This is a genomic window from Flavobacterium sp. KH_001, from assembly GCF_057840745.1.
In genome coordinates this window covers 1,441,787-1,499,457 of sequence record NZ_CM174520.1, presented here as the reverse complement: position 1 = coordinate 1,499,457, position 57,671 = coordinate 1,441,787, and the positions used below count along the sequence as shown (strand labels likewise).

The window sequence follows — 57,671 nt, the reverse complement described above, 5'->3', positions numbered from 1 at the left end:
AACGCCAACCTGAGAATTATAACTCTTAGGACTTCTTATAATATTATAATCAGGACTTAATAAAAAATTAAGCCATTCTTTTACAATCGTTTTTCCGTTACTCCCTGTTAATCCTATCACAGGGAAATCGAAAAGATCACGATAATAACTTGCAAATTGCTGCAAAGCTTTGAGCGTGTTTTTTACCACCAAAAAATTGGCTTTTCCTTCACTGTTTTTGGGAATGTGGTGCACTACAAAATTCTGAACACCTTTTTCTATCAACTCCGGAATATATAAATGAGCATCATTATTCGCGCCGGACAAAGCAAAGAATAATGTTTTTGATCCGTTTTGCAGCGAGCGGCTGTCGATAGAAATATGATCAACAAAAATATCAGTATCAGGACCAATCCATTTGGCGTCAAGAACTGAAATAAGGTTTTTTAAATTTATGCTCATTTAGAAAGTTTCTTTTGTCAAATTTAGAAAAAGGTTTGCCACGAAATTCACAAAATTTCACTAATTATTGGATTTGAAGGAAAGTAAAAAAAGAAAAAGGTTTGCCATGAATTACACAAATTTCCACTAATTCTTTGCGATTAAAAAAGTAGCCCAACTCGAGCGTTGGCAAATAGGCGAAGCAATCACGAATTATTTTTTCACGCTCCCGATAGCTATCGGGAGCGTGAAAAAAATATTACGCGAAGATTAAAAAGTTAGCCACGACTCGGGCGATAGCAAATAAGCAAAACAATTGCAGTATTTTACACGAATTATTATAATCTTTTTTTGCCACAGCTTTAAAATATTTTAAAGATAATTTGTGACAATTTATATATTTAGCGGTAAAAAACATTATTATATTTGTTGAATACCACAAAAATATAGCGTTTTGAAAAAGATACTTCCACTATTCTCCTATATCTTACATCCGATTTTTATTTCGATGTATGCCACCTTGTTTTATCTTTTTTGCAAAGGAGATATTTTTACCAATCAGGAAAAATATTATGTATTGTTCCAGATTCTAATCATTACAATCCTGGTTCCGGTCTTGTTTTTCTTGTTACTTCGTTCGACCGGACACGTAAGTTCTGTCATGGTTCCTGAAACATCACAACGCAAAATTCCACTCGTTTTGCAGTGTTTTTTATACATTCTTTTGGTAAAAAGAAGTATTGTAATTGCACGTTATCCTGAACTTCATTTCTTTTTTCTCGGTGCCTTATTCAGTACAATTTTAGCTTTGGTGTGTTCACTTTTTAAAATAAAAGCAAGTCTGCATATGATGGCCATTAGTGGCCTGACCATTTTTGTAATTGGCTTAAATATGCATTTACAAATGCAAAATCCTTATTGGGGAGCCTTTCTAATTTTAATGACCGGAGTTGTGGCGTCTTCACGCTTAGAAATGGAAGCGCATACTCCTAAAGAATTAATGATCGGTTTGGTACTGGGTGTTCTACCGCAGGTATTGTTTTTATATTTGTGGCTATAGAATATAAAAAACCAGTCCAAGGTTTAGTGTTCTCATATTGACACTTTCTCCGTTTATAGTTTTTACCGAAGATTTATACAAAGGATTTAAACCATAATAGGCATAAATATTCCAGGTATTGTATCCCGCTGAAATGTAAGCTCCGTATTGAAAATCATTTAAATCCGGATTATTCTTAATTTTATAAGTATTCTCTCCGTCTTTCAAAACAGATTTGGCTGCAAAAACATAGCTGAATTTTATTCCCGTGTAAATTCTCCAAAATTTAGTGCTTTCAAAAGTCGAGTTTCGCCATCTGAATTCTATTGGTAAATCAACTGTGTATTGTCGAAATCTATTGGAGACAAATTCATCATAATTGTTGACACCATAAAGTAATGCTCCGTCAGTAGCCGTTGAAATGGTAAGATTTTGATAATAATTTTGATAACTTATTCCTAAACCCGGTGCTATAGCAAAAGTCCTTTTTTTATTGATGGGAAAATCACGTAAAAAACCTCCTGAAAATCCGGCAGAAAATTTATCTTGTTTTAAGCCTGGAGGTCCCTGAACCAACATATTATACGTTATCGTAAAATAAAACTGATCTTCACGATATAAGGAGTCAATTTTAACCACTGGTTTTATTTCAGGTTTCACTTCTTCCTGCGAAAAAGCATTGAAAAACGAAACTAAAAACAAACAACTTAAAAGGAATCGCATATCGTATTTTGGTTTTAAAGTGGTTCTCAAATAAACGTTTTTTAGCGTTGATTTATTTCACACAAATATAATATAATGCCAGTTCAGGATACCATTTGAAAGCAATTATTCTCTTTTTCACGACGAATAAAACTATTTGTTGCGCTATTTTCAATATATCAGCAACAGAATCCAAAAAATGAATCAATTTTTCATTCCTCTTTTATACCTTTGTATTGAATGAAAAAAAAGCAGCTCCTATTAAGTGTTTCTTTCGCGCTGACGATATTGTTCTCAATATTGTTTCAGTCGATACACAGTTATGAGCATATTGTAAAGCAGCTTTCAGAAAAACAATGTCATCATGATTATAATGATCCTCAAGGTGAGATAACGCACCAGCATCATAATTATGATTTGTGTTATGTTTGTCATTTTGCTTTCGGAAGTTATATTCTTCCTGAAGATTTTGCTTTCCAATTTCGTACTTTTCACAAAGAAATACCCTATTTTTTCACCATTTCTGAGAATGTTTTTTCGTTTTCAGGAAGCGCTTATTTATTGCGTGGTCCACCAGCAATTATAGTTTCTTAGATTTCGAGATATTCGAAATAAAATCAAATTCTTAATTTATAAAATTCGAAAGAAAATAAATTTTCCATCTTGATACTTATCAGGATTGGCAAGTTTGCTTTGATTTCTGTTTTTATTCTGAAGAAAAAAATCAATTAAACTATAGCATCATTTTCAAATGAAAAAAATCATATTAGCCCTTATTTTAGGGTTTTCGGGCATACTTTCTGCTCAAAATTCGGTTTCAGGTATTGTAACCGATGCTCAAAATCAACCATTACCAGGAGTTTCAGTTTATGCTCCTGAATTACATAAAGGAACTACAACAGATGAAAACGGAAAATACGAATTGAAAAATCTTCCGAGCGGAAGTCTTCGTCTTGCCTTTTCTTATGTTGGATATGCTAATCAGAACCAAACCATTACTAAATTAATAAAAGAAAATACACTTGATATTACTCTTTTAGAATCTATTTTAGAAATGGATGAAGTGGTTGTTTCTACTCCTTTTAACAAATTACAATCGCAGAATGTAATGAAAATTGAGCATGAAAGCATCAAAACTTTACAGCAAAAAGGAACCTCAACTTTAATTGAAGGTCTGGCAACCATTCCTGGAGTTTCTCAAATTTCAACAGGAACTTCTATAGGAAAACCGGTCATTCGTGGTTTGAGCGGTAATCGTGTTTTGGTTTACTCTCAGGGTGTACGTATCGAAAATCAACAGTTTGGCGATGAACACGGTTTAGGATTAAACGATGCCGGAATTGAAAGTGTCGAAGTTATCAAAGGCCCAGCTTCTTTATTGTATGGTTCTGATGCTTTGGGCGGTGTATTGTATTTCAATCCTGAAAAATTTGCCGATGCAGGAACTTTCAAAGCTAATTTCAGTCAAAAATATTTCACTAATACAGAAGGAAGCAACTCATCAATTGGATTAAAAACATCTACAGAGAATTGGAAATTTTTAGCGCGAGGAAGTTTCAATACCCATTCTGATTATAAAATTGCGGATGGTGACCGTGTAACGAATTCACGTTATAACGAAACCGATTTTAAAACCGGAATTGGATACAGTAATTCAAGCTTCTCGAGTGTTTTAAGATACAACTACAATAAATTAGATCTTGGAATTCCGGAAGATGGAATCGCAGAACAATCTTCAAGCAAAGACACACAATTTCCGAGACAGGGAATCTTCAATCATTTATTGAGTTTAAACAATGTAATCTTTTTTGAAAACTCAAAATTAGATGTTGATTTAGGGTATATCGCCAATGACAGAAGTGAATTTGAAGATAGTAATGACGCTTCTCTTAGAATGAAACTGAACACTTTCAATTACAACGCTAAATATCATTTCCCGAAAATGGGCAAAATTGAAACAATTTTAGGCGTTCAGGGAATGCACCAGACCAATACCAATTTTGGTGAAGAATATCTAATTCCAGATGCAACAACAAACGATTTTGGTGTTTTTGGAACAGCGAATTATGAGTGGAATACCAGTGTTTTACAAGCCGGATTGCGTTTTGACAATCGAAATATTACCTCAGAAGCACACGGAATTGCAGGCGAGGAAGGTTATTTTCAGGCTTTAGACCGATCTTTTGACAGCTTTAATGCTTCTTTGGGATATAAAACCAAATTAGCAGAACCCTTAACGCTTCGATTGAATGTTGCGACAGGATTTAGAGCACCCAATTTAGCCGAATTAACTTCAAATGGAGTTCATGAAGGAACGAATCGTTATGAAATTGGAAACGCTGATTTAAAAACCGAACAAAACGTTCAGACCGATTTAAACTTAGAATATAAAAATTCGCACTTTGAGTTCTTCATAAACGGATTTTACAATCACGTAAACAATTATATCTATACTTCGCCAACGGGCGATGTTATTGATGATAATGATGTTTTTGCCTACGTACAGGATAATGCACAGTTGTTTGGTGGTGAAGCAGGATTACATTTTCATCCACATCCTCTAGACTGGTTGCACTTTGAAACGAGTTTTGAAACTGTAACAGGTAAAAAAGACAATAAAGATTATTTGCCTTTAATTCCGGCTAACAACTGGAACAACACCATTAGAACCGAATTCAAAATTAAAGATTGGCTTCAGGAAGGTTTTGCCACTTTAAATGTTTCTTCAACCTTCAATCAAGACAATGTAAGTGGTTTTGAAACGGCTTCAAAAGGCTATACTTTGGTAAACTTAGGTTTTGGAGGAACAGTAAAATTGGGTAAAACTGCTTTTGATGTTAACCTGAACGGAAACAATTTATTTGATAAAGAATATATCGCGCACCTTTCAAGATTAAAAACAGACGGTATCCCAAATATTGGAAGAAACATTGTTCTGGGCGTTAACTTTAATCTGTAGCAGCTAGATTAACCACAAAGTGCACAAAGATTTTTATTTAAAAACATCTTTAGAAAATACAAAGTTCACAAAGTTAGAATCAACACAAAGCTTTGTGAACTTTGTGTTTTTACAAAACCAAGCATAGGAAAAATCTTTGCGCTCTTTGTGGTTAAATCACTTTCTATAACACAAAAACCACTATTTTTGTTACAACCGTTAAACTTAAACAATGAAAAAAACATTTCTTATAATGGCTATTACAACTGCAGGAATTTCATTTGGACAAAATAAAATTCAATATCCGGAAACAAAAAAAGGGGAAACTGTCGATGTGTATTTCGACACTAAAGTAAGTGATCCTTATCGCTGGCTTGAAGATGATAAATCTTCCGAAACAGGAGCCTGGGTACAAGCAGAAAACAAAGTTACTTACGGTTATTTGGATAAAATTCCGTTTCGTGATGCATTAAAAAAGCGAATGGAAACACTTTGGAATTATGAAAAAATAGGTGCTCCCAGTACAGAAGGAAAATATACATACTATTCTAAAAACAATGGCCTTCAAAATCAATCGGTTATTTACAGAAAAGGTTCTGATGGAAGAGAAGAAGTTTTCTTAGATCCGAATACTTTTTCTAAAGACGGAACAACTTCACTTGGTGGAATGGATTTTTCTAAAGATGGATCAAAAGCGGCTTATGCCATTTCTGAAGGTGGAAGCGACTGGAGAAAAGTGATTATTATTGATGCTATTTCTAAGAAAGTTTTAGAAGATACTTTAGTTGATATAAAATTTAGCGGAATTTCATGGCATGGTAATGAAGGCTTTTACTATTCTAGTTATGACAAACCAAAAGGAAGTGAACTGTCTGCAAAAACAGATCAGCATAAATTGTATTTCCATAAACTTGGAACAGCTCAGAAAGAAGACAAACTTATTTTTGGAGCAGATCAAAAACGAAGATATGTGGGTGGTTATGTTACGGAAGACGATCGTTACTTAGTGATCTCCGCAGCAAATTCGACCTATGGAAATGAGTTATACATTAAAGATTTAACTATCGCAAACAGTCCAATTGTAACTATTGTAGACAACTTTAACGGCGAAAATTCAATTATTGAAAATGAAGGAAGCAAATTGTTTATCCAAACTGATTTAAACGCTCCAAACAAACGTGTTGTTACTGTTGATGTCAGTAATCCTAAACCAGAAAACTGGAAAGATTTTATCAAAGAAACGAAAGACATCTTATCGCCTTCAACAGGTGGCGGATACTTTTTTGCCAATTATACTAAAGATGCTGTTTCCTTCGTACAACAATATGATTATAACGGAAAATTAGTTCGCGAGATCAAACTTCCGGCAGTGGGAACCGCAGGTGGTTTTGGTGGAAAAAAACACGAGAAAACTTTGTATTACAGTTTTACAAACTACACTACTCCGGGAAGCATTTATTCATTGGAACCAAAATCTGGCAAATCTGAAATTTATCAAAAACCGGTAGTTGATTTCAAAAGTGAAGATTACGAGTCAAAACAAGTTTTTTATACTTCAAAAGACGGAACAAAAATTCCGATGATTATTACCTATAAAAAAGGATTAAAATTAAACGGTAAGAACCCAACGATCCTTTACGGTTATGGTGGATTTAATATTAGTCTGACACCGGCTTTTAGCATTGCAAACGCCGTTTGGATGGAAAATGGAGGCGTTTATGCTGTTGCCAATTTAAGAGGTGGTGGTGAATACGGAAAAAAATGGCATGATGCAGGAACTAAACTTCAAAAACAAAACGTGTTTGATGATTTTATTGCGGCTGGTGAATACTTAATCGCTCAAAAATATACCTCATCCGATTTCTTAGCGATTCGAGGAGGTTCTAACGGAGGTTTATTAGTTGGAGCTGTAATGACGCAACGCCCTGACTTAATGAAAGTAGCGTTACCCGCAGTCGGTGTTATGGACATGTTGCGCTATCATACTTTTACGGCAGGTGCAGGATGGGCATATGATTATGGAACTGCTCAGGACAATAAAGAAATGTTCGAATATTTAAAAGGATATTCTCCAGTTCAAAACGTAAAAAAAGGTGTTAAATATCCGGCAACAATGGTAACAACTGGTGATCATGATGACCGTGTTGTTCCGGCACACAGTTTTAAATTTGCTGCTGAATTGCAGGATAAGCAAGCCGGCGATAATCCTGTTTTAATTCGTATTGATGTAAAAGCAGGTCACGGCGCAGGAAAATCTGTTGCAGCCTCTATTCAGGAAAATGTAGATGTACAGGCGTTCACGCTTTACAATATGGGCTTTACTGCTTTGCCGAAAAAATAAAGTAAAGCTTAAGTTTTTTAGCCACGAATTGACGAATTAATATTGATTTAAATTCGTGAATTCGTGGCTAATTTTTTCTAGACTGCCTAGAATTTGTTTCACGCAAATTCTGCAGATTTAGGCAGATTAATTTGATTTTAAAAGACAAAAAATCTGTGTGCATCTGCTTAAATCTTTTTTAAATCTGCGTGAAAAAATAATTCGTGAATTCGTGGCGAACCTTTTTTAAATAATCCTTTTCGCTTAAATTTGAAAAACTAAAAAACCGAAAGATGAAAATCATAAAATGGGGAATTATAGGCTGTGGAAATGTAACCGAAGTTAAAAGTGGTCCAGCCTTTCAAAAAGCTCCAAATTCAACATTGGTTGCTGTAATGCGAAGAGATGCCAAACTAGCCGAAGAATACGCCAAACGTCATAATGTACCAAAATGGTATTCAAACGCTATAGATTTAATCAACGATCCTGAAGTCGATGCTGTTTATATCGCCACTCCTCCATCTTCTCATAAAGAATATACGATTTTATGCGCCAAAGCAGGAAAACCTGTTTATGTAGAGAAACCAATGGCTTTGACATTTGAAGAATGCAATGAGATGATCAGTGTTTGCAAAGAACATAATGTTCCGTTGTTTGTAGCTTATTACAGAAGAAGTTTGCCAAGATTCTTAAAAATAAAGGAACTAATTGATCAGAACAAAATTGGAACTATACGACATGTAAATTGTGTTTTATATCACCCGTTTGAACAGCGTTATGATGACGAAATCAATTTGCCTTGGACCGTTTTACCGCATATTTCAGGTGGCGGAATATTTGTCGATTTAGCTTGTCATACTTTAGATTTTCTTGATTTTGTTCTGGGTCCGATCAAATCTGTTCGCGGACATGCAAGTTCTCAGCTTAAAGCTTATCCTGCTGAAGATTCTGTTTCGATGTCCTTTTTATTCGAAAACGGAATTCACGGAACGGGCTTATGGAATTTTGCCAGTTTCGAACGTTATGACAACACTGAAATTGTAGGAGATAAAGGAAAAATCTCTTTTTCAACTTTCGGGAATGATCCTATTCATGTACAATATGCGAATGGAGAAAAAGAAAGTATTACGATTGAAAATCCTTTGCATATTCAACAACCTCTTGTTGAAACTGTAGTTGCCGAACTTTTAGGCAATGAAGGTGTAAATCCGTCAAAAGGAACTTCTGCAGCCAGAACAAGCTGGGTTATGGATGAAGTTTTGAAGGAATTTAGGAATTCATAATTTAACTTATTTTCCAATTATAATAAAGCGCATTGCAATATAAATGATATTGTAATGCGCTTTTGATTTTTCATAGCTATTACTTACCTACGCCATTTTCCTCCACCTAAATAAAAACCAAGAGTTAGTCCGAAATTGTTATTTTTTTCCCTACCAATGACATTACCGTAAACATCTTGCAAATCTGTTTTCGGAACAAAATTATACTCTGCTGTCAATCTGAACTTTCCCCATTCAAAACCAGTACGAATCATACCTCCAAAAACTGAATTCGCCTTTGTATTATAAGAATTTCCATCATCAAACTGTTCATCTGTGAAAAATACATTTGAAACACTGTAAAGTCCAAGTCCGCCTCCAACAAAAGGTGAAAATGATCCACGGTTTTCTTCGTTGAGATAATAATAATCAGATGTTGCTACAACAGATAAATTTGCCACAACTGTAGCATTATAATCTTCTTTTCTGTCATCTATATAATATAAATCCTTGAACATTCCAGCGCCCTGAAAGCGAAGTCCAACATTAAGATTGTCTTTTAAGTTGAATTTAGGTTCTATAGCAAGCATTCCGCCTCCGCCTTTTCCTGTGCCTAATACAAGACCGGCATCCAGGCCAACTCTAAATTTACCTTCTTCTTGTGCATTTGCAAAATTTAATACTCCTAAAACAAGGATAACAAAAGTAATTTTCTTCATTATTTTATATATTGGTTAATTGCTGGCGAAACTATACTTTATAAAAGAAATTTCATTACGGAAAGACGTAAAAAAAGAGGATATTCAATTTTGAATATCCTCTTTTTTTTAAACTATAAATTTCTTTAAAATTATAGACTGTATTTAAGACCTAAAGTCAAACCTAAACCTGAGATTCCAACATAAGAACTTAATTCGTCCATTGCATCATTTGGACGTGTAGTATCTGTCGCGTCTGTTGTTGTTGTTGTATTAGGATTAAACAAAGGGTTATTAGAATTTACATCTAATTTTTCGTGATAATTTGTATGAATTTGAGCAGTAGTTCTAGTTGCTAAAGCATCTTGTCCATTCACTGTATATTCTGTAGTTTCTTTAGTTTTTCCGTGTACAGTAAAGTTACGGTATTCCAATTCAGCAAAAGCAGAAATGTGTTTTCCTAATTTATAAGATGTACCTAAAGCAGCCATAAATCCAATTGTTGGATTTGGTTTTACTACATCTTTAGAGTAAATATTAGATGTGCTTACTACATTATTACCAACATAAGATACTAGTTCTCTATCCGTTTTAATATCTAATGTACCATGAATTGGAACAATAACTCCAACTTTAGTGTAAGGTTCAAAACCATGAGCCTCACCTAAAAACATTACAATAGCTGGTGCTAAATCAAAAGCTTTAATTTGACCATCTGCTGTGAAACTGATGTAAGTAGCTACGTTATTTGCAGGGTTAAAACCATAAAGTCTATCAGTAGTTTGAGCCATTGTTTTGCTATTACTAATATAGTAGTTAGCAGACATCTCAACTCCTAAACGTGTAGAAAAACGGTAACCAGCAGTAATTCCAGATCTGAAACCTTGTCCAAAAGAACCTGTAATACCTTCTCTTGAAACTAATTTATTATTTGTTAAAGTACCTTGATAAACATCTCTGTTTGGTGCCTGACCTCCAACTTCTGGAAATTCTGTCGAAGCAGTTTGATTAAAATAAGATCCTCCTAGTTTAAAGTACCAGCTTTCTGGTTTATCTGCTTTTTCTGTTTGCGCCATTGTGGCCATAGAGCAAACTAATAATCCTAATAAAAATAGGTTCTTTTTCATAATTCTGATTTAATTAATTTATGCAAACATAAAATATTTTAACATATTTTTTTGGTTTGCAAAGTTAGACTTGGAACGAAAACGTTGTAATTTCGGGCAATATTACTAAAAAAGTATTATGCATGCATATTTTTAACATAAAAATTTTACATAATTCTAAAATTTAACTGTTAAAATTTAATTCAGCTTAAAATTTATCTGAAGTTTTTCCAATTCCTGCAATAACTCTGTCGAAATTCTCACTTTTAATCTTCGGCTCGGCATCGTTAGCTTGGTCACTACCTTAATTTCCTCAACCTCTTTTACTTCCTGAATTTTGGTTTCCTCTAATGGTGAATCTGCATCTTCACTTTCATCAACAAAAACAGCTTCTTCTGTTTCTTCAAAATCAGTATTGGTTTCCACCTCAACCAAACGTTTTATTTTTTCTAATTCCATGATCTCAAAAGTCACCGAATTATCTCCTTTATAGGCATTAAACAAATGACTCAGCGTATGAATAAAATCAGTTTGTAAATCTTTAATGTTTAATAGCAGAATTAATTTTTTAGCGAAAGCTTCCAATACATCCTGTAATTGTCGAACCTCAACAAACGTTAGTCTTGGATCAGACTTTTTACCTGTATCGTGATTTACCCAGCCGTCTTTTATTAAAATTTTCAAATAAGCAAAGTTATTCTGAATCAGGAAATGTCTGAATTTCAAGTATTCTTCACCAAAAATCTTAAACTCATAACTTTCGTCATATCCTTCTAAATTGAATACTGCCCAGCCTTTTCCGTTTTTGGCCACACGATGTTGTACGTTATTAATGATTCCGGCAAAATTTAGATTTTTCCCCACATATTCATTCATACTTTTCAACGCTTCCAATCGGGCGTTGCAGAAGTATTTCATCTCAAATCTAAAATCGTCCAAAGGATGTCCCGAAATATAAATCCCTACAACTTCTTTCTCTTTAGCTAATTTTTCCATAGTACTCCAGTCTTCACATGGAGGTACAATTGGCTCGGCAATCTGAACTTCGCTGGCTTCTCCAAACAAACTTACCTGAGATGAGTTTTCATTTTCCTGAAACTTCGATCCATAACGCATCGCCTTTTCATAAAAGGTAATTCCGTCACCATCATCATGAAAGTATTGCGCTCTGGTTGTTCCTTCAAAAGAATCGAAACCACCTGCTAAAGCTAAGTTTTCAATTGCTTTTTTATTGGCAGCACGTAAATCAATACGTTTCGCTAAATCAAAAATTGATTTATATCTTCCGTCTTTTCTATTTTCTACAATTGTTGCTACGGCTCCGGAACCCACACCTTTAATAGCTCCCATTCCAAAACGAACAGCATAACTATCGTTTACTGTAAATTTATAATACGATTCATTTACATCAGGGCCTAAAACCTGTAACCCCATTCGCTTACATTCTTCCATGAAAAACGAAACCTGTTTGATGTCGTTCATGTTATTTGAAAGTACCGCAGCCATATATTCAGCTGGATAATGCGCTTTTAAATAAGCTGTTTGATATGCAATCCAGGCATAGCAAGTCGAGTGCGATTTGTTGAAGGCGTAACTCGCAAAAGCTTCCCAGTCTTTCCAGATTTTCTCTAAAACCTTTGCATCATGGCCTTTTGCCGAAGCCTGCTCCACAAACTTAGGCTTCATTTTATCCAGAACGTCCTTTTGTTTCTTACCCATCGCTTTACGCAAAACGTCGGCCTCACCTTTTGTAAAGTCAGCCAGCGATTGCGACAAAAGCATTACCTGCTCCTGATAAACTGTAATTCCGTAGGTTTCTCCTAAATATTCTTCACAGGCATCTAAATCGTATTTAATTTCTTCATCACCATTTTTTCTTCGAACGAAAGACGGAATATATTCTAAAGGTCCCGGACGATACAAGGCGTTCATCGCAATTAAATCTCCAAAAACCGTTGGCTTCAGATCTTTCATGTATTTCTGCATTCCGGGGGACTCGTATTGGAAGATTCCAACCGTTTCTCCTCTTTGGAAAAGTGCGTACGTTTCCGGATCATCTATAGGAAATGTATCAGGATCCAGATCAATATTGGTTCTGTATTTTACCAGTTTAACCGTATCCTTTATCAATGTAAGGGTCTTCAGACCCAGGAAGTCCATCTTCAGCAATCCGGCACTTTCAGCAACCGAGTTATCAAACTGCGTTACATATAAATCAGAATCTTTTGCGGTTGTAACCGGAACGAAATTCGTAATATCCGATGGCGTAATGATTACCCCACAGGCGTGAATTCCGGTATTTCGCATCGATCCTTCAAGGATTTTTGCCTGTTGAATCGTTTCTCCGGCCAAATCATCTTCATTGGCAATGGCAATTAATTCTTTTACATTATCAAACTCATCTGAACGAAGTGCTTTTTTAACCTCATCTTCGTTTTCAGAAATAAAACGCGCCAAATTCCACTTCGACGGCATCATTGCCGGAATCAATTTGGCAATTCTATCGGCTTCAAACAAAGGTAAGTCCAATACACGTGCCGTATCACGAATTGCCGATTTGGTTGCCATTTTACCATAAGTGATAATTTGCGCTACCTGATTTTTACCGTATTTATTGATTACGTAATCCATAACGCGGCCACGCCCCTCATCATCAAAATCGATATCAATATCGGGCATGGATACACGATCCGGATTAAGGAAACGCTCAAAAAGCAAATCATACTTAATCGGGTCAATGTTTGTAATTCCTAAACAGTATGCCACCGCAGAACCGGCAGCAGATCCACGTCCCGGTCCTACCGAAACATCCATTTTTCTGGCTTCGGCGATGAAATCCTGAACGATCAAAAAGTAACCCGGATATCCGGAATTTGAAATCGTTAGCAACTCAAAATCTAAACGTTCCTGAATCGATTCTGTAATTTCACCATATCTTCTTTTGGCACCTTCCATAGTAAGGTGTCGCAAATATTTATTTTCACCTCTAACACCACCATCAGCTTCATCTTCTGCAACAACAAATTCTTCCGGAATATCAAATTTTGGAAGCAATACATCACGATAAAGGGAATACCCTTCAACCTTATCGACAATCTCCTGAATGTTGATAATCGCTTCGGGTAAATCAGAAAAGAGTTTTTTCATCTCTTCTTCGGACTTATAGTAGTATTCCTGATTTGGCAAACCATAACGGTAACCACGGCCACGACCAATTGGTGTTGCCTGTTTTTCACCGTCTTTTACACACAATAAAATATCATGCGCATTGGCATCTTCTTTATTTAAATAGTAAGTATTATTAGTCGCAATTAATTTGACATTATGTTTCTTAGAAAACTCAATCAGGGTTTTGTTTACACGATTTTCATCTTCCTGATTGTGGCGCATGACTTCCAGATAGAAATCATCACCAAACTGTTCTTTCCACCAAATCAAAGCTTCTTCGGCCTGGTTTTCACCGATGTTCAGAATTTTACTTTGGATCTCTCCGTATAAATTCCCGGACAAAACCATGATATCTTCCTTGTATTTTTCTACAATAGCGCGATCAATTCTCGGAACATAATAAAAACCGTCTGTAAAGGCGATCGACGACATTTTCGCCAAATTATGGTAACCCCTTTTATTTTTGGCTAATAATACAACCTGATTTCCGTTGTCTTTTTTGCTTTTATCTAAGTGATTGTCGCAGACATTAAATTCACAACCTACAATTGGTTTTATCTCCGTTTCGGTTGGCTCTTCACCGGCTTCAACTAAAGCTTTGTTTTTTGCTGATGCTGCTTTGTTGTGGTTCATAACAGCGCTCACAAAATGGAAAGCTCCCATCATGTTTCCGGTATCGGTCATGGCCACGGCCGGCATTCCATTTTTGGCTGTCGCAGCAACAATATTTGCAATACCTATAGTCGATTGAAGAACCGAAAACTGTGTATGATTGTGTAAATGCGCGTATTTAGCTGCTTTAAAATCTTCTCTCTCAGAATGAGAAACTGTAGTTTCTTTACCAGTAGATTCTAAAGCTTTTAACTGCTCTCTGATTTTATCAGAAGCCGCTTTTAAATTGATATGTTTTAAACCGATTAACGGAAATTCCTGAGGATTTCTTTCCTGAAATTCCTTGAAATAATCCTTCGAAACATCTAATTCTTCTTTGGTAAAAACCTCTCTTCTAATTAATTCCAGAAAACAACGCGTAGTTGCCTCAACGTCGGCAGTTGCGTTGTGCGCTTCTGCAAAAGGTTTATTGAAAAGATAGCTGTGTAATTCGGTTAGGGTTGGCAATTTGAATCTTCCTCCACGACCTCCCGGAAGCTGTAATAACGAAGCCGTAACTTCGGTACAGGTATCCAAAACCGGCATCGTACTCATCGGAGAACCCACACCCATTCTATGGAATTCAGCTCCCATAATATTGACGTCAAAACCTAAATTCTGACCCACAATAAATTTGGTTTTGCTTAAAGCGATATTGAATTTCTCCAAAACTTCGACCAGCGTGATTCCATCGGCTTCAGCCAATTCAGTCGAAATTCCGTGAATACGTTCGGCGTCATACGGAATATTAAATCCGTCCGGTTTTACCAAATAATCCTGGTGCTCGATAAGCTGTCCCATTTCGTCATGCAGCTGCCACGCGATCTGTATACAACGAGGCCAGTTATCAGAATCGGTAATGGGGGCGTCCCAGCGTTTTGGTAATCCGGTTGTTTCGGTATCGAATATTAAATACATAGGTTTCGTAAAAGACAATTTTTAAATTCCAAATTCCAATTCTTACCATTGTAAATCATTGATTATATGGACTATGAAAAACGATATGTAGAATATGGAGGAAGTCCAAATTTACGCTTTTTTTTGGCTTCAGGAAATAAAGAATTAAACAAAAAGCATTAATCAAAATGATGATTAGAAACTGTTAAAAACCAATAAAAATGATAAAAATTCAATTATTTGATACTGAAAAATTCGATTATCCATTTTGGATACTCATTGCACCAAAATGGATACTTTTAAACTCCTCTCTATCCTGAACTTTGCTTCATCAAATTAAAACAAATTATTTATTATGAAAACAATTTTTATCACAGGCGCTTCTTCAGGATTAGGAAAAGCAACAGCAAAATTATTCCATGGAAATGGATGGAACGTAATCGCAACAATGAGAAATCCTGAAAAGGAAACTGAACTTTCTGGTTTACAAAATGTAACCCTATTACCCTTGGATGTCACCAATTACGACCAAATACAAAGCACGGTTCAAAAAGCACTAGAATTAGGCGATATTGATGTCGTTTTTAATAACGCAGGATATGGCTTAATTGGTCCTTTGGAAAGTTTTAACGATGATCAAATTACAAAACAACTTAATACTAATTTATTGGGCGTAATACGTGTTACCAATGCTTTCATTCCGTATTTCAGAGAAAGAAAAAGCGGACTATTCATCTCCACAACTTCTATTGGAGGCTTAATTTCTTTTCCTTTGGGATCTGTATATCATGCAACCAAATGGGGACTTGAAGGTTGGAGCGAAAGTATGGCTTACGAATTAAATCCGTTTGGTGTGAACATTAAAACGGTTTCTCCGGGCGGTATCAAAACAGAATTCCTTCATGGTTCACTTGATACAGGAGGCCTACCTGAATATGAAGCGATGACAAACAAAATGTTTGAAAATGTAGATGCAATGTTTGAAATGGCATCGACTGCAGAACAAATTGCCGGTGTAGTTTACGAAGCAGCTACAGATGGAAAAACCAAGTTGAGATATGTAGCCGGAGAAGATGCTAAAGCACTTTATCAACAAAGATTGAAACAAGGAGACGAAGTTTTTCGCGCTGCCTTTGGGAAACAATTTTTGGGAGCATAATTCATTAATTCCTAACTGATACCGTACAGATTTTGATAGGCTGCACGGTATTGGTTTTTGATTTTTTATACCTTTATATCATGGAAAAGAAACACAACAATCCGTCGAGACTTTCTTCTATATCACAATTTCATAGTTTATTTCGGTTACCTAAACCGCTTCATCCTATGATTAGTCTGGTTGATAATACCAAATTGATTATCAATGCTGACCTGACTAATAATGCTTTTTTGCTCGATTTTTATAAAATATCTTATAAATATTCGACCAACGGAAAAATAGGTTATGGTCAAGGCTATTATGATTTTAATGAAGGCGGATTAATGTTCACATATCCCAATCAATTGATTTTTACAGATAATGAAGAAGGAGCCGAATATCATGGGTTTACTTTGTTTTTCCATCCCGACTTTATTAGAAATTATCCTTTGGGAAAAAACATCAAAAAATATGGTTTCTTCTCCTATGATACCAATGAAGCACTACACCTTTCTGACACAGAAAAAACAACCATCATAGGATTATTAAACAGCATTGATAATGAGCTTCATACCGCTATAGACGAAATGAGTCAGGATGTAATTGTTTCTTATCTTGATGTTTTATTGAATTACAGCAATCGTTTTTACAAACGCCAATTCATTACACGAAAAACAATCAGTAATGATCTATTGCTTAAAGTTGAAAATACTCTTGATAACTATCTCAACAATGCCGAAACCTTAAAAAAAGGATTGCCTACAGTTGATTTTCTTGCTTCACAAATTAACGTTTCTAGTCACTATTTGAGCGATATGCTTCGGAGTTTAACCGGACAAAATGCGCAACAGCACATTCATTCAAAACTAATTGAAAAATCTAAGGACTTTCTGATTTCTACCAATCTTTCGGTCGCAGAAATCGCCTATCAATTGGGTTTTGAATATCCACAATCCTTCAGTAAATTATTCAAAAAGAAAACAAATCTGACGCCTTTAGAATTCAAAAATTCATTGAATTAGTTTAAAATAAATTCTCGGCATTATCACTACTTTTTCCTCTTAAAATTCATAAAATTTCATAAAAATACACTTCTTGGATGTCGTAGTATTTGAATTAAAATCGAACTTACCGATATCCATTCTAAATTGATTTTTTAGGCTTTAAAATCATATTAATTGCCAACTTCTTAAATCCTAAAAGAGAATTCAAAACTAACAATTATTACTATTTTTACTCATTTTGTTACATTTTTTTTAATTAAAACCTGTATTTTATAGTGATTTTGAGATAAATTTGCAAACTATTAAAATTAAAAGCAATTCAGTCAAAATTAATATAAAAAAGAAAAACAAAAGCGATTTATCCTTCATTTTCCGACTAAAATTAAACGTATAAATACGAATAGCAATTTGTATTTTAGTTTGGGTATCGTATATAATGAAATATTGAAATTGACCACTTTGTATCTTTTTTTACTTTTGTTTTGCTATTATCAGGAATTGCTGTGATTATAGAAATTACAATTAAAAAAAATAAAAAATGAGTAAGACATTATTTGACAAAGTATGGGATTCACATGTAGTGCGTAAAATTGAAGATGGACCAGATGTGTTTTTTATTGACCGTCATTTCATTCATGAAGTTACGAGTCCTGTTGCTTTTTTAGGATTAAAAGCCAGAGGCGTTAAGGTTCTTTACCCGGAACGTACTTTTGCAACTGCAGATCACAATACACCAACCATAAACCAACATTTACCAGTTGAAGATGCACTATCTGCAAATCAGCTTAAAGCGCTTGAAGATAATGCTGCCGAATACGGAATTTCGCACTGGGGATTAGGTCACATTAAAAACGGAATTGTACACGTAGTTGGTCCTGAAAACGGAATTACTTTGCCAGGTGCTACTATTGTTTGTGGAGATTCACACACTTCTACCCACGGTGCTTTTGGAGCGATTGCTTTTGGTATCGGAACTTCTGAGGTGGAGATGGTGCTTTCTACGCAATGTATCATGCAGCCAAAACCAAAGAAAATGCGTATCAACGTAAACGGTCAATTGAGCAAAGGTGTTGGTCCAAAAGACGTTGCACTTTATATTATTGCTCAATTAACTACTTCTGGAGGTACAGGTTATTTTGTTGAATACGCCGGAGATGTTTTCGAAAATATGAGCATGGAAGGTCGTATGACAGTTTGTAACCTAAGTATCGAAATGGGTGCCCGTGGTGGAATGATCGCTCCTGACCAAAAAACTTTTGATTTCCTTGAAGGAAGATTATACGCTCCAAAAGGAGAAGCATGGACTAAAGCGGTTGAATACTGGAAAACACTTAAAACAGATGCCGATGCTATTTTTGATGCTGAATTAAACATCAACGCTTCAGACATTGAACCAATGATTACTTATGGAACTAACCCTGGAATGGGAATTGGTATCTCAAAACATATTCCAAACGCCAACCAAGTGGAAGGTGGAGAGGAAACGTATAAAAAATCACTTGCCTACATGGGCTTCCACGAAGATGATGTGATGATTGGAAAACCGATTGACTATGTTTTCTTAGGAAGTTGTACAAACGGACGTATTGAAGATTTTAGAGCTTTCGCTGAAATTGTAAAAGGAAGAAAAAAAGCAGATAATGTTACCGCTTGGTTAGTTCCGGGTTCTCACGTTGTTGAAGCTCAAATTAAGGAAGAAGGTATTTTAGATATTTTGACAGAAGCTGGTTTTGTATTGCGTCAGCCTGGATGTTCAGCGTGTTTAGCAATGAACGATGATAAAGTTCCAGCTGGAAAATATGCAGTGAGTACATCAAACAGAAACTTTGAAGGTCGTCAGGGTCCTGGTTCAAGAACATTATTAGCGAGTCCAATTATGGCTGCCGCTGCTGCTGTTACAGGAAAATTGACAGATCCAAGAGAGCTTTTTTAAGAAGCTTTACGCTATAAGCTATAGGCTTTAAGCAAAAAACACAATACATAATACACTCTGTAGGAAAAGCCTAAAGCTTACAGCCTACAGCCTAAAGCAAAAAAAAAAATGGCATACGATAAATTTAATATACTTACTAGTAGTGCTGTGCCACTACCAATTGAGAACGTAGATACAGATCAAATTATTCCGGCTCGTTTCTTAAAGGCTACAAAACGTGAAGGTTTTGGAGACAATCTTTTTAGAGACTGGAGATATAACGGAGATGATACTCCAAAGGCTGATTTCGTTTTAAACGATTCAACTTACAGTGGAAAAATCCTGGTTGGAGGAAAAAACTTCGGTTCTGGATCTTCAAGAGAACACGCTGCGTGGGCAGTTTACGATTACGGTTTTAGAGCCGTAGTTTCAAGTTTCTTCGCAGATATCTTCAAAGGAAACTGTTTGAATATTGGTGTTTTACCAGTTCAGGTTAGCCCAGAATTTGCTGATACTATCTTCAAAGCAATCGAAGCTGATCCTAAAACAGAATTGGAAATCAACTTGCCAAATCAAACGATTACTTTATTGGCAACTGGTCAATCAGAGTCTTTTGCGATTAACGGTTACAAAAAGAACAACATGATCAATGGTTTTGACGACATTGATTATTTACAAAATATTAAAGAAGATATTGTGGCTTTCGCCGATAAACTTCCGTATTAATAAAATCTCGCTCGATCTATTAGACCCGACAGGTTTTTGAAACTTGTCGGGTCTTTCTAAATTAAATCGACAGAATGCTTCAGAAATCAGTCCAACAAGAAATAAGTTTTAAAAATAATCCTATTTGTAAATGAAAGGCAATAAACATATTGAAAGAGACGAAAATGCAACGAAAATATTCAACGATAGAAATTTAGCCAAAGATTACCGAAATCTGACTCAGATTTTACAACCTGGAATAACCGTATTGGATATCGGCTGCGGAACAGGTTCGATTTCAAAGGATATTGCAAATAGCATTGGTTCTAATGGAAAAGTTATCGGGATCGACAATACAGAAAGTTTCATCAAAAGTGGTCAGGAATATTATCAATCAGTTACTAATTTAGAATTAATTGCTGTTGATTTATTTGATTACAACACAGGTATAAAATTCGACTTAATTGTTTCCGCCAGGACATTACAATGGTTAAGCAATCCGAAAGAAGCTTTGATAAAAATGAAATCATTATTGAAGCCAAACGGTCAAATATCAATTCTGGATTATGATCACAGCAATTTAATCTGGAATCCGCTGCCTCCGGAAAGCATGCAGGAGTTTTATAGCACTTTTTTAAAATGGAGAGCCGATGCCGGAATGAATAATAAAATTGCCGAAGATCTGCCTCAATTATTACAAGAAGTAGGTTTTCATTCTATTGAAAAAATAAATTCAGATGAAGTTTACAATGAGGGAGATGCTGGTTTTAAATCGAAAATAGGAATTTGGTCTAAAGTTGCAGGTTCTAAACAAATGGTCGAAGAGGGCTATCTGGAAGAAGAATTAAGACTGAAGGCAATCGAGGAATATAATAATTGGATAGAAACCTCAGCACTTTCAATGACGATGAAGTTAAATGAAGTGAGAGGAAAACTATAAAAACAACTATAATTTCACTTTTAAAGAAATATAGACAATCAATATGGAAAAAAGAAAAATTGAAATAATGGATACGACACTTCGTGATGGTGAACAAACCTCAGGAGTATCATTTTCTGCTGCAGAAAAATTAACCATTGCACAATTGTTGTTGGAGGAATTAAATATTGACAGAATCGAAATCGCATCTGCCCGCGTAAGCGAAGGAGAATTTCAAGCTGTAAAAGGCATCACTACCTGGGCTGAAGAACGAGGATATATAAACAGAATCGAAGTACTTTCGTTTGTAGATGGTGGAGTTTCGATTGAATGGATGAAAAAAGCGGGTGCCAAAGTGCAAAATTTATTAACCAAAGGTTCAATGAATCACTTAACGCATCAATTAAAAAAAACTCCGGAACAACACTTTTCAGAAATTGCACAAATCATCGCTTTAGCGAAAGAAAATAATATTGAAACCAATGTTTATTTAGAAGACTGGAGCAACGGAATGCGAAATTCTCCTGATTATGTTTTTCAATTTCTGGATTTCTTATCCACTCAGCCCGTTAAAAGAATATTACTTCCGGACACTTTAGGCGTTTTAATTCCGTCCCTAACTTTCGAATTTCTTTCAAAAATAAGAGTTCGATATCCTCAAATTCATTTTGATTTTCACGCACACAACGACTACGATTTAAGCATCGCCAATGTTATGGAAGCTGTAAAAGCCGGCATAAACGGACTTCACGTAACCGTAAACGGAATGGGAGAACGAGCAGGAAATGCACCGCTCGAAAGTACTGTTGCTGTTATAAATGATTATTTACCAGAAGTTAGCATCAATATCAAAGAAACCTCTTTATATTCTGTGAGCAAACTGGTAGAAACTTTTACCGGCTATAGAATTCCTGCCAATAAACCAATTGTGGGCGATAACGTTTTTACGCAAACTGCCGGAATTCACGCTGACGGGGACAATAAAAACAATTTATATTTTAATGATTTGCTTCCGGAACGTTTCGGAAGAAAACGAAAATATGCTTTAGGAAAAACTTCGGGAAAAGCCAATATCGAAAAAAATCTTCAGGAATTAGGTTTGAAATTAAATCAGGAAGATCTGAAATTAGTTACCCAAAGAATCATCGAATTAGGCGATAAAAAAGAAACCGTTACCAAAGAAGATTTGCCATACATTATTTCTGATGTTCTGGACAGTCATACGTACGAAGAGAAAATTACAATCGAATCTTATATATTAGTACATTCAAAAGGAATGCGTCCGTCAACGACTTTATGCCTGAAAATTGACGGCGAAGTAATTGAAGAACACGCTCAGGGAGATGGTCAATTTGATGCTTTTATGAATGCGCTTGGCAAAATTTACAAAAGCAAAAAACTAACCCTCCCAAAATTGATTGATTACGCAGTGAGAATTCCACCAGGGAGTAGTTCTGATGCTTTATGCGAAACAATCATTACCTGGGTAAACAACGAAAAAGAATTTAAAACAAGAGGATTAGATTCAGATCAAACGGTTGCAGCGATTATTGCGACACAAAAGATGCTGAATGTGATTGCTTAATTTAAGGGACTAAGATGCTAAGAGACTAAGGTTCTGAGGTAAAAAACTTAGAGACTTAGCTTACACACTTAGAGCCTAGAACTAAATACAAGTAACAATTCACTAATAAAAAACTTAGAACCTTAAAAAAAATTATAAATAAAGATCCTGACAAGCTAAGAAAAAAACTTAGAACCTTAGCAACTCAGAACCTTAGAACCTTAAAATAAAAAAAATGAAATTTAACATAGCCCTTTTAGCCGGAGACGGAATCGGACCAGAAGTAATTAATGAAGCTGTAAAAGTATCTGATGCTATTGCAAAAAAATTCAATCACGAAATAACATGGACACCAGCTTTAACCGGAGCTTGTGCAATTGATGCCGTTGGAGTTCCTTATCCTGATGAAACACACGAGGTTTGCATGAAAGCTGATGCTGTTTTGTTTGGGGCAATTGGTCACCCAAAATACGATAACGATCCAAGCGCACCAGTTCGTCCCGAGCAGGGATTATTATTGATGCGTAAAAAATTAGGATTGTTCGCTAACGTACGTCCAACATTTACTTTTCCTTCTTTAATTGATAATTCTCCTTTAAAAAGAGAAAGAATTGAAGGAACTGATTTGGTTTTCTTAAGAGAATTAACCGGTGGAATCTACTTTGGAGAAAAAGGAAGAAAAGACAACGGAGAAACTGCTTTTGACAACTGTGTTTACACAAGAGCTGAAGTACAACGTTTAGCAAAAAAAGGTTTCGAATTGGCGATGACAAGAAGCAAAAAACTATGTTGTGTTGATAAAGCAAACGTTTTGGAAACTTCACGTTTATGGAGAGAAACGGTTCAGGCAATGGAAAAAGATTATCCTGAAGTTACTGTTTCTTACGAATTCGTTGATGCTGTTGCAATGCGTTTGGTTCAATGGCCAAACTCTTACGACGTTTTAATTACTGAAAACTTATTCGGAGATATTTTGACAGATGAAGCTTCTGTAATTTCAGGTTCTATGGGATTAATGCCTTCTGCTTCTGTTGGAGAACACACTTCATTATACGAACCAATCCACGGATCTTATCCTCAGGCTACAGGACTGAATATTGCTAACCCATTAGCGACTATTTTATCTGCAGCAATGATGTTCGAAGATGCTTTTGGATTAAAAGACGAAGCTGAAGCCATTAGAGCAGTCGTAAATAAATCATTAGAACAAGGAATTGTTACTGAAGATTTAGCGGCAAAAGGATCAAAAGCTTACAAAACCAGCGAAGTTGGAGACTGGCTTGTAGCAAACTTATAGTTAATTTTTGTTTCAGGTTTCAGGTTTCAGATTTGTTGAAACGTGAAACCTGAGACTTATAGTTAACTTTTGTTTCAGGTTTCAAGTTTCAAGTTATTTTTGGAACGTGAAACTTGAAACCTGAAACAATTTTAAACAATAAAAAAGGGATCAACTTACGTTGATCCCTTTTTTATTTCAACTCATGAGCCAGCGCAGGTTGGGTAATATTTTCCCCTCAAGGAGTTTTTTAATTTTAAATCCTATCAATATAAAAGACGCTTTTATTCTTAATAATTAAGAACGAATATGTTTTATTCTTGTAGGAATATAATGTAAGCTAAATAAATTATATCTTTGGTTTACAATTTAGTTATCCCTGATTTTAAAACTTTTTCTGTAAAAAAAATAGCTTTTAGTATCGTCACCCTTATTGGCTTTAGCATCGTTTAAACAGCAAATAATGTTAAAGAAAAAAAACCAAAAAAAGAAACAAGACGCCTGGTAAAAAACTCACGGATTTTATTAATTTATTTATGAAAAAACACATTTTACTATTCACAATTTTTATTACAACACTCTGCACTGGGCAATTAAAATACGGTTCAGTTCAGTACGGAAAAATAACCAACAAAGAAAATACTTTATCAAAAGATTCTCCTGTATATAGAAACGTAAATGAATGGATTACCAAACTTAATACAGAAGCCGACAAGGTTGAATACACTTTGAATTTTACTACTGAAGAAGCCTACTTTTATGCAAATCCAATTTTAATTGACGATGATGGTATTACTTTTTCCCTGGCAGCTAGTATTGGCCGTGGAAAAATAAAATATTATCAGAATAAAATTACCAATGAAAATCGCGATTATAAAGACAGTCAACGTACAGGAAAAGTCATTATAAAAAATGATGAAAAACAAGATTGGACTATACTAAACGAAAACAAAAAAATTGATGGTTATACTTGTTTTAAAGCTACCATTCCATACCTGATTGATGAGGATGGCAGAGCAAAGGAAAATGTCTTTTTTACCGCCTGGTTTTCACCAGAAATTCCAATTTCATTTGGACCAGTTGGTTACGGAGGGTTGCCTGGCTTAATTCTGGAATTACAAACTGACAAATCAACATTTTTTGTAAAAAATATAAATTTATCTCTGGATAAAATTCCCGAAATAGATAAATTAACATCACCAAAAGCAATCACTTTAGAAACTTATTTGGAGATGGTCCGTGGAACTTATACAAAAGAACAATCAAAGGGCATAGACGAGTTAGGATCTAAATAATAAAAAAGCAGCGCGTCTTCAGCTTGTGTTAGACGCAACTGCTGTGCGTCTCTACAGAACAAAATTACCACAAAAAAAAAAGGGATCAACTTTCGTTGATCCCTTTTATATATTTAGAAAAAAATATTAATATCCTCCTCTACCACCACGGTCATTTCCACCACGGTTGTTTCCTCCACCATAACCTCCGCGTGAATCTCCACCACGGCTGTTATTATTGAAGCTTCTTCTTTCACCTTCAGGTTTCGGTTCAGATTTATTAACCACAATTGCACGACCTTGAACAGTAGCTCCGTTCAATTCATCAATTGCTTTTTGAGCTTCAGCATCGTTTGGCATCTCAACAAAACCAAAACCTTTGCTTCTTCCTGTAAATTTATCAGTAATGATTTTAACTGAATCTACTGCTCCGTAAGCCTCGAAAGACTCTCTTAAATCTGCTTCCTCAATACTGAATGGAAGGCTTCCAACAAAAATGTTCATATGTACTTATTTATAATAATGTAGCAAATGTAGTCTTATTTTTCCGTAATCTACTATATATTAGTTTATTTATGTTTTTATTTTGATTTAAAAAAACAAAAACCAATAAAACCAATCTGTCACAAATTAAAAAACTAATTTGCAAGGAAGTTAGTTGTCGGCGAAACAGGAACTTTATAAAAAACACCTTCTGTAAAAATAACTTTAGGGTTCTCAGCATCGGTTTCATCCTTATTAAGAGCGGTAAATTTAAATGTTCCTGAAATTGTATTTGTTTCACTATTAAATTCTGTAACTACAATCTGACCATTACCTTTATTTACACCTGTACTAAATTCCTCTAATTGTCCTGGAAAAGTATTTGAATAAGATGCCATTGCAACATCGTCTATTCCAAGAACGTATGTTTGCACTGCAGGAGATGGTATTTGTAAAATCACTTTTTCATAACCTAAAGTTCCTTCAATAACCATACTTCCATTTGTTCCTGAATTTGCTATATATCCATTAGATCTCCAAAAAACGTTGTCTTTTAAGCCCTGAAAGGCTGGATTATTGAATTTTATGTCCTCGGTACAAGATGAGAGGATAAAAAGAACTGATAAAAAATAAAAGATTTTTTTCATATAGAATGAATTTGCTGCAAAAGTACCTTATTTGAAATAAATATTTAAAAATTGGATCTTAAAACCGTCTAAAAATGATAAAAATTCACCTTAAATATATTTAATACTGTTTGGAACGCATAATTCACAAAAAAATTATATCTTTGCGCCCTTAATTAACAGAGGTCGAGTACCTCAAAATTTAATCATAAGATTATGTCAGTAAAAATTAGATTACAAAGACACGGTAAAAAAGGAAAACCTTTTTACTGGGTTGTAGCTGCAGATGCACGCTCAAAAAGAGATGGTAAATACTTAGAGAAAATCGGTACTTACAATCCAAACACTAACCCTGCAACTGTTGAATTAAACCTTGACAGCGCTGTAAAATGGTTACACAATGGTGCACAACCAACTGATACTGCTAGAGCAATTCTTTCTTACAAAGGTGCTTTATTGAAACACCACCTTGATGGAGGTATTCGTAAAGGTGCTTTAACTCAAGAGCAAGCTGATGCTAAATTAGCTGCTTGGTTAGAAGCTAAAGCTGGTAAAGTTGATGCTAAAAAAGACGGTTTAACAAAAGCGCAAGCTGATGCTAAAGCTAAAGCTTTTAAAGCAGAACAAGAAGTTAATGCTAAACGTTTAGCTGCTGCAGCTCAGGCTGAAGCTGATGCTATCGCTGCTGCAACTCCTGCAGTTGAAGAAGAAGTGGCTGAAGTAGAAGCAGAAGCTGCTACTGAAGAAGCTCCTGCTGCTGAAGAAAATAACGAAACAACTGAAGCATAATTTTAGCTAGCGAGAATGCGTAAAGAAGAATGTTTTTATTTAGGTAAAATCGCTAAAAAATTTAGTTTCAAAGGTGAAGTTCTGGCTTATTTAGACACGGACGAACCTGAGTTATACGAAAATCTGGAATCAGTGTTTGTTGAATGCAACAAACACTTGGTTCCTTTTTTTATTGAAAAAAGTTCTTTACACAAAAATGATTTTCTTAGAATTCGTTTTGAAGATATGAATACCGAAGAAGATGCAGATGCTATTATGGGCAATGCTATTTACCTTCCTTTAAGTATGTTGCCAAAACTTTCCGGCAACAAATTTTATTTCCACGAAGTTATTGGTTTTGAAATCGAAGACCAGCGTTTAGGTGTTTTTGGAAAAATCGTTGCTGTAAACGATACTACAGCACAACCTCTTTTTGAAGTTTTAAATGGAGAAGTCGAAATGTTAATTCCGATGATCGATCATTTTCTTGTAAAAATTGACCGCGAGAATAAAAAAGTTATTATGAACTTGCCAGAAGGGCTTGTTGAAATGTATCTTTAAAAAAGTGATCAATTTACAGTTTTAAGTATTCAGTTTTCTTCTGAATCAAAAATCTTTAATCTACAATTATAACAGATATGTTCCAATTCAAACAGTTTTCAATTAATCAAGATCGCTGTGCTATGAAAGTCGGAACTGATGGTGTTTTACTTGGTGCCTGGGCTCCTATAAACCACAATCCTTTTAGCATATTAGATGTTGGTGCAGGAACAGGAATTATCGCCTTGATGCTTGCCCAGCGAACTCATGCGGAACAAATTGATGCTCTTGAAATTGACGAGAATGCATACGAACAAGCAGTAGATAATTTCGAAAATTCGCCTTGGGGGGATCGTTTATTTTGTTTTCATGCCGGCTTAGATGAATTTATTGAAGAGCCTGAAGACGAATACGATTTGATTGTTTCGAATCCGCCTTTTTATGCTGAAGATTACAAAACAGAAAGTGAACAGCGTGATTTAGCCCGCTTTCAGGATGCAATGCCTTTTGAAGAACTGGTAGAAGCAGCCGATTTATTACTTTCAGAACATGGAATATTCGCTCTAATTATTCCTTTCAAAGAAGAAGAAAAATTTATCGCTTTGGCAAAAGAATCCGAATTATATCCAGTCAAAATTACGCGTGTAAAAGGAACTCCAAAATCTGAAATCAAGCGTAGTTTATTGGCTTTTAGCCGAAATGAAAATCCTGAAATTGAAATCGATGAATTAATTATCGAAATTGACAGACACGTTTATACTCCTGAATATATTGAATTGACAAAGGAGTTTTATCTGAAGATGTAAACTAAAATTCCATCTTTTTATTCTCCGGCATTAGATTACTGTTTTTCCAATATTCCGGATCTTCTTTTAATTTTACACCTAACTTTAAACGATCAATTGGACGTTTTATAGCGACCAGTTCTTCCGTTTTGATATCCTCAGACATTAGATCGTAAACAGAATTTATAACATATAACTGCTTTTTATCTTTTATTGAAAAATAACTACTTTCAACTTTTTCATTACAATAATTAATAAAATATTTACCATTGACATCCTTATACGTTTGCGTAATTTTCAATGAAGATTGTATTGTAATGTCGTCATTATCGTTCGACCTTTCATCCTTTAAAATAACATACTGCTCAAACTTTACAACCGCAAAAGATTCCGTTTCTATATAAATAAATCCATTTGCTGTATTAGCCTCAGGATTTCCAAAACCGGTTGAAAAAACATCAGGGTCTAAATTTGTAAAACGTATTACATAAACTCTCTTGCCATTGTAGATTGTTGTCCCTTCTTTCTTTAGTTCAAAAGCATTCGTTTCGTAAAGGACATTTTGGTTACTCAACAATATATTCCTAAAAACTACAACCCCAAAGTACCCTACTCCTTTCCAGTTATCAGTATCTTGCGAATTTTCATTCTTTCGGAATTGTTCTATTTCGCCAAAATAATTCTTGACAGGATCGTCAGAAACCTTAATTCCATTTGCACTGAAGGTACTTAAAGATGCTTCCTCATTTACCACAAAAAGCCCATCTCTGGCTGTTTGTGCTCTAAAAAAGAATCTCTGATTAAACGGCTTTTGATAATAATTCGCACTCAGGTTTTCTCTTGCTTTCGTTAAAATAGCATTTGCAGATAATGCTTTTGACTTATTTTTGGATGAAACAACTATCTTATCATCCAACGAAACCTCAGCATTATTTTCCTTTTTCAACTCAATTGACAGGGTTTTATTTTTCAGTTTTTCAAGTTCAGAAACCAAAATCGTATCAGAGTAATATCCCAGGGCAGAAATAATTAATTTATCATTAAAACTAATTTTTGGAACGCTAAACTGAAAACTCCCATCTTCATTTGCAACTACGCTTTTATTGCAATTAAGAAGATATAAATCAGCATGAGCGACTACGGTATTTGATTTTGAATCTTTTATATTACCCGTAATTTTAAAAGAATCATAATCGTTTTCACGATTTTGAGCATACAAAATAGTCTGTGCTAACAGAACAATTAAAGCAATCCATTTTTTACTTTTCCACATATTTTTTGAATACAATTATAACTATTTGTTTTACTCCTTTTGAAAACACAATCCTCTAGTAAATTCCATTCCGTTAGGGTTTTCTTCATTAAAATAAGTGATTGACAAAGTCACACAGTCTTCATCTGTATAAGTTATTTCAGAAACACTTCTGTCTCCAACTTTAATATATTCTGAGCCGAAATTTTTAATACAAACTTTTTCCAATTTACAATCGCTAAACCATTTTACACTCCAAACTGTTTGTAATTTCCCATCCATATAACAATCTTCAACAGCATCTTTTCGAATACTATATTCATTAGGAAAAGCAGAAGCTGCAAATTTTCCATTTTTAAATTTACTGCAGTCTAATCTTTGCGAATAGGCAAAAGAACCTATAAGGCAAAAGACGAAAACGATTATTATTTTCATGCTATTTTTATAATGGCGATTATTACTTTCCGTTTTTAGCAAAAAGAATTGCTCGGTCCAAAACCTCATCTTTTCCTTGCTGAATACCTAAAATGGTAGGCTTCACTTCGATATCGGGAACAATTCCAATGCGTTGGGTTTCTTTTTTATTGGGATAAAAAACGCCATAACAAGTAAACGAAGTATAAAATCCTTTAATGATCGGAAATCCATAATTTGCTCCATCTGCACCTCCTGTCTGACTTCCTATCACTTTAACTTTTGGAGCAGTTTGCAAACTCATCGCATTAAATTCTGCGTGGCTCACAGCTTTTTCATTTACCAAAACAATTACTTTTCCTTTGTAATATTCTGGATTGTTTTTACCACACTTTAGAATTTCATTTCTCCACAAATAACGTCCTGGATAACTTACATCTGGATCTAAGAATTTAACAAACTCCTTAGGTTCAGAATTTAGCCAGTCCGAAATAGCAAACATAACATCATTCGGACGTTCACGATTATCAAAAATAATAGCATTTGTATTATTAAGTGCAGAGATCAAAGCAGGGACATCACTTTCTTCTAATGCATCATAATTAACATAGCCAACATTATCCTCTAAAATTTTCCATTTTTCTCTATCTGGAAACTGAATTTTTAAGTCTTGATATTTATAACGATTTATGGATTTAATCGTCGTTTTCCCATCACGGAGAAACTCTACTTCAACAGCAGGTGTTTTTCCATTAAAGATTGTCCAATAGGCATTCTTTAGGACAGACGGTTCATTTGATCCTTCAACATATTTTCTATTTTCTTTTAAAAGTTCAGCAATAGTTTTTCCTTCAACTTTCGTAATTACATCACCTATTTTTAAATCACTTACTTTTGCCAATGAATCATTTTTTAAACTAATGATTACTGCCTTTTCATCAATAATTTTGACATCCGCAGGGATAAATTTATCTCCAAAATAATCAAACAATTGAGACATCTGGGTTGATGCATGCGTATCATTTAATTTTATAGAAATTTCACGCATTGCCAAAACAAAATCTTTCTCAGATTCAGGAGCATAAAATCTAGGAAGCATCGTATTTAATACTTTATCCCAGTTTTCATCCATTTGATATTTGTAAGGGAAAAAGTATTCTATATAATTCCAATATCTGAACAATGCCAAAAGACGCAAATTTTTATTTGTCCATTTAAAATCTGTGTACTTAATTTCATTATTAAACTGCAACGGCACTTTCCCAGTATTCAATTCGAAATCAACATAATATTGCTTTACCTGAATTCTGTTTTCTTCAATAAATTTTAATTTTTTTGAAAGTGATTTAGAGAATAAATCATTTTTTGAAAACCATGACAAATCAAAGTTTTTATCAAAATATTCCTTTTTTGAAGTAGGTGTCGAAATTTTATATGCTTTTACTTCGCCTAAAGATGTTATCCAATTTTCGATCACTAACGAAAAAGCTTCGGCAGTTTGTGCTTCTTCTACTTTTGGCAAAATTTGAAACAATTGTTCGTCCCAATTTTTACTTCCATCCGCCACATTTGGATGATAATACTTTAGAAAGCCCCAAACTTTGCAGGTAGCAGCGAGTTTTTGAGTTTCGGTAATTGGTTTTGAAAATGCATTTTGAAATAATAAAACAAGGACAAGAAGTAATGTTTTCTTCATTAGAAAAAAATGGTTAGGTTAATTATTTAGGTTTGGGTTAATTTTAAACTTGTTCAAATATACTCTTAAATTGATATAAAATTCTTTCAATTAATCGTAAATCTTCAGTAACAATTTCAGCACTTCCTTTCATTTCCTGCTGAAATACAATTTGCTTATTGTAAGAAGTCTGTAATCCGTCTGGAAGCGCAACATCTAAAAGCAGATTTCCATCTTTATCCGGAACCAGAGATATATTCTGAATTTTGCCTCTTAGGACTCCGAATTCCCTATCTGGAAAATTGGCCAATCTGATATTCACTTTTTGACCTACTTTTATTTTGCCTGAATTTAGTGCCGGAGCTTTTACCTTTCCTATGAAACCATTCTTTGCATCAGGAATAATAGAAAAGACATTATCGCCAACATTTATAGTTTGACTTTCATTCCAGACCTGCAAAAAAGTAACTACACCGCTAATTGATGATTTTAGTGTATAAGCCAGTTCCCAATCTTTTATTACTTTTTTAAGCTGATAAAATGATTGTGCCATGTTTCGACCCAGATTAACTTCCTCTTTAGTGCCACTTATCTGCGAATTCCGGCTCAGTTTTGTGTTATCTATCAAAGAGGACCTTAATTGAGAAATCGACGTTAATAAGCTCTTATAATTCTTTTGTGCCTGCAGGTAGCCTAGTTTTTTAGCTTCCATTTCCTGAGCGGAAATAATTCCTTTATTAAACAGCGTTTCAAAACGGGCAATTTCATTTTTCTGAAGCTGCAATTCACTTTCATTAAGTACTTTTTGCTGTTGCAGAATATCCAGTCTTTCCTTAATCTGAACTTTTTCAGAAATCTGCGCTCTGTTTTCGACTTCAAAAGGCTGTAAATTTTCATTTAGTTTGTCTGCCTCATAATCTTTTTGGAAAACAGCAAAAGCACTTTCAATTTCCCCTAATTGACTATTTTTTAAAACAGCAAACGGAAATGCTTTTTTTGGATCGTTGATATTATAATTTTCAACTATGCTTTTTAATAAAAAAACGTCTTTATAATTTGCAGTGTTTTCAATAATGGCCAGTGTAGTACCCTTTGAAACTATAGCTCTGTTTTTCACCAAAATGGCTTCAATTCTGCCCGATGATTTTGACACAATTTTTTCTGGTGGAATATTGGTTGTGATAACAATCTCCGTGTTTACAACGTCCGGATATTTTATAAACCACGAAACAAAAAAGAGCATAAAAATAATGGCAAATATCAGGACCGTTCCCCATCGGATCATCCAATGTGGCACTTTGGTCAGGATGTCCTGAACCTCTTCACTTCTTAATTCGAATGTATCTTCTGCCATAATTAATTTCCTAACTGCAATTGATTTTTAACCAACTCAAAATAATTTCCTTTTTGTTCTACCAATGCTGAATGGTTTCCAATTTCGATAATTTTTCCTTTATCTAAAACCACAATCTGATCTGCATTTATTACGGTACTCAATCTGTGCGCAATTACGATCACTGTTTTGTTTTTGAAAAATACATCCAGTTTTTGCATAATTGCTTTTTCATTATTAGCATCCAAAGCTGATGTTGCTTCGTCAAAAAATAATATTTCCGGATTTTTATAAACCGCTCTTGCAATGAGTAAACGTTGTTTTTGTCCGGTACTCATTCCCACTCCTTCTGCTCCAATTTTTGTATTGTATCCCAATGGCAGCCCACTGATGTATTCTTTTATATTAGCCACATCAGCTGCATATACTAAACGTTCTTTATCAATTTTATCAACTCCAAAAGCAATATTATTGGCGATCGTATCACTAAAAATAAAACCTTCCTGCATTACGGCGCCAATATTCGATCGCCAGGCTTTTTGTGAAATATTTTTTAGCTGGGCATTTCCAATATTTATTTCTCCTTTTTCGGGATCGTAAAACTTTAGAAGCAATTTCATCAGGGTCGTTTTACCACTTCCGCTCACGCCTACAATCGCTGTTACTTTATTAGCCGGAATTACCAAATTCAAATCATTCAAAACAGGAATATCTGATCCTAAATAGCGATATGAAACATCTTTCAACGTAATATCACAATCAACCGGAACTTCATTTGTCTGATGGACTTCCTGTTGTATTTCATCTTCTTTTTCATGAATTTCAGATAACCTTGCCAACGATATTTTGGCATCCTGCAATTCCCTTACAAATTCTATAAGCTGTGTTATTGGCCCGTTTAAGCTTCCTACGATAGAGCTAATGGCCAGCATCATTCCGAGTGTAATAGAACCATCGATAACCAATTTAGCCGAAAGAAATATGATGAAAATATTTTTTAATTCATTAATAAAAGAAGAACCGATAGTTTGGGTTTGTTCTAAAATTAATCCTTTTATCGAAACCCTGAAAAGCCTGGCTTGTACATATTCCCAACCCCAGCGTTTTTGTTTTTCGGCATTATGCAACTTGATTTCCTGCATGCCATTTATAAGCTCCATTACCTTGCTTTGTTCTTGGGACACTTCTGCAAAACGTTTGTAGTCTAATATTTCCCTTCTTTTCAGAAACAAAGTAATCCATCCAAAATACAATAAACTTCCTGTAAAAAATACGAGGAATATCTTTAGGTTAAAATAAGCCAGAACAGCGCCCAAAACAACCATATTAATAGCTGAGAATAAAACATTTAAAGATGATGTAGTCAGAATTCTCTCGATACGACGATGGTCATTAATCCGTTGCATGATATCACTTGTCATTCGGACATCAAAAAATGAAATCGGGAGATTCATCAGTTTAATAAAGAAATCTGAAATAAGCGAGATATTGATTCGGGTAGAAAGATGAAGTAATATCCAGCTTCTTATCAATTCTAAACCTGTTTTTCCCGCAAAAACAAATAACTGTGCAAAAAGAATCAAATAAATAAAACGAAGATTTTGATTCTGTATACCAACGTCAACAATACTTTGGGTTAAAAATGGTGAGATAAGCATCAATAAACTACTAGCAACCAAACCAATACTTAACTGAGTCAGAAAAGATTTGTAGCGCAATACATATTGTGACAACAACTTAAAACCTAATCCTTTATTTTCTTCCTTATCAAAGTCAGACTGAAAGAATTTTGGTGCTGCTTCCATTAACAATGCAATTCCTTCTTTAGTAGCGTTATCTGCATTATTTCCAATCCAGAATTTTATAAAATCCTCTTTATTGTATTCAATCAGTCCAAAAGCGGGATCTGAAATATAAAAAGTATTTTTCCTGATTTTATAGAGAACAACATAATGGTTTTTATTCCAATGCAAAATACATGGCAAAGGCGCCTCTTCTAATCTCTCTAAATTTAATTTTACCCCTAGAGTCCTAAACCCAATTTTCTCTGCAGCATCGCTTAAAAAAAGCAAATTACTCCCCTCACGAGTTGTTTCGCTAATATCTCGTAAATCCTGAATGTTGATTGTTTTTCCGTAATGTTTGGCAATAATTTTCAAACAGGTTGGTCCACAATCTTTAAAATCGGCTTGTTTGTAATTGGTAAATTTTTTCAATTTATAATTAATTTATTCAGGAGCAATTTAACATTATATTTTTTGATTTTATAGTAAAAAAAAACAGAGAAGAAATAAATCCACTCTGTTAAGTATCTAAAAAATAAAAAAATAGCGATACAATTTTTTCTCTAGGACATGGCACTGGCTAACCCTAACCAAATAAAATTAACACAGCGACCAATTTCCTGAGAATCCCGACACCAATCATCAATGTTGGGATATTTGCTCAATGTTCCACGACCGAGCGCCTACAAATTCAAAAAAAAACATGACTAAATTTCTGATAAGGTTTTATACTACAATTGTTTGCAATCCAAAAACTAAAAGTTCAAATTCTTATTATTTTAATTTATACCAGAATTTAAAAAAAACTGGTATAAATTATATAATTAACCAATAAGACTAGTTAAGCACGCATCGTCCTTCGGTGCTATCATCACCATATACACAATGACTTCCTTTTTTACATGGAAAGTCCTCAGAACATGCAATACCACCTTTAATAGATTGTTGTTGTTCTCTAGATAATTCTTGAGCTCCTTCTAAATTTAAAATGTTTTTTAACATAATGTACCAGCTTTGAAATTTTGGGTTATTACTCCAATCGTTTAGAGACATTTGAAGCTTCTGTCTATTCATAACATAATAACAAATTTGAATTTACTCTTAAATTCAAGGATCTATATTATTTAAAAACAATGTCTAACAAAAAGCAATACAACCTTTCTCTAGGACATGGCACTGGCTAACCCTAACCAAATAAAATTAACACAGCGACCAATTTCCTGAGAATCCCGACACCAATCATCAATGTTGGGATATTTGCTCAATGTTCCACGATCGAGCGCCTACAAATTCAAAAAAAAACATGACTAAATTTCTGATAAGGCTTTATATTGTATACTTGCAAAAAAAATTAAAATCAACAGCATAGACGACTTGTATCGCAAATACCCGGCATTTTATCTACAGGGCACGGTTCGCCAACTGGCACTAAAACACATCCCGCTTCTATCGCATAAATCCAACATTCAGGAATTCCTCCTTTTATTGTCTTTTGCTCACTTTTACTTATATGCTGAGCATTTTTTAGATTTAAAATTTTCTTTAACATGGCTGTTATGTTTTAATTTTGAATCAATTTAATTGCCACAACTCTCTTCGATCAGAATACGATGTACAATCTTCTTCATTAATCCAGGCCTCGCATCTTGGAGATGCTTCTTTAACATTGTTAGCAATAATCATTTTTTGCTCATTTGCTGTTAATTCCTGAGTTCCTTCAAGGTTTAGAATATTCTTTAACATAAGTTCTAAGTTTTAGGCTCCAATCGTTTTAAGACATTTGAAGATTCTGTCTGCTTTCTCCTGTTAGGCGATTTTTTCGAGAATCTCAACATCTTCTACATAATCGTTTAGAAAATATTTCAGCTCGTTTAGCTCATATTCGTTCGGAAATAATCTTTCATTTACAATTTTAACCGGTGTATAATTAAAATTATTTTTCGAACACCATTCATACTGTTTATTAATCTCCTGATTAATCATCATACTTACTGATTCAACATGCCATTTTTTAAGCCATTTTTTAAGACTCATCTTCTTAATATGCCAGTCTGAAATAGCTTCAACCGTTTTTCCTGGTGTAGATCTGTTTATGGTCAATAATCTTTCTACAACCGCTTTATAAGGATTATCTGTATTTTCCGGGTTGATATTAAATAAGACTTTTAAAAATATTCTATCCGGAAATTTCAAAACCAAATCGAATGCTTCCTGAAATGTGGTATTGCATAGACCACAACTTGGACTGATAATTACAGACAGTTTTACTGCTGCATTTCTATTACCAAAATTCAGACCTCTTAAATCATCAAATCCATTTGTATTTATAACTTTTCGAGACAGGAAATTTAATAGTGAATAATTTCTTTTGAATTTTTTAAGCTCTTTAAGTGAGTTATCACTTTTGAGCATGTTTTTAATCATTGGTTTTGCAATAAGCCACATTGGCACAAGAAGAGCCAAAGAAAATAAAAATGGAAACATACTCTCAAATGCAAAAGTCAATGTAAAAAAGTCTGATGCAAACCATATAGCACTTTGCGTAAAAATTAAGAACGAAACTACGAGGCACATTACACACCATTTTTGAATCTCAAATTTCTGAATCCAAATAGATGATACTATAACGGGAATAGCGAGCAAACTTAAAAATCCGATAAATATTGCTGAATCAAAAGGCTTCACTAAAATTGCAATCAAACTTGAACCGAAAAAAATAAGAGGTAAATCTGAAAAATTAAGCAATTTGTTTTCAGTTCCTTCATTAGCATTAATAACAGAATTACATGAAGAATTTGAACTCAGATTGCAAAACTTCGAGATCATCGTATTTTTAAAACCTAATTTCTCCTGTACAATAAGTATACTAACAATAAGTCCTAATATAGATGTTGTTAAAAAAGCAAGACTAAACAAGCTATACGTATTATAAAAAAACGACAAGCCCACTAAAAGAAAAAGAGGGAGAGAATATTTTAACCAATTAAATTCTACTTTTAGATTTTCTCTTGCGATTACATTATTTGGTTCGATCGCTACAATTACGCCATTCCAATCTAAAAGGAATTTTTCGTAAGCCATTTTATGTGGTCCTTTTTTCTCGGTTGTAACACGAACATCATTTTTAGCTTTTTCTACTAAAATAAGTTCGTCCTGAAAATAAGCTAAAAAATTTGCCGGCAAATCTACGATCTGCTCTTTCGGAACTCTTATTGCTGCGTTTTCTATTGATAAAAGATCTAACGAATCTGTTATCGCAAATAAACTTGGATAATTTGGATGAGAAAGAAACAAATCCTTAAACTCATTTTTTATCTCTGAGTATCTATTTATCTGTAGAAATTTTTGGACAAGTTTTAACATCTTTTCGGATCGTTTAAAATCATAATTACACTACAAAGATTAGTGTTTTTATCCAGAATAAAACGCTGAAGGCACACATTTTATCAATTATACTACATACAATTTATAAATTATATCAGTCTTATTGACAGATATAATGTGTTGATTATTAATTAATTACAATCAAAAGTGTTTCGCAAAAACTTGCAAAAGCCTATTCTCGATGAAGCGTTTTCCTTTTTGTCTAGTTTTGATATACACTAATTCTAACACACAATATCATGGCAAATATGAAATTAAAATTCGAAGATTTTGAGGCAGAGAAATTATCTAAAAACCAACAAAAAACGGTTCGAGGAGGAGATGATGTAGAGAACCCGCCAACTGACCCTAACCAACCTGGAAAAGGTGGTGGTACCCATGGTTAATGTAAAACTTACCCATACACTTAATCTAAATTACAAAATAAATTATATCGCAAATTCAGTTGGAATCCAGCTGAATTTGCGATATAATTTTATAAAAAAGATTAAAAATGATTGTTTAATCACTATATTTTTTGTCAATACACTGTTCAACAGTGAAATTTAAACATAAGCTTAGTTTATACATTAAATTGATTTTTCTTTTGTTGTATTTATTGGTTTTAGCATAAACGATTTCCTCACACGGCTACTCAGGTTCATCATTTTACCTGACCATTAGCAAATAGTTCGACCATTTTTTTACGCATTTTCTTTTTATCTCTTATGTTCTTAATCAGAAAAAAAACGGTTCCCATAAATAGAAAGACATAAAAACCATTAATAAATCTTGACAAAAAAAGATCTTCTTTATACTTTTTATCAATAGAGAGCATTTCGGCTGTAAGATTATCTTCTCCTTGTTTATAATTTACTTTTACTCTTTCTTCATTCAATTTTCCTTCAAGTTTATCAAAAAGATCCAAATAAATTTTGGAATGCTTATGAGCAAGTTCAGGCATATTCAGCTTATTGTAAATTCTTGCCTGATAGTAATTAGATCTTAAATAAGAGATTTCATTTGAATGGTGTAAAACTTGAAGTGAATCCGTTTTTTTAAAAAAGGGCAATGCTTTGTAATATTTCCCATTTGATTGAAAAAGATCTCCTAGATTATAATAAGCGGAGCTTAATAAATCAAGCTGTTTATTTTTTAGCGCCAGATTTACAACCTCAAAATATATTCTCTCTGCGTTTTTGTACTCATTTCTCCAACTCGCAATATTTCCTAAACTTAACTTGGAAGTTGCTTCGGTATAAGGAAAGTTACCAGAATATTCAATTGCCTTTTTATAAAAATATTCAGAAGAATCTAATAGTTTCATTCTTCGTTTATCAATATAATACGCTTCATAAGCACTTCCCAGACCAAGATATACATTACTTCTTCTATTTAAAAGTTCTGCACTAGTAAACAGATTTTCATTTTTATCTACAAAATCAATAATTTCTCTGTCGTTTTTGATTGCTAATTGGTAATTCCCAACAGATTCATTGAGCAATGCAATATTGGCCTTAAATTTTACAATTTGTTTAATATCTCCTAGTTGCGACGAAACTTTAATTCCCGATTGAAATATTTCCAATGCAGCCGCATGATTTCCTCTGTACCATTCTGCTAATCCTCCATTATTATAAACATCGGCTGTAACACGTTTTTTCTCTTTAGAGTCTGGCATTTTGGCTAAATAACTAAGTGCTAACTTGTATTTTTCTTTAGATTTTTCCGTTTCACCTTTCGATTGCAGCAAACTAGCCATTGCCCCATTGGCAAAAGCCAAATGTTCATAATTACTGGACTTTGCCATTTGCTCGGCATAGACCAGGGAACGATCAACAGAGGCGTTAAAGTAAAGGCGAATTTTATCCTTCAATATTTCATAATCATCTTCTATTAAAGTATTCTTCTGTTGAGAAAATGTAATAGTAAAGACAAAGAAGAAGAAGAAGAAACAATAAATTCGCTTCATAAAATTTATTTTGAAAATTAATCTTCTGTTTTATTACTCATTTCCACCTTTTCCGTTTTAGATTCTTCAATTAAACCGATCATACTTTTGTGGGCTATTTTTTTATTCTTTATGTTTTTGATCAGAAAAAATACAATTCCAAGAAATAAAAGCACATAAATTCCAACAAGTATTCTACTCCAAAAAAGATCTCTTTTATATTTTCTCTCAATAGAAAGCATTTCACCAGTTAACTTACCTGTACCCTGCTTATAGTTTACCTCTAAAGCTTCTTTGCTCATTTTAGCTTCGAATTTCTCATAATTGTCCAAATAAATCTTAGAGTGTTTATAAGCTAAATCTGGTTCTTTTAGAATAGTATAAATTTTGGCCTGATAAAAATTAGATTTTAAATAATCAATTGTATTTAGTGTATTACCCGAAATTTCTGCGATGGAATCAGACTTCTTATAAAAGACCAATGCTTTCTTATATCTTTTAGTTGAATAGTAAACATCGGCTAAATTGTAATTAGCAATCGATAATGAATTCATTTCATTATTTCTCTGTGCCAACGAAACAACATCAAAATACATTTTTTCAGCATTCTTAAAATCGCTTTTCCAGCTGTAAACATTTCCTAAACTCAATTTTGCAGATATTTTATTTTGGGTAAAATTTTCGGAATAAACAACTGTTTCCTTATAATAATATTCTGCAGAATCAAGTAAGTATCTTTTATTTAAATTTTTCATGAAGTAACTTTCATAAGCACTCCCTAGTCCTCTATTAAAATTACTTTTCTGATTCAATAATTCTACGTTAGTAAATATATCTTCATTTTCATTAATAAAGTTAATCAGATACTTTAGGTTTTTTATAGATAACTTATAATTCCCTATTGCTTCATTTAATATTGCAATATTCCCTCTAATCTTTACAACCTGTTTTACATCAGCTATTTGATCAGCATATTTCAAAGCAAATTGATATTTTTCAAAAGCTTTACCATAATTACCTCTATTTGCTTCTGCTATCGCTCCATAATTATAAACATATGACTTCATTTGTATCTTACTGCGGGAATCCTGCATTTTATCAAGATAATAAAGTGCGGCTTTGTATCTTTTCTGCGATTCTTTCATATTACCTTTTGCCTGAAAGAAAACAGTCATAGCAGCATTTGCAAATGCTAAATGTTCGTAATTAGTAGATTTCGCCATTTGTTCGGCATACGGCATGGCACGATCAACAGAACTATTAAAATAAAATCGGATTTTACTCTGTAATATTTCGTAATCATCCTCAATCAGCGTATTTTTCTGCTGAGAAAAAGCCAAATTGAAAACAAAAAAAGACAACAAACATACGATTGGTCTCATTAAATTTGTTTTTGAAAGAATAGAGGCAATCCGGAACATCAACGAAACTAAATATTACTGGCAAATTGAGCCGGAGATACACCAGTCCTTTTACGGAAAGATTTTGCAAAAGATACTGCATTCTTAAATCCTACACTTTCGGCAATAGCCTGCGTAGAATATTTCCTATACATGTGATTGGTAATCATTTCGTTGATTACATAATTAATTTTTAGTTCATTGGAGTATTCACCAAAAGATTTACCAAATCGCTTATTCACAACATAAGATAAATAAGTTGTATTTGTTTTTATTTTTTTTGCAACATAAGGCAATGTAAAATCAGCATTCAAATATTCATGTTTACTTTCAAGTGCTAATAATTTTTCAACTATTTTATTCTCTTTAGCCTCATCAATACTTAAATTAACATTCTCCTTTTTAAGCTGAATTTCTTCATGTTCAAATATTGTTTCTTCTTCTGCAATTTCTAATTCAGGATTATTTCTCTTTTCAATATTTGCTTTAAATTCCTCAATCAAAGCATTCATTTTCTTGTTAGCTTTATTTTTATCTCTTATATTTTTAATCAATAAAAAAACAATTCCAATAAACATTAATACATAAAAAACTTTTAGCCCCCTATTTAAAAAAACGTCATTTTTATATTTTTTCTCAATTGAGACCATTTCATTTGTAAGATCTCCTACGCCTTGCTTATAATTTACTTCTAAAGCCTGTTCGGTTAATTTTGCTTCAAGAGGTTCGTAATTATCCAAATAAATCTTAGAATGCTTATAGGCCAGATCTGGTCGTTTAAGAATATTATAAATTTTAGCCTGATAATAATTAGACTTTAAATAATCTATATCGTTTGTTTTTGTAATTGCCGCAATTGAATCACACTTTTTAAAAAAGACTAATGCTTTATCATATTTTTTAGTGGTGTAATAAATATCTCCTAAATTGTAATTTGCTGTACATAATATACTTGTCATATTATTTTGTTGTGCCAAAAAAATAACATCATAATAGGTTTTCTCGGCACTTTTAAAATCGTTTTTCCAATTGTATACATTTCCCAAACTCAGTTGTGCAGAAACTTTATTGTCTGCAAAACTTTGAGAATAATTGATTGTTTTTTTATAATAGTACTCTGCAGAATCAAGCAAATATTTTTTACTTAAATTTTTCATGAAGTAGCTTTCATAAGCAGTCCCCAAACCACGATTGTTATTGCTTTTATAATTCAGCAATTCTTCTTTGGTAAAAACACCTTCATTTTGATCGACAAATTCATTAAGATATTTTAGATTTTTAATCGTTAACTGGTAATTACCAACCGCTTCATTAAGTAAAGCAATATTAGCTTTAAGCTTAACCATTTGTTTGATATCTCCTATTTGAGTTGAAAACTTTAAACCTTGTTGATAATCTTCAAGTGCTTTACTAAAATTTCCTCTATTAAATTCTGCTATACCTCCATAATTGTAAACATACGACTTCATCTGAGCCTGTTCTCTGGAGTCTTCTATCTTTTCAAGGTAGTAAATTGCTTTTTTATATCTTTTCTCTGACTCTTTTGTATTACCCTTCACCTGAAAAAAAACAGTCATAGTACCATTTGCAAAGGCAAGATGTTTATTATTATTAGATTTCTCTAGTTGGTAGGCGTATACAAGGGCACTGTCGACATTTGCATTAAAATGAAGTCGAATTTTAGCTTGCAACGCTAAATACTCCTGTTCGCTAATTTGTTTTTTTTGAGCAAAACCAATATTAAGAACAAAAAGTAGTAAAAAAGAGATGATTAGCCTCATTTATGTGTTTTTGGATTTCAAAAATAACGCTTAAATTTTCAATAAACTAAAATTAATTTGGTATAATCCTGTTAATTTTGTTACGAAATTAAAAAAATATAACAATTTATCATTGTTTTGTTATATTTTTATTGCGTAAATTTGTTTTAGTAAAACTATCAAAAATGAAACCAGATTTATTTCAAGCTCCAGATTATTACAACCTTGACGATCTATTGACGGACGAACACAAATTGGTTCGCGAGTCTGCACGTGCATGGGTTAAAAGAGAAGTTTCTCCAATTATAGAAGAGTACGCTCAAAAGGCCGAATTTCCTAAACAAATTATAAAAGGACTTGGAGAAATTGGTGGCTTCGGACCTTATATTCCACATGAATACGGTGGTGCAGGATTAGACCAGATTTCGTATGGTTTGATTATGCAGGAAATTGAACGTGGTGATTCTGGTGTACGATCAACTTCATCAGTTCAATCGTCTTTGGTAATGTATCCTATCTGGAAATACGGAAACGAAGAACAGCGAATGAAGTATCTGCCAAAACTTGCAACAGGAGAATTCATGGGCTGTTTCGGTTTAACCGAACCTGACCACGGTTCTGACCCCGGAAGCATGATTACCAATTTTAAAGATATGGGAGATCATTATCTTTTAAATGGTGCTAAAATGTGGATTTCAAATGCTCCGTTTGCTGATATTGCCATTGTTTGGGCTAAAGATGAAACCGGAAGAATTCACGGTTTAATCGTTGAACGCGGAATGGAAGGTTTTACAACTCCCGAAACACATAATAAATGGTCGCTTCGTGCGTCATCAACCGGTGAATTAATTTTTGATAATGTAAAAGTTCCAAAAGAAAATTTATTACCAAATAAATCAGGATTAGGAGCACCGCTTGGCTGTTTAGATTCTGCCCGATACGGTATCGCATGGGGCGCAATTGGTGCTGCAATGGACTGTTACGATACTGCTTTGCGTTATGCTAAAGAAAGAATTCAATTTGGAAAACCAATTGGAGGAACTCAGTTGCAACAGAAAAAATTAGCCGAAATGATTACCGAAATCACAAAAGCGCAATTATTAACCTGGCGTTTAGGAGTTTTGAGAAACGAAGGAAAAGCGACAACTGCTCAGATTTCGATGGCAAAACGTAATAATGTTGATATGGCGATTCATATTGCCCGTGAAGCCAGACAAATGTTGGGTGGAATGGGAATTACAGGCGAATATTCGATTATGCGACACATGATGAACCTTGAAAGTGTTATTACTTATGAAGGTACTCACGACATCCATTTATTGATTACCGGTATGGATGTAACTGGAATTCCAGCATTTAAATAATAAACATTTATTAAATTATATACAAAAACAATACTAAAAGCTTCTTCTAACCGAGAAGCTTTTTATCTTTGCACAAAAATTCCAAAAATGAATATTGAAACTATAAACAATAGCATTCAACCTCAAAAAGAGCAACTTTTACAACATTCTTTATACAACAAAATCCAAAGCATTGATGATTTACATATTTTCTTAGAAAATCACGTATTTGCTGTTTGGGATTTTATGTCATTATTAAAAGCTTTACAAGCCAAACTTACCTGTACCACAACACCTTGGTTTGCTACAAAAAATCCTGAAACAAGATATTTGATCAACGAAATTGTTCTTGCCGAAGAAACTGATTTAACGATTGACGGAAGAAGACAAAGTCATTACGAAATGTATCTTGAAGCAATGGAAGATTGTGGTGCTGACACTACTGGAATCAATAAATTTTTATCAGAAGTACATTCTCTCCATAATATTTTTGTGGCCATAAAACAAAGCTCTTTACATCCGGATGTAAAAGCTTTTTTAGATTTTACCTTCAGAGTTATTGAACAAGGGAAACCACATGAAATTGCTGCTGCTTTTACTTTTGGTAGAGAAGATTTAATTCCGAGTATGTTCACTGCGATCTTAAAAAACTTTCAAAAAAATCTGCCAGAAACTGATCTAAGCAAACTGTTATATTACTTTGAACGACATATAGAATTGGATGCAGATGAGCACGGACCAATGGCAATGCAGATGATCACAGATTTATGTGAAGATGATGCACAAAAATGGAAAGAAGTGGAAGAAATATCCATTCTTGCTCTGGAAAAAAGAATCGGTCTTTGGAATGCCATTGAAGAAGAAATCGTGATGAAAGCAGAAATGGTATAAAAACCAAATCACTATATTTAACGTAACTATTTGTTTAAGATGACCAAGAATCTAATTTATTCAAATTATGAAATCACATTTCAAACAGATAGTTATTGTTATACTCTCAATATTTTTATTAAGCTGCAGTGCTGACGAATCAGGCGCAGGTAATGTTGTTACTCCACCTCCTGTCAAACCTCCAACTACACAGGTTCCAACTACTCCAATTTCAAGTTCTATCAACTATTTAGCCTTAGGCGACAGTTATACTATTGGACAAAGTGTTTGCGAAACCTGCCGCTTTCCTGAACAACTAAAAGCAAACTTAAAAGCAATTTATCCGGGAAGCAGTTTTTCTTTAAAAGTAATTGCCCGAACCGGCTGGACAACTTCTAATTTAATTTCGGCCATAAATACACAAAATCCAGAATCAAATTATGATTTGGTTACGTTATTAATTGGCGTAAACAATCAATATCAGCATATGGATTTTTCTGTCTACGAAAAAGAATTTCCACAATTATTAAACAAAGCGATCTCCCTGGCCAAAGGCGATAAAAACAATGTTATTGTACTCTCCATTCCAGATTATGCCTACACTCCTTTTGCAGCTAATTATACTTATGAAAACCGAATGAAAATTTCGAATGAGATAGATCAATACAATGCTTTTGCTGAGAGGTACTGCATAAGCAAAGGCGTAACTTTCATCTCTATTACTGATATTACAAGAACAGGTTTAAGCAATACCAGTTTAGTCGCGTCTGATGGATTACACCCTTCAGAAACTGCCTATAAAATGTTTGTTGACCGTATACTGCCTCAGGTCAAAATGGCTTTACAGAATTAGTTTTTTCAGAATTTCGAGATAAATTAACCTTGTTTTTTATCATTTAAAACAAATTCAGAATTTCTTTTTAAATTTGATTAAAATCTTTCATGCAAGTTTTACCATCAATAGAATTATTTCCCTATATCAAACATTATCTTTTTTTAGATAATAAGGAAACGACGATTCAAAAACTTCGTTTGTTCTCTGATGGCAATATGGGTGTTGTATTTTCTTTAAAGAGCAAACTCATTTCTGATATTAATAATCATGAAATAAAAAACTATTTGCCAGACTCTTTTTTGTATGGACAACTCGATAGTTTTAAAGATATTTATTCTGATAATGAAATTGCTTTAGTAATTGTCGTTTTTCAACCTAACGGAATAAATCAGTTATTACAAATTCCGGCCAATGAATTTCACGACTCTATTATTAATACAGATGCTATTTTTGGTAAAAAAGGTATTGCTCTGGAAGAAAGATTATCTGAACAAAATAATAATGATGAGAAAATTAAACTTCTAAATCAGTTTTTTAGAACTCTTATCTCTAAAAAGTCAGAATCAAACCAATTAATAATAAATAGTTCTTTAGATTTTATTCTTGCCAATAAAGGATATTTTTCTGTAAAACAATTAGTTGATCATAGCGGTTATACCGAAAGGCATCTTGAAAGAAAATTTAAGGAATGCATCGGATTGAATCCTAAGAAATTTGGCAATGTTGTTAGGCTACATCATTTTCTAAAATTATTAAAATGCAAAACCGAAGATCATAATCTGACCGCAATTTGTTATGATGCAGGATTTTCAGATCAATCGCATCTGATAAAAGAATTTAAAAAACAAACAGGAATCACTCCAACAGAATATTTACATAATACGGGAAAACTCGCTAGTAATCTCCTCAAAACCTTCCTTCCCTAAAAGTATAAAATGTCGGTTTTATACAATTTATAGATTTTTCCTATTGCTATTTTTGCTTCCAATTAATAGCTTCAAAATGAAAAACCTAAAAATAGCTGCCGCTCAATTTGAAAACAAAAGTGGCGATAAAAAACACAATTTATCTGTCATCGAAAAACTCTCGCAAAAGGCCTCCAATGAAGGTTGCGATGTTATTTCCTTTCATGAATGTTCCATTACAGGATACACGTTTGCAAGACATTTATCCAGGGAACAAATGTTGAACCTGGCAGAAATCATTCCGAGTGGAGAAAGTGTTTTAAAACTGATCGAAATTGCCAAAAAAAATGATATCGTAATTTTGGCCGGACTTTTTGAAAAGGATAAAAGCGATAATCTTTTCAAAGCTTATGTTTGTGTAAACAAAAATGGTTTAGTTGCAAAATACAGAAAACTTCATCCCTTTATAAATCCATATCTCACAGCTGGAGATGAATATTGTGTTTTTGAAATTGAGGGCTGGAAATGTGGAATTTTAATATGCTATGACAACAATATTATCGAAAATGTGCGGGCGACAAAACTTTTAGGCGCCGATATTATTTTCATGCCTCACGTAACCATGTGTACACCTTCTAGCAGACCGGGCGCTGGTTTTGTCGCACCTCAACTCTGGGAAAACCGTGAAGCAGATCCTACTTCTTTACGACTAGAATTTGACGGAATGAAAGGTCGCGACTGGTTAATGAAATGGTTGCCTGCGAGGGCATACGACAATGCTGTTTATGCCATATTTTCTAATCCGATTGGTATGGATGATGATCAACTAAAAAATGGCTGTTCTATGATTCTTGATCCTTTTGGAGATATTTTAGCTGAATGCCGAACTTTTGATGACTCTTTCGCGACCGCCATAATTACTCCTGAAAAATGCTTTCAAGCGGGCGGAAGTCGGTATATAAAAGCCAGAAGACCAGAATTATATCGGGATATTATTGGTCAAAATCACGAATCAGAACAAAATGTGGTTTGGTTAAACTCTGATAAAAAAAGTTAAAACTAATACAATTTACCAAACTTTAAACAGCTGAAAATTTACCTTTGAAGAATTCATTAATCTACAGAATACAACTCAATAATGGAATTTTTTAAAACTACAAAACTAGATATCGATGCTGTTTTCGAAATCTATAACCAAGCTACGTCCTATCAAAAAACCGTCAATAATAAAAGCTGGAGAGGTTTTGAAAGAGCACTAATCGAAAAAGAAATAGCGGAAAATCGTCATTTTATCATCAAGGAAGAAAATGAAGTGGCCTGCACCTTTGTAATTACTTTTAATGATTTGATTATCTGGAAAGAAGCAGCTAAAGACCCTGCAATATATTTACATCGTATCGCGACGAATCCAAAATTCAGAGGGCAGTCTTATGTCACAAAAATTGTAGAATGGGCTAAAATTTATGCCAAAGAAAATGATAAACAATACATTAGGCTTGACACTCACAGTGGAAACGAAAGAATAAATAAATATTACACCAGTTGCGGTTTCGATTACAAAGGAATTAGCACTATCGAATGGACAAAAGAGTTACCGGAACATTATAAAGAAGGTTCTTTTAGCTTGTTTGAAATTAAACTATAGTAATTACTAAAAAACAAAAATCCCTTATGAATCATCATAAGGGATTTTTTTGCAGAGAGGAAGGGATTCGAACCCTCGATACAGTTACCCATATACTAGCTTTCCAGGCTAGCTCCTTCAACCACTCGGACACCTCTCTTTATTGGTCTGCAAAGAACACAAAAAAAACTGAGTTACAAAAACAAAATCAAAAATTAGTTTACATACTTTTTCTAAACTCTTCCATAAATAATTTTACTGCCTTTTTTTGATACGCCCCTTCTATCGTTAACATAAACGAATCTCTTTGTGTTGCGACTCCCGTAATGTTAATCGCTTTTATATTATCCCAGCCTTTTAGGGCTTTCTCGGTTACAATCGTTGCCCAATAATCACTATCACCCACTAATCGCAATAAAGCATGAACCGCATTTAATTCAATCGAAACGGTAGGCTTCATATTGTTTTTCAAAAACAATTCATCAAGAAATTCCCTCGAATTAAACCCTTTTACAGGTAAAATAAGCGGAAGATCTTCTATTTTCTTAAAGGAAATTTTGTCTAAAACCGCTAAAGGATGCGTTTTTGAAACCGCCAAAACCAACTTCGAAGTAAACAATGGCACTTTTTGAAAGGGTAATTCAATTTCATTCGAAGAAATGACTAAAACCAAGTCCAATTCGTTATTCAGCAGTTTTTGTTCCAAAGGTTCAGTTGTGCCATATTCAACAACAATTTTTAAATGTGGATAGGTTTTGGCAAATAAATCGACAATTGGCAAAACCAAAAGCCCAAAAATATAGGTTACTCCAATTCGCAATTCTCCACCAATCATCTGGTTTAAATCATCTATTGCCTGTTTGCCGCTCTGTACATTTTCTATAATTTGTTTCGCATGAATTAAAAAAACAGATCCGGCCTCAGTAAGCTGTACTTTCTTTCCAATCCTTACAAACAAAGGCATTCCGAGTTCTTCTTCTAACTTTTTAATTTGCTGCGAAAGTCCGGATTGGGTTACAAAACATAACTCCGCTGCTTTAGTAAAATGCAAAACGGCAGCTGTTTTAATAAAATATTCCAATTGATAGATCTCCATATTGATAAGTTTTACTACTTGTTATCAGTAAAATTATTAATTTTTCTAATGAAATCATAATCCCGAACTTTGTAAAAAAATAATAAGAGTTATGTTTAAAGCGCTAAAATCAAAAAACTTCAAGTTGTTCTTCTACGGACAATCGGTTTCTGTTATCGGAACCTGGCTTCAAAAAACAGCTGTAAGTTGGATGGTTTACAGCGTTACAGGTTCTGTTTTTTTATTAGGATTAGCTACTTTTTTAAGTATGATTCCGTCTTTATTTCTGGCACCAATTGCCGGAAGTATTATTGGTCGTTACGACAGACACAAAAGCATGATTTTGTTGCAATCTTTGGCAATGTTTCAGGCGGGAGCTTTGCCTTTATTGATTTATCTAAAGATATACAACATCAACTTTATTCTGGCTTTAAGTCTTTTTCAGGGAATTATCAATTCGTTTGATATGACCTGTAGACAAACCATGATGATCGATATTGTGAATGATAAAGAAGATTTACCAAATGCCGTCGCTTTAAACTCAACCTTAAATAATTTCGCCAGAATCGCAGGCCCAGCCTTAGCCGGAATTATTTTACACCAATACGGAGAAGACATTTGTTTTATTGGAAACTTCTTAAGCTATATTCCGGTTTTGATTTCTTTGTTGATGATGAAAATCACACCACACATTAAAGCAACTGACAAATTGAAAATGTGGGATGATTTTATTGAAGGTCTAGATTACGTCAAAAAAGAAACGGATATGGCAAAAATGCTGCTGATGCTAATGGTTAGTAGTTTATTTGTAATTTCTTTCAATACTTTGATGCCGGTTTTTGCCAAAGATATTTTTAGTGGGAATGCCCAAACTTTCAGCTGGTTTGAAAGTGCTGCCGGAATTGGATCCATCTTATCTGCAATCTATTTGGCCAATCTTAAAAAAGCCGACAATATGAACAAAATAATGATCGCTGCGAGTCTATTATTAGGTTTTAGTGTCATTATACTAGCCTATTCAAATAGTTTGACTGTGGCGCTTATTTGTATGGCTTTGAGCGGTGTTGGAATGATGGCACAAACTTCATCGATAAACATTTATGTACAAACTCAAAGTACCGTAAAAATGCGTTCGAGAAGTATCAGTTATTATTTAATGGCCTATCAGGGAATGATTCCTGTGGGAAGTTTAATAATTGGATACGTTTCACACATTATTGGAACACGAGAAACGGTAGCGATTCAGGGAATCATCTGTATTATTTCAGTGATTGTGTATGTTTATTATAAGAGACATAGTTCTCAGGAAGAATTGGAGACTTGTCCAGTTCGTTATAAAGATTAAACCTTAAAAATTCCAATAAAAAAAATCCAAATTCCAATCTTAGGAAGGGAAATTCCAATAAATATTCATAACGTAAACATAAAGTATGTCATTTCGACGGAGGAGACTCGAGCGATAGCGAACTGGCGTAGCAAATCCCCGCAAGAAACTCTACAAAGATTGGCAATTAGGAACGGAGCTACTCGCGGGGATTTGCTTCGCCAGTTCGCTATCGCTCGGGTCCTCATTCTTCGGAATGACAAACTAGATCGTTTTTGCTTAATTAAATAACCTTATATCACTTATATGGTGGAAAAAATCACAACGAAATCTCACCGTGCAAAGCCGTTTCAAAAATCGTTTTAAAATTTTCCTGTTGAATATTGTGTCCCAGCAAATACATCAATTTTGTAATTGCGGCTTCTGTAGTAATATCTTTTCCTGAAATAACCCCTAACGATTTTAAGGCCGTACTGGTTTCGTATTGTCCCATATTGACGCTTCCGCCTGAACATTGTGTTACGTTTACAATGTGCAAGCCCGATTGAATGGCTTTCTGAATTAAATTCAAAAACCAATCTTCAGTGGGGGCATTTCCTGAGCCATAGGTTTCAAGGACAATTCCTTTTAAATCTTTGATAGCAAGAATGGAAGACAAAACAACTTCGCTCATTCCGGGAAACATTTTTATAATGGCTACATGATTGTCTAGATTCTTGTGGACAATCAATTTAGCGTCTTCTTTTACAGGCAAAAATAAATGTCTGTTTAATTTAAGATGCACACCAGATTCTACCAATTCAGGATAATTTGGTGCTGTAAAAGCTTTAAAATGTTCTGCATTTACTTTTGAACTTCGGTTGCCTCGGTATAATTTATATTCGAAATACAGACAAACTTCCGTAATAACCGGTTTTCCGTTTTCCTGAAGTGAAGCAATCTGAATTGCCGTAATCAGGTTTTCTTTAGCATCCGTTCTCAAATCTCCAATTGGTAATTGAGAACCTGTAAAGACAACTGGTTTTGTTAAATTCTCCAGCATAAAACTCAATGCTGAAGCCGAATATGACATGGTATCTGAACCGTGAAGTACTACAAATCCGTCGTAAGCAATATAATTATCCTCAATTATCGTGGCAATTTTGGTCCACATTTCAGGATTCATGTTCGATGAATCTATTGGGTGTTCAAAAGAAACGGTTTCAATTTCGCAATCTAATTGTTTGATCTCCGGAATCTTTTGCAATAATTTTCCAAAGTTGAATGCTTTGAGTGCGCCCGTTTCAAAATCCTTGCTCATACCGATGGTTCCTCCGGTATAAACTAAAAGTATTTTAGCTTTAGATGACATCCTGATATTTTAATTTATTCACTACAGGATTCGCATACATACAAAGAAATCCTTGTCTGGTAACAGGATTATCGCTTCCGATACGCATTTCTAAACGACGCAAAAAAAGTGATTTTTCGCTTTCTCTGTACAAATGAGAAAATTTATCAGTCTGGTTTAAAATATCGTAAGCAATAAAGTTTGTTGGCCATAATCGGTAACTCTTTAAAATAGAATCATCAATAACTTGTGCCAAAGCCTGTACTTGTTTGTTTGCATTGTCATTCTCTGCAACAATCTGATCAATTTCAGTATCTAAAACATCTCCAACTGAAATATGTATTCTTTTTTTGGTTCCCATAATACCACTTAAAATGGTCATGAAATCCTCGTTTTTCTCTTTAATATAAACCTCGTTCTTTGCTTCTGCCATTAATTGTGGCATTTTCAGAACATCTGTCGGATCGTATTCGTATGAAATTGAAACCGGAACAATTTTTAATTTCTTAAAATAATCCATCAAATTAGCTTCATCAGAACCCATTCCGATCATTTTTAAAACTCCTGGATTGGTTTCGTCATTTCCATCTTTGGTACGTCCTTCACGCTGTGCAATCCAAACCGAACGATTTTCGCGAAGCAATAATTGTCCCATATATTCAGACAATAATTTAGAGCTCTGCAACATTTCTCTTGGCGTTAAACCTCTTAAAACCAAAAAGTTTCTATTTAGTTTTGCCAAAGTACTCAGGAAAGCTTTCTTAACTAAATTGTCTCCAATTGCAGATGCTGTCATCACTAAACCATGTTCGAATAAACAAACATTCAGCAAAGTAGTATCTAATAAAATATCTCTGTGATTGGAAATAAATAAATAAGAAGTATTTTTTTCAAGTTTCTCGAATCCTGAAGTTGTAAGGCCTTCAGAACTTTTCTCCAAAACTTTTTGTATTGTATTATAAATAAAGTTGCATTGAAAATCACGAATTGAGTGCGTTTTTTTAAGCTGCTCTTTCCAAACCTCATCTTCTACTTCCGGAAAAGTAAAGTTCATCATGGTTTTCATCATCGGATGATTCACAACATCACGAAGTGCTTCATTTATTTCTGAATCATAAAACGGTCGAATGGCATCAAATCTCTGCATTATAAATATTTATTTAGGTGGGCAAAAGAACAAAAAAAAAATTAAAGTATTGTTAGTTGACTATTAAATACCAAAAACGTCTTTTGAGTTTTGTGTTGTAATTGCTGCAATTTCTTCTTCAGAAATACTATAAATATAAGATAATTTTGTCAAAACATTGACTAAATAACTGCTTTCATTTCGTTTTCCACGGTACGGAATAGGTGCCAAATAAGGAGAATCGGTCTCTAAAACAATATGTTTTAAATCGATTTGATTTAAAAACTGATCGATTTTTCCGTTTTTAAAAGTTACCACTCCGCCAATTCCTAACTTCATATTATAGGATATTGCTTGTAAAGCTTGTTCGTGAGTTCCGGTAAAACAATGAAAAATTCCAAACAAATCATCCGATTTTTCTTCTTCTAAAACTTCAAAAATTTCATCAAAAGCTTCACGACAATGAATTACGATGGGTAATTTATATTGTTTTGCCAATTGAATTTGTCTTCTAAAAGCAATTTGTTGTTCTTTTAGGTGTGTTTTATCCCAATACAAATCGATTCCGATTTCGCCGACAGCATAAAATTTTCTTCTTGCTAATTCGGTTTCAACGTGTTTTAATTCTTCTTCATAATTATCTTTCACGTAAGTAGGGTGCAAACCCATCATCAAAAAAACATAATCCGGATAATTTTGCTCTAGATCGTACATCGATTGCGTGGCAGCAGCATCAATAGCTGGAATAAAAAAGCGCGTTACTCCGGCATTTATGGCCCTCTGCATCATTTCGTTACGGTCCTGATCAAATTCTTCAGAATATAAATGAGTATGGGTATCGGTAATTATGGGTGTTGAATTCAATGGTCTAATTTTTAAAAAGCCAAAATTACGACAATATTAAAAACTTTCCCAATCTTGAGGAAATGTCACACGGATAACATGGATTCAGTTCATGAAAGCGCGGGTGAACACGGGTTTTTTATTTGATAATAATCTAAGCGCACTCTTGTTATGTCGATTTCTATGATAAAACCAAATCTTTTTGATAAGGGATTTGGTTTTTTATTACCGCAAAAACTCGATGGATTATTTTATTTCTCACAGCGTTTAAAACGCTCATTTTATTCTTTCCTTCATCAACTTTTCTAATGTAGTATGTTCTTAAATCATTATCTGATCGGACCGCACTCATCGCTGCCAGATGCAGAATAGTTTTTAGATTTTTATCAGCAAGCATTGATACTCCAGGCCTTCTTTTTAATGATGTTCCAGATTGAAAATCAAAAGGAACTACTCCACTGTAACATGCCATTTTCCTAGGATCAGTTATAGTTGTGAATCCTTCTGTTTTTGACAACAATGTCCATGATAAAACCTGACCTACTCCAGGAACAGATTTAATCAATTTCTGTTGTTGATTAAGACTCTCTTGGTTTTGGATTATATTTTCAATATCATTTTCTATTATCTTAATTTGGACGTCAATATCTTTAATAAGCTTAATATTTAAGTCTTTTAGCTGTTTATCTAAGCCAATACTTTTCATGAGTTTGTAATCATGCTGCTGCACTATTAGCTGCTTTTTAATCTTTATTCTTGAAGCTCTTTCGGTTAATAGTATTTTTATCTTTTTAATCGAACAAGAACCTGGCTTCCATTCTCTGCTTTCCTGATGATTTTTTTCGATGAAATTACAAATGCGAAGAGCATCAATTTTATCATTTTTACCTCTAACAAGTCCTATACTTTTTTTGATATGTAAAGCTGATATTACATAAACTTTAAAATCAAATTTTTCAAGCACTTCAAACAGATTCCAATTATATCTGCCTGTGTTTTCCATAGCTATAATTACCTTTTCTCCCGAGTAGCTTTTCAAGAAACGTTTAATAACAGGTACTTTATTTTCAATGGAAAAGTAGCTTACTGTCTCATTTTTAATACAGATATCTAAAGTCTTACTGCTGATATCAATGCCAATAATAATGTTTTTCATAACTTTGCTTTTACGATTCAACAAATGATTTGAGAAATTCATCATAAGCTCAACTCCTTGATAACGGGTCTCTAGCCCAAATTTCTATCTGAGTCTTTGATGAAAGGGAAGCGAAAGTCTTAATCAAGATATGAGTCACAAACTCAGAGGAACGAATAGTTTACTTTTGCTTCCTTTCTCAATCATAAATTTAATTAAATTTCAAAAAGCAAATCTAAAGGAGGAACGAGGAGTCTCCGCAAGTAACTTTGTACAGAGACCCCCAATCTTTGTCTAGATTCTTGTGTGACCCTTCGTTCCTCAATCTAACAAACTATGTGTTATTTCCCCGTCTCAACAAAAAGTAAAGCGCGATCTAAAACCTCGTCTTTTCCTTCCTGAATCCCCTTTATGGTTGGTTTTACTTCAATATCCGGAACGATTCCTATTCTTTGAGTGTCTCGCTTATCTGGATAGTAAACGCCAATTCCTGAGAAATTAGTATTAAATCCCTGGAAGTCAAATATCGAAACATTTCCGTCTGCACCGGCCGTTTGGCTTCCAACAATTGTAGCGTGACCACAAGTCTGAAAACACATTGCAGTCCATTCTGCCTGACTTTGAGCGTCTTCATTTAATAAAAGGACCACTTTTCCTTTGTAATAATCCTTGTTATCAAAACCCATTGAGGTTCCGCCACTCCATTTACATCTTCCAGGATAAGTCAAATCCGGATGAGTATAAATAGCAAATTTCTTTTCCTGAGGGTTTAAAAAATTTCCTATTGCTTCAAAAGTACCTTTTGGGTAATTTCTCATATCAAAAATGATTGCCTTCGTGTTTTTTAGTGCCTCAATCATGTCGGGAATATTTTTGACACCTATAACTCCCATATTAACATAGCCGGTATCATTATTTAAAAGCTTGAATTTTTCCTTCTTTTTTCGTGCTCCTTTTTTAAATTCATTTCTGTGTGAATCATGATACTCATACCAGGTCATTGTCTTTGTAACATACTTTTCATTTTTAAAAAATTCCACTTTTACTGTGTCTGAAGTATTGCTCCTTAGTATTTTCTTCGCCAGTTTATCTAAATATTTAGGTTCGTTTGAAGCACAAATCAAATCTCTGTTTTCTGCGATAAGATCCTTTATGGTTTTATCATTTATTTTAGTAATTACAGTACCTACTTTTATATCATCAGCCTGAGCCAGACTATCGGCCAAAATTTCTGTAACAACCAGTTTCTCATCAATTATCTTTCCGCTACCAGGGAAATAATTTCTTACTTTGGGAGATGAATAGGTATAAAATTCTGTATGACTATCATTAATTCCAGACACCATTTTTTGCATTACCAGATAAAAATCGTCTTGATTATCTGCTTTAATTGCAAGCGGTATTATTTTTTCTAAAGTAACATCCCATTTCTGATCCATTAGATATTTACTAGGAAAAAAATATTCTACTAAATTCCAATACATAAATACCATTCGAAGTTTTGAGTTTTTATCTGCAAAATCAGGATGCTTCGTATTTTCATTTTTCAAACCAACATTCCCAACCCCATCTACACCATAAAGGTAAAAGTGCTCTCCCAGAAATCTATTTTCTTCTATAAATTTCAGTTTCTTTGAAAGTTTTTTAGAAAATAACTTTTTACTGTTTATCCAGGATAAATCGAAGTTTTTATCAAAATATTCGACATCTTTTGGTGTGACAATTGGCGCTATTTCTTTTATAGGACCAAGATCATCAATCCAGTTTTCGAGAACTAATGAAAATTCTGCTTTTGTTTGTGCTTTATCTATTTTAGGCAAAATATCCATAAGTTGTTGATCCCAATTAAAGTCGCCAGTGGCTACTTTTGGGTGATAATATTTTAAGAAACCCCAAACTTTGCAGGTTGCAGCAAGTTTTTCAGTTTCTGTAATTTTGGCTTGACCAAAGGTAATTTGTGTAATAAGTAAAAGAAAAAAGAGGGTAATTTTTTTCATTAAATAAAGGTTAGATTTTAAATAGTTTTGGGTGTTTTGGCATAAAATAAATTCGAAAGTAACTATTAAAATTTGAATTCAATTACGGTTTTACGTAAAGGCTAAAAAGGATTTTACCACAAAGTGCACAAAGAGTT

The 57,671-nt window shown here is 33.8% G+C and carries 48 protein-coding genes and 1 tRNA gene (1 of these 49 cut by a window edge); 24 read left to right on the top strand and 25 right to left on the bottom strand.

The genetic code is table 11. From position 1 onward, the window contains the following. Nucleotides 1-441, bottom strand: partial view of a bifunctional UDP-N-acetylmuramoyl-tripeptide:D-alanyl-D-alanine ligase/alanine racemase gene (locus AC3ITQ_RS06600; protein WP_489237474.1) — the beginning only. 2,031 nt of this gene lie to the left of the window's left edge; only the first 441 of its 2,472 coding nucleotides appear in the window; its start codon is at nucleotides 439-441; the stop codon falls past the left edge of the window. A gap of 433 nt (nucleotides 442-874) precedes the next feature. Here AC3ITQ_RS06600 and AC3ITQ_RS06595 point away from each other — a divergent pair, with 433 nt between their 5' ends. Continuing rightward, nucleotides 875-1,480 (top strand): hypothetical protein, encoded by a 606-nt coding sequence (locus tag AC3ITQ_RS06595; protein WP_489237472.1) that lies wholly within the window; start codon nucleotides 875-877, stop codon nucleotides 1,478-1,480. Here the strand turns inward: AC3ITQ_RS06595 and AC3ITQ_RS06590 are convergent. Next, a complete protein-coding gene (locus AC3ITQ_RS06590; protein ID WP_489237470.1) occupies nucleotides 1,475-2,212 on the bottom strand; it encodes a porin family protein in 738 nt (245 codons plus the stop codon). The two genes, AC3ITQ_RS06595 and AC3ITQ_RS06590, sit on opposite strands and share 6 nt — an antisense overlap. Nucleotides 2,213-2,401: 189 nt before the next feature. On the opposite strand from AC3ITQ_RS06590, the gene AC3ITQ_RS06585 reads away from it, so the two are divergent. From AC3ITQ_RS06585 to AC3ITQ_RS06570, 4 genes are all read left to right on the top strand, one after another. Further along, a complete protein-coding gene (locus tag AC3ITQ_RS06585) occupies nucleotides 2,402-2,755 on the top strand; it encodes a hypothetical protein (RefSeq protein ID WP_375030684.1) in 354 nt (117 codons plus the stop codon). 157 nt (nucleotides 2,756-2,912) lie between these two features. Next, nucleotides 2,913-5,120 (top strand): TonB-dependent receptor, encoded by a 2,208-nt coding sequence (locus tag AC3ITQ_RS06580; protein ID WP_489237468.1) that lies wholly within the window; start codon nucleotides 2,913-2,915, stop codon nucleotides 5,118-5,120. Nucleotides 5,121-5,331: 211 nt separating this feature from the next. Then, the gene (locus AC3ITQ_RS06575) at nucleotides 5,332-7,440 is read left to right on the top strand and encodes a prolyl oligopeptidase family serine peptidase (protein ID WP_489237466.1); all 2,109 of its coding nucleotides are present in this window, start codon (nucleotides 5,332-5,334) and stop codon (nucleotides 7,438-7,440) included. A gap of 272 nt (nucleotides 7,441-7,712) precedes the next feature. Next, nucleotides 7,713-8,702, top strand: a complete 990-nt coding sequence (locus tag AC3ITQ_RS06570; RefSeq protein WP_489237464.1) for a Gfo/Idh/MocA family protein — start codon at nucleotides 7,713-7,715, stop codon at nucleotides 8,700-8,702. A gap of 83 nt (nucleotides 8,703-8,785) precedes the next feature. Here AC3ITQ_RS06570 and AC3ITQ_RS06565 read toward each other — a convergent pair whose 3' ends face one another. The 3 genes from AC3ITQ_RS06565 to dnaE form a co-directional block, all read right to left on the bottom strand. Beyond that, nucleotides 8,786-9,400: a hypothetical protein gene (locus tag AC3ITQ_RS06565; protein ID WP_489237462.1), complete on the bottom strand. Its 615-nt coding sequence runs from the start codon at nucleotides 9,398-9,400 to the stop codon at nucleotides 8,786-8,788. Nucleotides 9,401-9,531: 131 nt separating this feature from the next. Beyond that, the gene (locus AC3ITQ_RS06560; RefSeq protein ID WP_489237460.1) at nucleotides 9,532-10,506 is read right to left on the bottom strand and encodes an outer membrane beta-barrel protein; all 975 of its coding nucleotides are present in this window, start codon (nucleotides 10,504-10,506) and stop codon (nucleotides 9,532-9,534) included. Between the two features lie 177 nt (nucleotides 10,507-10,683). Continuing rightward, entirely contained in the window at nucleotides 10,684-15,222 is a 4,539-nt protein-coding gene (gene dnaE / locus AC3ITQ_RS06555; protein WP_489237458.1) for a DNA polymerase III subunit alpha, read from the bottom strand. A 334-nt stretch (nucleotides 15,223-15,556) separates the two neighbouring features. On the opposite strand from dnaE, the gene AC3ITQ_RS06550 reads away from it, so the two are divergent. From AC3ITQ_RS06550 to AC3ITQ_RS06515, 8 genes are all read left to right on the top strand, one after another. Further along, the gene (locus tag AC3ITQ_RS06550) at nucleotides 15,557-16,360 is read left to right on the top strand and encodes an SDR family oxidoreductase (RefSeq protein WP_489237456.1); all 804 of its coding nucleotides are present in this window, start codon (nucleotides 15,557-15,559) and stop codon (nucleotides 16,358-16,360) included. Nucleotides 16,361-16,440: 80 nt separating this feature from the next. Then, on the top strand, nucleotides 16,441-17,361 hold the full coding sequence (locus tag AC3ITQ_RS06545; protein WP_489237454.1) for a helix-turn-helix domain-containing protein: 921 nt from the start codon (nucleotides 16,441-16,443) through the stop codon (nucleotides 17,359-17,361). 520 nt (nucleotides 17,362-17,881) lie between these two features. Then, nucleotides 17,882-19,276: a 3-isopropylmalate dehydratase large subunit gene (gene leuC / locus AC3ITQ_RS06540; protein WP_489237452.1), complete on the top strand. Its 1,395-nt coding sequence runs from the start codon at nucleotides 17,882-17,884 to the stop codon at nucleotides 19,274-19,276. Nucleotides 19,277-19,384: 108 nt separating this feature from the next. Next, nucleotides 19,385-19,981: a 3-isopropylmalate dehydratase small subunit gene (gene leuD, locus AC3ITQ_RS06535; protein ID WP_026982656.1), complete on the top strand. Its 597-nt coding sequence runs from the start codon at nucleotides 19,385-19,387 to the stop codon at nucleotides 19,979-19,981. Nucleotides 19,982-20,111: 130 nt separating this feature from the next. Beyond that, the gene (locus AC3ITQ_RS06530) at nucleotides 20,112-20,900 is read left to right on the top strand and encodes a methyltransferase domain-containing protein (RefSeq protein WP_489237450.1); all 789 of its coding nucleotides are present in this window, start codon (nucleotides 20,112-20,114) and stop codon (nucleotides 20,898-20,900) included. Nucleotides 20,901-20,943: 43 nt separating this feature from the next. After that, a complete protein-coding gene (locus AC3ITQ_RS06525; RefSeq protein ID WP_489237448.1) occupies nucleotides 20,944-22,464 on the top strand; it encodes an alpha-isopropylmalate synthase regulatory domain-containing protein in 1,521 nt (506 codons plus the stop codon). Nucleotides 22,465-22,678: 214 nt separating this feature from the next. Further along, a complete protein-coding gene (gene leuB, locus AC3ITQ_RS06520; protein ID WP_489237446.1) occupies nucleotides 22,679-23,740 on the top strand; it encodes a 3-isopropylmalate dehydrogenase in 1,062 nt (353 codons plus the stop codon). 515 nt (nucleotides 23,741-24,255) lie between these two features. Continuing rightward, the gene (locus AC3ITQ_RS06515; RefSeq protein ID WP_489237444.1) at nucleotides 24,256-25,014 is read left to right on the top strand and encodes a GLPGLI family protein; all 759 of its coding nucleotides are present in this window, start codon (nucleotides 24,256-24,258) and stop codon (nucleotides 25,012-25,014) included. A gap of 126 nt (nucleotides 25,015-25,140) precedes the next feature. Here AC3ITQ_RS06515 and rbp read toward each other — a convergent pair whose 3' ends face one another. Together rbp and AC3ITQ_RS06505 are read right to left on the bottom strand one after the other, a co-directional pair. Beyond that, the gene (rbp, locus tag AC3ITQ_RS06510; protein WP_072970243.1) at nucleotides 25,141-25,497 is read right to left on the bottom strand and encodes an RNA-binding regulator; all 357 of its coding nucleotides are present in this window, start codon (nucleotides 25,495-25,497) and stop codon (nucleotides 25,141-25,143) included. A 134-nt stretch (nucleotides 25,498-25,631) separates the two neighbouring features. Continuing rightward, complete coding sequence (locus AC3ITQ_RS06505; RefSeq protein WP_489237442.1) at nucleotides 25,632-26,123, bottom strand: DUF6252 domain-containing protein; 492 nt, start codon at nucleotides 26,121-26,123, stop codon at nucleotides 25,632-25,634. A 195-nt stretch (nucleotides 26,124-26,318) separates the two neighbouring features. On the opposite strand from AC3ITQ_RS06505, the gene AC3ITQ_RS06500 reads away from it, so the two are divergent. The 3 genes from AC3ITQ_RS06500 to AC3ITQ_RS06490 all read left to right on the top strand — a co-directional run bounded on the left by AC3ITQ_RS06500 (nucleotide 26,319) and on the right by AC3ITQ_RS06490 (nucleotide 28,216). Then, nucleotides 26,319-26,891, top strand: a complete 573-nt coding sequence (locus tag AC3ITQ_RS06500; RefSeq protein WP_072970241.1) for a 30S ribosomal protein S16 — start codon at nucleotides 26,319-26,321, stop codon at nucleotides 26,889-26,891. 15 nt (nucleotides 26,892-26,906) lie between these two features. Beyond that, the gene (rimM, locus tag AC3ITQ_RS06495) at nucleotides 26,907-27,431 is read left to right on the top strand and encodes a ribosome maturation factor RimM (RefSeq protein WP_026982649.1); all 525 of its coding nucleotides are present in this window, start codon (nucleotides 26,907-26,909) and stop codon (nucleotides 27,429-27,431) included. A 77-nt stretch (nucleotides 27,432-27,508) separates the two neighbouring features. Next, on the top strand, nucleotides 27,509-28,216 hold the full coding sequence (locus AC3ITQ_RS06490; protein ID WP_489237440.1) for a tRNA1(Val) (adenine(37)-N6)-methyltransferase: 708 nt from the start codon (nucleotides 27,509-27,511) through the stop codon (nucleotides 28,214-28,216). A 1-nt stretch (nucleotide 28,217) separates the two neighbouring features. Here the strand turns inward: AC3ITQ_RS06490 and AC3ITQ_RS06485 are convergent, their stop codons facing one another. The 8 genes from AC3ITQ_RS06485 to AC3ITQ_RS06450 all read right to left on the bottom strand — a co-directional run bounded on the left by AC3ITQ_RS06485 (nucleotide 28,218) and on the right by AC3ITQ_RS06450 (nucleotide 38,016). Continuing rightward, nucleotides 28,218-29,468 carry a carboxypeptidase-like regulatory domain-containing protein gene (locus AC3ITQ_RS06485; RefSeq protein WP_489237438.1) on the bottom strand — a complete coding sequence of 417 codons (1,251 nt, stop codon included), beginning with the start codon at nucleotides 29,466-29,468 and terminating at the stop codon, nucleotides 28,218-28,220. 30 nt (nucleotides 29,469-29,498) lie between these two features. After that, the gene (locus AC3ITQ_RS06480; protein ID WP_489237436.1) at nucleotides 29,499-29,882 is read right to left on the bottom strand and encodes a hypothetical protein; all 384 of its coding nucleotides are present in this window, start codon (nucleotides 29,880-29,882) and stop codon (nucleotides 29,499-29,501) included. Nucleotides 29,883-29,904: 22 nt separating this feature from the next. Then, entirely contained in the window at nucleotides 29,905-31,557 is a 1,653-nt protein-coding gene (locus AC3ITQ_RS06475) for a S41 family peptidase (protein WP_489237434.1), read from the bottom strand. Nucleotides 31,558-31,600: 43 nt separating this feature from the next. Continuing rightward, complete coding sequence (locus AC3ITQ_RS06470) at nucleotides 31,601-32,890, bottom strand: HlyD family secretion protein (RefSeq protein ID WP_489237432.1); 1,290 nt, start codon at nucleotides 32,888-32,890, stop codon at nucleotides 31,601-31,603. A gap of 2 nt (nucleotides 32,891-32,892) precedes the next feature. Beyond that, nucleotides 32,893-35,085 carry a peptidase domain-containing ABC transporter gene (locus AC3ITQ_RS06465; protein WP_489237430.1) on the bottom strand — a complete coding sequence of 731 codons (2,193 nt, stop codon included), beginning with the start codon at nucleotides 35,083-35,085 and terminating at the stop codon, nucleotides 32,893-32,895. A gap of 925 nt (nucleotides 35,086-36,010) precedes the next feature. Next, nucleotides 36,011-36,202, bottom strand: coding sequence for a hypothetical protein (locus tag AC3ITQ_RS06460; RefSeq protein ID WP_194656195.1), 192 nt, complete (start codon nucleotides 36,200-36,202; stop codon nucleotides 36,011-36,013). Nucleotides 36,203-36,225: 23 nt separating this feature from the next. Then, nucleotides 36,226-36,396 carry a hypothetical protein gene (locus tag AC3ITQ_RS06455; protein WP_194656196.1) on the bottom strand — a complete coding sequence of 57 codons (171 nt, stop codon included), beginning with the start codon at nucleotides 36,394-36,396 and terminating at the stop codon, nucleotides 36,226-36,228. 63 nt (nucleotides 36,397-36,459) lie between these two features. Beyond that, nucleotides 36,460-38,016 (bottom strand): vitamin K epoxide reductase family protein, encoded by a 1,557-nt coding sequence (locus AC3ITQ_RS06450; protein WP_489237427.1) that lies wholly within the window; start codon nucleotides 38,014-38,016, stop codon nucleotides 36,460-36,462. Between the two features lie 260 nt (nucleotides 38,017-38,276). Between AC3ITQ_RS06450 and AC3ITQ_RS06445 the strand changes: the two genes are divergently transcribed. After that, the gene (locus AC3ITQ_RS06445; RefSeq protein ID WP_489237426.1) at nucleotides 38,277-38,423 is read left to right on the top strand and encodes an rSAM-modified peptide; all 147 of its coding nucleotides are present in this window, start codon (nucleotides 38,277-38,279) and stop codon (nucleotides 38,421-38,423) included. A gap of 257 nt (nucleotides 38,424-38,680) precedes the next feature. Here the strand turns inward: AC3ITQ_RS06445 and AC3ITQ_RS06440 are convergent, their stop codons facing one another. Genes AC3ITQ_RS06440 through AC3ITQ_RS06430 form a run of 3 tightly spaced genes read right to left on the bottom strand, consistent with a single transcriptional unit; the run spans nucleotide 38,681 to nucleotide 43,148 of the window. After that, nucleotides 38,681-39,988 carry a tetratricopeptide repeat protein gene (locus AC3ITQ_RS06440; protein ID WP_489237424.1) on the bottom strand — a complete coding sequence of 436 codons (1,308 nt, stop codon included), beginning with the start codon at nucleotides 39,986-39,988 and terminating at the stop codon, nucleotides 38,681-38,683. Nucleotides 39,989-40,005: 17 nt separating this feature from the next. Continuing rightward, complete coding sequence (locus AC3ITQ_RS06435; protein WP_489237422.1) at nucleotides 40,006-41,349, bottom strand: tetratricopeptide repeat protein; 1,344 nt, start codon at nucleotides 41,347-41,349, stop codon at nucleotides 40,006-40,008. A gap of 47 nt (nucleotides 41,350-41,396) precedes the next feature. Beyond that, nucleotides 41,397-43,148: a helix-turn-helix domain-containing protein gene (locus tag AC3ITQ_RS06430; protein WP_489237421.1), complete on the bottom strand. Its 1,752-nt coding sequence runs from the start codon at nucleotides 43,146-43,148 to the stop codon at nucleotides 41,397-41,399. A 164-nt stretch (nucleotides 43,149-43,312) separates the two neighbouring features. On the opposite strand from AC3ITQ_RS06430, the gene AC3ITQ_RS06425 reads away from it, so the two are divergent. From AC3ITQ_RS06425 to AC3ITQ_RS06400, 6 genes are all read left to right on the top strand, one after another. Beyond that, nucleotides 43,313-44,491, top strand: a complete 1,179-nt coding sequence (locus AC3ITQ_RS06425) for an acyl-CoA dehydrogenase family protein (protein WP_072970231.1) — start codon at nucleotides 43,313-43,315, stop codon at nucleotides 44,489-44,491. An 87-nt stretch (nucleotides 44,492-44,578) separates the two neighbouring features. Continuing rightward, nucleotides 44,579-45,361, top strand: a complete 783-nt coding sequence (locus AC3ITQ_RS06420) for a DUF3050 domain-containing protein (protein ID WP_072970230.1) — start codon at nucleotides 44,579-44,581, stop codon at nucleotides 45,359-45,361. Nucleotides 45,362-45,428: 67 nt separating this feature from the next. Then, nucleotides 45,429-46,193, top strand: a complete 765-nt coding sequence (locus AC3ITQ_RS06415) for an SGNH/GDSL hydrolase family protein (RefSeq protein ID WP_489237418.1) — start codon at nucleotides 45,429-45,431, stop codon at nucleotides 46,191-46,193. An 89-nt stretch (nucleotides 46,194-46,282) separates the two neighbouring features. Beyond that, entirely contained in the window at nucleotides 46,283-47,101 is an 819-nt protein-coding gene (locus AC3ITQ_RS06410) for a helix-turn-helix domain-containing protein (protein WP_489237416.1), read from the top strand. Between the two features lie 76 nt (nucleotides 47,102-47,177). Further along, nucleotides 47,178-48,137 (top strand): nitrilase family protein, encoded by a 960-nt coding sequence (locus AC3ITQ_RS06405; protein WP_489237414.1) that lies wholly within the window; start codon nucleotides 47,178-47,180, stop codon nucleotides 48,135-48,137. 81 nt (nucleotides 48,138-48,218) lie between these two features. Continuing rightward, nucleotides 48,219-48,725, top strand: a complete 507-nt coding sequence (locus AC3ITQ_RS06400) for a GNAT family N-acetyltransferase (RefSeq protein ID WP_489237412.1) — start codon at nucleotides 48,219-48,221, stop codon at nucleotides 48,723-48,725. A gap of 52 nt (nucleotides 48,726-48,777) precedes the next feature. On the opposite strand, the gene AC3ITQ_RS06395 is transcribed toward AC3ITQ_RS06400, so the two are convergent. Next, a tRNA-Ser gene (locus AC3ITQ_RS06395) sits at nucleotides 48,778-48,864 on the bottom strand. Nucleotides 48,865-48,924: 60 nt separating this feature from the next. Continuing rightward, a complete protein-coding gene (locus AC3ITQ_RS06390) occupies nucleotides 48,925-49,800 on the bottom strand; it encodes a LysR substrate-binding domain-containing protein (RefSeq protein WP_072970227.1) in 876 nt (291 codons plus the stop codon). A gap of 91 nt (nucleotides 49,801-49,891) precedes the next feature. On the opposite strand from AC3ITQ_RS06390, the gene AC3ITQ_RS06385 reads away from it, so the two are divergent. Next, the gene (locus tag AC3ITQ_RS06385) at nucleotides 49,892-51,124 is read left to right on the top strand and encodes an MFS transporter (protein ID WP_489237410.1); all 1,233 of its coding nucleotides are present in this window, start codon (nucleotides 49,892-49,894) and stop codon (nucleotides 51,122-51,124) included. Between the two features lie 298 nt (nucleotides 51,125-51,422). On the opposite strand, the gene AC3ITQ_RS06380 is transcribed toward AC3ITQ_RS06385, so the two are convergent. The 5 genes from AC3ITQ_RS06380 to AC3ITQ_RS06360 form a co-directional block, all read right to left on the bottom strand. Then, nucleotides 51,423-52,454 (bottom strand): asparaginase, encoded by a 1,032-nt coding sequence (locus tag AC3ITQ_RS06380; protein WP_489237408.1) that lies wholly within the window; start codon nucleotides 52,452-52,454, stop codon nucleotides 51,423-51,425. Then, the gene (locus tag AC3ITQ_RS06375) at nucleotides 52,444-53,580 is read right to left on the bottom strand and encodes a 1-acyl-sn-glycerol-3-phosphate acyltransferase (RefSeq protein WP_489237406.1); all 1,137 of its coding nucleotides are present in this window, start codon (nucleotides 53,578-53,580) and stop codon (nucleotides 52,444-52,446) included. The genes AC3ITQ_RS06380 and AC3ITQ_RS06375 overlap by 11 nt, the downstream gene beginning before the upstream one ends. Nucleotides 53,581-53,643: 63 nt before the next feature. Then, nucleotides 53,644-54,423: a TatD family hydrolase gene (locus AC3ITQ_RS06370; RefSeq protein ID WP_489237404.1), complete on the bottom strand. Its 780-nt coding sequence runs from the start codon at nucleotides 54,421-54,423 to the stop codon at nucleotides 53,644-53,646. Nucleotides 54,424-54,583: 160 nt separating this feature from the next. Continuing rightward, nucleotides 54,584-55,558 carry an IS110 family RNA-guided transposase gene (locus AC3ITQ_RS06365; protein ID WP_489235457.1) on the bottom strand — a complete coding sequence of 325 codons (975 nt, stop codon included), beginning with the start codon at nucleotides 55,556-55,558 and terminating at the stop codon, nucleotides 54,584-54,586. Between the two features lie 320 nt (nucleotides 55,559-55,878). Next, nucleotides 55,879-57,534, bottom strand: coding sequence for a S41 family peptidase (locus AC3ITQ_RS06360; protein WP_489237402.1), 1,656 nt, complete (start codon nucleotides 57,532-57,534; stop codon nucleotides 55,879-55,881). Nucleotides 57,535-57,671: the final 137 nt, after the last annotated feature.

Excerpts from the sequence above, each read along its gene's own strand:
- AC3ITQ_RS06585 (WP_375030684.1), top strand. The coding sequence starts at position 2,402 with ATGAAAAAAAAGCAGCTCCTATTAAGTGTTTCTTTCGCGCTGACGATA.
- AC3ITQ_RS06580 (WP_489237468.1), top strand. The coding sequence starts at position 2,913 with ATGAAAAAAATCATATTAGCCCTTATTTTAGGGTTTTCGGGCATACTT.
- AC3ITQ_RS06575 (WP_489237466.1), top strand. The coding sequence starts at position 5,332 with ATGAAAAAAACATTTCTTATAATGGCTATTACAACTGCAGGAATTTCA.
- AC3ITQ_RS06570 (WP_489237464.1), top strand. The coding sequence starts at position 7,713 with ATGAAAATCATAAAATGGGGAATTATAGGCTGTGGAAATGTAACCGAA.
- AC3ITQ_RS06565 (WP_489237462.1), bottom strand. The coding sequence starts at position 9,400 with ATGAAGAAAATTACTTTTGTTATCCTTGTTTTAGGAGTATTAAATTTT.
- AC3ITQ_RS06560 (WP_489237460.1), bottom strand. The coding sequence starts at position 10,506 with ATGAAAAAGAACCTATTTTTATTAGGATTATTAGTTTGCTCTATGGCC.
- dnaE (WP_489237458.1), bottom strand. The coding sequence starts at position 15,222 with ATGTATTTAATATTCGATACCGAAACAACCGGATTACCAAAACGCTGG.
- AC3ITQ_RS06550 (WP_489237456.1), top strand. The coding sequence starts at position 15,557 with ATGAAAACAATTTTTATCACAGGCGCTTCTTCAGGATTAGGAAAAGCA.
- AC3ITQ_RS06545 (WP_489237454.1), top strand. The coding sequence starts at position 16,441 with ATGGAAAAGAAACACAACAATCCGTCGAGACTTTCTTCTATATCACAA.
- leuC (WP_489237452.1), top strand. The coding sequence starts at position 17,882 with ATGAGTAAGACATTATTTGACAAAGTATGGGATTCACATGTAGTGCGT.
- leuD (WP_026982656.1), top strand. The coding sequence starts at position 19,385 with ATGGCATACGATAAATTTAATATACTTACTAGTAGTGCTGTGCCACTA.
- AC3ITQ_RS06530 (WP_489237450.1), top strand. The coding sequence starts at position 20,112 with ATGAAAGGCAATAAACATATTGAAAGAGACGAAAATGCAACGAAAATA.
- AC3ITQ_RS06525 (WP_489237448.1), top strand. The coding sequence starts at position 20,944 with ATGGAAAAAAGAAAAATTGAAATAATGGATACGACACTTCGTGATGGT.
- leuB (WP_489237446.1), top strand. The coding sequence starts at position 22,679 with ATGAAATTTAACATAGCCCTTTTAGCCGGAGACGGAATCGGACCAGAA.
- AC3ITQ_RS06515 (WP_489237444.1), top strand. The coding sequence starts at position 24,256 with ATGAAAAAACACATTTTACTATTCACAATTTTTATTACAACACTCTGC.
- rbp (WP_072970243.1), bottom strand. The coding sequence starts at position 25,497 with ATGAACATTTTTGTTGGAAGCCTTCCATTCAGTATTGAGGAAGCAGAT.
- AC3ITQ_RS06505 (WP_489237442.1), bottom strand. The coding sequence starts at position 26,123 with ATGAAAAAAATCTTTTATTTTTTATCAGTTCTTTTTATCCTCTCATCT.
- AC3ITQ_RS06500 (WP_072970241.1), top strand. The coding sequence starts at position 26,319 with ATGTCAGTAAAAATTAGATTACAAAGACACGGTAAAAAAGGAAAACCT.
- rimM (WP_026982649.1), top strand. The coding sequence starts at position 26,907 with ATGCGTAAAGAAGAATGTTTTTATTTAGGTAAAATCGCTAAAAAATTT.
- AC3ITQ_RS06490 (WP_489237440.1), top strand. The coding sequence starts at position 27,509 with ATGTTCCAATTCAAACAGTTTTCAATTAATCAAGATCGCTGTGCTATG.
- AC3ITQ_RS06485 (WP_489237438.1), bottom strand. The coding sequence starts at position 29,468 with ATGTGGAAAAGTAAAAAATGGATTGCTTTAATTGTTCTGTTAGCACAG.
- AC3ITQ_RS06480 (WP_489237436.1), bottom strand. The coding sequence starts at position 29,882 with ATGAAAATAATAATCGTTTTCGTCTTTTGCCTTATAGGTTCTTTTGCC.
- AC3ITQ_RS06475 (WP_489237434.1), bottom strand. The coding sequence starts at position 31,557 with ATGAAGAAAACATTACTTCTTGTCCTTGTTTTATTATTTCAAAATGCA.
- AC3ITQ_RS06470 (WP_489237432.1), bottom strand. The coding sequence starts at position 32,890 with ATGGCAGAAGATACATTCGAATTAAGAAGTGAAGAGGTTCAGGACATC.
- AC3ITQ_RS06460 (WP_194656195.1), bottom strand. The coding sequence starts at position 36,202 with ATGTTAAAGAAAATTTTAAATCTAAAAAATGCTCAGCATATAAGTAAA.
- AC3ITQ_RS06455 (WP_194656196.1), bottom strand. The coding sequence starts at position 36,396 with ATGTTAAAGAATATTCTAAACCTTGAAGGAACTCAGGAATTAACAGCA.
- AC3ITQ_RS06450 (WP_489237427.1), bottom strand. The coding sequence starts at position 38,016 with ATGTTAAAACTTGTCCAAAAATTTCTACAGATAAATAGATACTCAGAG.
- AC3ITQ_RS06445 (WP_489237426.1), top strand. The coding sequence starts at position 38,277 with ATGGCAAATATGAAATTAAAATTCGAAGATTTTGAGGCAGAGAAATTA.
- AC3ITQ_RS06440 (WP_489237424.1), bottom strand. The coding sequence starts at position 39,988 with ATGAAGCGAATTTATTGTTTCTTCTTCTTCTTCTTTGTCTTTACTATT.
- AC3ITQ_RS06435 (WP_489237422.1), bottom strand. The coding sequence starts at position 41,349 with ATGAGACCAATCGTATGTTTGTTGTCTTTTTTTGTTTTCAATTTGGCT.
- AC3ITQ_RS06430 (WP_489237421.1), bottom strand. The coding sequence starts at position 43,148 with ATGAGGCTAATCATCTCTTTTTTACTACTTTTTGTTCTTAATATTGGT.
- AC3ITQ_RS06425 (WP_072970231.1), top strand. The coding sequence starts at position 43,313 with ATGAAACCAGATTTATTTCAAGCTCCAGATTATTACAACCTTGACGAT.
- AC3ITQ_RS06420 (WP_072970230.1), top strand. The coding sequence starts at position 44,579 with ATGAATATTGAAACTATAAACAATAGCATTCAACCTCAAAAAGAGCAA.
- AC3ITQ_RS06415 (WP_489237418.1), top strand. The coding sequence starts at position 45,429 with ATGAAATCACATTTCAAACAGATAGTTATTGTTATACTCTCAATATTT.
- AC3ITQ_RS06410 (WP_489237416.1), top strand. The coding sequence starts at position 46,283 with ATGCAAGTTTTACCATCAATAGAATTATTTCCCTATATCAAACATTAT.
- AC3ITQ_RS06405 (WP_489237414.1), top strand. The coding sequence starts at position 47,178 with ATGAAAAACCTAAAAATAGCTGCCGCTCAATTTGAAAACAAAAGTGGC.
- AC3ITQ_RS06400 (WP_489237412.1), top strand. The coding sequence starts at position 48,219 with ATGGAATTTTTTAAAACTACAAAACTAGATATCGATGCTGTTTTCGAA.
- AC3ITQ_RS06390 (WP_072970227.1), bottom strand. The coding sequence starts at position 49,800 with ATGGAGATCTATCAATTGGAATATTTTATTAAAACAGCTGCCGTTTTG.
- AC3ITQ_RS06385 (WP_489237410.1), top strand. The coding sequence starts at position 49,892 with ATGTTTAAAGCGCTAAAATCAAAAAACTTCAAGTTGTTCTTCTACGGA.
- AC3ITQ_RS06380 (WP_489237408.1), bottom strand. The coding sequence starts at position 52,454 with ATGTCATCTAAAGCTAAAATACTTTTAGTTTATACCGGAGGAACCATC.
- AC3ITQ_RS06375 (WP_489237406.1), bottom strand. The coding sequence starts at position 53,580 with ATGCAGAGATTTGATGCCATTCGACCGTTTTATGATTCAGAAATAAAT.
- AC3ITQ_RS06365 (WP_489235457.1), bottom strand. The coding sequence starts at position 55,558 with ATGAAAAACATTATTATTGGCATTGATATCAGCAGTAAGACTTTAGAT.
- AC3ITQ_RS06360 (WP_489237402.1), bottom strand. The coding sequence starts at position 57,534 with ATGAAAAAAATTACCCTCTTTTTTCTTTTACTTATTACACAAATTACC.